The sequence below is a fragment of the Mesorhizobium amorphae genome, from assembly GCF_014843845.1.
Classification (GTDB): domain Bacteria; phylum Pseudomonadota; class Alphaproteobacteria; order Rhizobiales; family Rhizobiaceae; genus Mesorhizobium; species Mesorhizobium amorphae_A.
In genome coordinates, this window is record NZ_JHQS01000012.1 from 1 (window position 1) to 57,671 (window position 57,671).

At 59.2% G+C, this 57,671-nt stretch carries 44 protein-coding genes, 11 pseudogenes and 2 riboswitches; of the genes and pseudogenes, 23 read left to right on the plus strand and 32 right to left on the minus strand.

Features of this window, described 5'->3' with window-relative positions; translation table 11 throughout:
- From DH08_RS06170 to DH08_RS06185, 5 genes and pseudogenes are all read left to right on the plus strand, one after another.
- Nucleotides 1–401, plus strand: a pseudogene (locus DH08_RS06170) (cation:dicarboxylate symporter family transporter); the annotation flags it as partial.
- A gap of 316 nt (nucleotides 402–717) precedes the next feature.
- Entirely contained in the window at nucleotides 718–1,431 is a 714-nt protein-coding gene (locus DH08_RS06175; RefSeq protein WP_192178388.1) for a DsbA family protein, read from the plus strand.
- Between the two features lie 238 nt (nucleotides 1,432–1,669).
- A pseudogene (locus tag DH08_RS37320) lies at nucleotides 1,670–1,750 on the plus strand (nucleotidyl transferase AbiEii/AbiGii toxin family protein); the annotation flags it as partial.
- A 58-nt stretch (nucleotides 1,751–1,808) separates the two neighbouring features.
- Complete coding sequence (locus DH08_RS36050; protein WP_246800698.1) at nucleotides 1,809–1,955, plus strand: hypothetical protein; 147 nt, start codon at nucleotides 1,809–1,811, stop codon at nucleotides 1,953–1,955.
- 20 nt (nucleotides 1,956–1,975) lie between these two features.
- On the plus strand, nucleotides 1,976–2,170 hold the full coding sequence (locus DH08_RS06185) for a hypothetical protein (RefSeq protein ID WP_192178389.1): 195 nt from the start codon (nucleotides 1,976–1,978) through the stop codon (nucleotides 2,168–2,170).
- 791 nt (nucleotides 2,171–2,961) lie between these two features.
- On the opposite strand, the gene DH08_RS06190 is transcribed toward DH08_RS06185, so the two are convergent.
- From DH08_RS06190 to DH08_RS06225, 8 genes are all read right to left on the minus strand, one after another.
- On the minus strand, nucleotides 2,962–4,419 hold the full coding sequence (locus tag DH08_RS06190) for an NAD-dependent succinate-semialdehyde dehydrogenase (RefSeq protein ID WP_246800701.1): 1,458 nt from the start codon (nucleotides 4,417–4,419) through the stop codon (nucleotides 2,962–2,964).
- Nucleotides 4,420–4,878: 459 nt separating this feature from the next.
- Nucleotides 4,879–6,273 carry a M16 family metallopeptidase gene (locus DH08_RS06195; RefSeq protein ID WP_192178465.1) on the minus strand — a complete coding sequence of 465 codons (1,395 nt, stop codon included), beginning with the start codon at nucleotides 6,271–6,273 and terminating at the stop codon, nucleotides 4,879–4,881.
- A gap of 7 nt (nucleotides 6,274–6,280) precedes the next feature.
- Complete coding sequence (locus DH08_RS06200) at nucleotides 6,281–7,591, minus strand: M16 family metallopeptidase (RefSeq protein WP_246800699.1); 1,311 nt, start codon at nucleotides 7,589–7,591, stop codon at nucleotides 6,281–6,283.
- Between the two features lie 1,348 nt (nucleotides 7,592–8,939).
- A complete protein-coding gene (locus DH08_RS06205; RefSeq protein ID WP_192178391.1) occupies nucleotides 8,940–10,475 on the minus strand; it encodes a class I adenylate-forming enzyme family protein in 1,536 nt (511 codons plus the stop codon).
- 329 nt (nucleotides 10,476–10,804) lie between these two features.
- On the minus strand, nucleotides 10,805–12,412 hold the full coding sequence (locus tag DH08_RS06210) for an acyl-CoA carboxylase subunit beta (RefSeq protein ID WP_192178392.1): 1,608 nt from the start codon (nucleotides 12,410–12,412) through the stop codon (nucleotides 10,805–10,807).
- Nucleotide 12,413: 1 nt separating this feature from the next.
- A complete protein-coding gene (locus DH08_RS37080; protein WP_192178393.1) occupies nucleotides 12,414–12,917 on the minus strand; it encodes a biotin/lipoyl-containing protein in 504 nt (167 codons plus the stop codon).
- 1 nt (nucleotide 12,918) lies between these two features.
- The gene (locus tag DH08_RS06220; protein WP_192178394.1) at nucleotides 12,919–14,394 is read right to left on the minus strand and encodes an acetyl-CoA carboxylase biotin carboxylase subunit; all 1,476 of its coding nucleotides are present in this window, start codon (nucleotides 14,392–14,394) and stop codon (nucleotides 12,919–12,921) included.
- Nucleotides 14,395–14,991: 597 nt separating this feature from the next.
- Nucleotides 14,992–15,246 (minus strand): hypothetical protein, encoded by a 255-nt coding sequence (locus DH08_RS06225; RefSeq protein WP_192178395.1) that lies wholly within the window; start codon nucleotides 15,244–15,246, stop codon nucleotides 14,992–14,994.
- Between the two features lie 188 nt (nucleotides 15,247–15,434).
- On the opposite strand from DH08_RS06225, the gene DH08_RS06230 reads away from it, so the two are divergent.
- Nucleotides 15,435–15,647 carry a cold-shock protein gene (locus DH08_RS06230; RefSeq protein WP_095495993.1) on the plus strand — a complete coding sequence of 71 codons (213 nt, stop codon included), beginning with the start codon at nucleotides 15,435–15,437 and terminating at the stop codon, nucleotides 15,645–15,647.
- A 245-nt stretch (nucleotides 15,648–15,892) separates the two neighbouring features.
- Here the strand turns inward: DH08_RS06230 and DH08_RS06235 are convergent, their stop codons facing one another.
- A complete protein-coding gene (locus tag DH08_RS06235) occupies nucleotides 15,893–16,357 on the minus strand; it encodes a Ros/MucR family transcriptional regulator (RefSeq protein ID WP_192178466.1) in 465 nt (154 codons plus the stop codon).
- Between the two features lie 594 nt (nucleotides 16,358–16,951).
- Here DH08_RS06235 and DH08_RS06240 point away from each other — a divergent pair.
- Both DH08_RS06240 and DH08_RS06245 read left to right on the plus strand, forming a co-directional pair.
- Nucleotides 16,952–18,004 (plus strand): cytochrome-c peroxidase, encoded by a 1,053-nt coding sequence (locus DH08_RS06240; protein ID WP_192178396.1) that lies wholly within the window; start codon nucleotides 16,952–16,954, stop codon nucleotides 18,002–18,004.
- A gap of 368 nt (nucleotides 18,005–18,372) precedes the next feature.
- A complete protein-coding gene (locus DH08_RS06245) occupies nucleotides 18,373–18,729 on the plus strand; it encodes a hypothetical protein (RefSeq protein ID WP_192178397.1) in 357 nt (118 codons plus the stop codon).
- A 5-nt stretch (nucleotides 18,730–18,734) separates the two neighbouring features.
- Here the strand turns inward: DH08_RS06245 and DH08_RS06250 are convergent.
- Both DH08_RS06250 and DH08_RS06255 read right to left on the minus strand, forming a co-directional pair.
- A pseudogene (locus DH08_RS06250) lies at nucleotides 18,735–19,046 on the minus strand (YbaK/EbsC family protein); the annotation flags it as partial.
- A gap of 1,102 nt (nucleotides 19,047–20,148) precedes the next feature.
- Nucleotides 20,149–20,444: pseudogene (locus DH08_RS06255) on the minus strand (DUF982 domain-containing protein).
- 129 nt (nucleotides 20,445–20,573) lie between these two features.
- Between DH08_RS06255 and DH08_RS37085 the strand changes: the two are divergent.
- A pseudogene (locus DH08_RS37085) lies at nucleotides 20,574–20,704 on the plus strand (AAA family ATPase); the annotation flags it as partial.
- A 533-nt stretch (nucleotides 20,705–21,237) separates the two neighbouring features.
- On the opposite strand, the gene DH08_RS06260 reads toward DH08_RS37085, so the two are convergent.
- Nucleotides 21,238–21,453 carry a hypothetical protein gene (locus DH08_RS06260; RefSeq protein WP_192178398.1) on the minus strand — a complete coding sequence of 72 codons (216 nt, stop codon included), beginning with the start codon at nucleotides 21,451–21,453 and terminating at the stop codon, nucleotides 21,238–21,240.
- 243 nt (nucleotides 21,454–21,696) lie between these two features.
- Complete coding sequence (locus tag DH08_RS06265) at nucleotides 21,697–22,614, minus strand: IS1595 family transposase (RefSeq protein ID WP_192178399.1); 918 nt, start codon at nucleotides 22,612–22,614, stop codon at nucleotides 21,697–21,699.
- Nucleotides 22,615–23,794: 1,180 nt separating this feature from the next.
- On the opposite strand from DH08_RS06265, the pseudogene DH08_RS06270 reads away from it, so the two are divergent.
- Nucleotides 23,795–24,058 (plus strand): annotated as a pseudogene (locus DH08_RS06270) (IS110 family transposase); the annotation flags it as partial.
- 195 nt (nucleotides 24,059–24,253) lie between these two features.
- Here the strand turns inward: DH08_RS06270 and metE are convergent.
- From metE to DH08_RS06290, 4 genes and pseudogenes are all read right to left on the minus strand, one after another.
- Nucleotides 24,254–26,605 (minus strand): 5-methyltetrahydropteroyltriglutamate--homocysteine S-methyltransferase, encoded by a 2,352-nt coding sequence (gene metE, locus DH08_RS06275; RefSeq protein WP_192178400.1) that lies wholly within the window; start codon nucleotides 26,603–26,605, stop codon nucleotides 24,254–24,256.
- Between the two features lie 94 nt (nucleotides 26,606–26,699).
- Nucleotides 26,700–26,898: riboswitch (cobalamin riboswitch) on the minus strand.
- A gap of 415 nt (nucleotides 26,899–27,313) precedes the next feature.
- Nucleotides 27,314–28,303: pseudogene (locus DH08_RS06280) on the minus strand (adenosine kinase); the annotation flags it as partial.
- Nucleotides 28,290–29,585, minus strand: coding sequence for a methionine adenosyltransferase (metK, locus tag DH08_RS06285; RefSeq protein WP_282595020.1), 1,296 nt, complete (start codon nucleotides 29,583–29,585; stop codon nucleotides 28,290–28,292). The pseudogene DH08_RS06280 and the gene metK, both read right to left, overlap by 14 nt.
- A gap of 55 nt (nucleotides 29,586–29,640) precedes the next feature.
- Nucleotides 29,641–30,978, minus strand: coding sequence for a serine hydroxymethyltransferase (locus DH08_RS06290; protein ID WP_192178402.1), 1,338 nt, complete (start codon nucleotides 30,976–30,978; stop codon nucleotides 29,641–29,643).
- Nucleotides 30,979–31,079: 101 nt separating this feature from the next.
- On the opposite strand from DH08_RS06290, the gene DH08_RS06295 reads away from it, so the two are divergent.
- The 4 genes and pseudogenes from DH08_RS06295 to DH08_RS06305 all read left to right on the plus strand — a co-directional run bounded on the left by DH08_RS06295 (nucleotide 31,080) and on the right by DH08_RS06305 (nucleotide 33,154).
- Nucleotides 31,080–31,265: a hypothetical protein gene (locus tag DH08_RS06295; protein ID WP_192178403.1), complete on the plus strand. Its 186-nt coding sequence runs from the start codon at nucleotides 31,080–31,082 to the stop codon at nucleotides 31,263–31,265.
- 986 nt (nucleotides 31,266–32,251) lie between these two features.
- The gene (locus tag DH08_RS06300) at nucleotides 32,252–32,545 is read left to right on the plus strand and encodes a nodulation S family protein (RefSeq protein WP_246800700.1); all 294 of its coding nucleotides are present in this window, start codon (nucleotides 32,252–32,254) and stop codon (nucleotides 32,543–32,545) included.
- A pseudogene (locus tag DH08_RS36815) lies at nucleotides 32,494–32,629 on the plus strand (carbamoyltransferase N-terminal domain-containing protein); the annotation flags it as partial. The gene DH08_RS06300 and the pseudogene DH08_RS36815, both read left to right, overlap by 52 nt.
- 111 nt (nucleotides 32,630–32,740) lie before the next feature.
- Nucleotides 32,741–33,154, plus strand: coding sequence for a hypothetical protein (locus DH08_RS06305; RefSeq protein ID WP_192178404.1), 414 nt, complete (start codon nucleotides 32,741–32,743; stop codon nucleotides 33,152–33,154).
- Here the strand turns inward: DH08_RS06305 and DH08_RS06310 are convergent.
- From DH08_RS06310 to DH08_RS06320, 3 genes are all read right to left on the minus strand, one after another.
- Nucleotides 33,146–34,312 (minus strand): porin, encoded by a 1,167-nt coding sequence (locus tag DH08_RS06310; RefSeq protein WP_192178405.1) that lies wholly within the window; start codon nucleotides 34,310–34,312, stop codon nucleotides 33,146–33,148. The two genes, DH08_RS06305 and DH08_RS06310, sit on opposite strands and share 9 nt — an antisense overlap.
- 1,130 nt (nucleotides 34,313–35,442) lie before the next feature.
- A complete protein-coding gene (locus DH08_RS06315) occupies nucleotides 35,443–35,886 on the minus strand; it encodes a pseudoazurin (protein ID WP_192178406.1) in 444 nt (147 codons plus the stop codon).
- Nucleotides 35,887–37,255: 1,369 nt separating this feature from the next.
- Nucleotides 37,256–39,142 (minus strand): sensor domain-containing phosphodiesterase, encoded by a 1,887-nt coding sequence (locus DH08_RS06320; protein ID WP_192178407.1) that lies wholly within the window; start codon nucleotides 39,140–39,142, stop codon nucleotides 37,256–37,258.
- A gap of 370 nt (nucleotides 39,143–39,512) precedes the next feature.
- On the opposite strand from DH08_RS06320, the pseudogene DH08_RS06325 reads away from it, so the two are divergent.
- From DH08_RS06325 to hemN, 4 genes and pseudogenes are all read left to right on the plus strand, one after another.
- Nucleotides 39,513–40,329: pseudogene (locus DH08_RS06325) on the plus strand (FAD-binding protein); the annotation flags it as partial.
- Between the two features lie 83 nt (nucleotides 40,330–40,412).
- Nucleotides 40,413–40,637, plus strand: a complete 225-nt coding sequence (locus DH08_RS37325) for a hypothetical protein (RefSeq protein WP_428338286.1) — start codon at nucleotides 40,413–40,415, stop codon at nucleotides 40,635–40,637.
- A 117-nt stretch (nucleotides 40,638–40,754) separates the two neighbouring features.
- Nucleotides 40,755–41,117: a hypothetical protein gene (locus tag DH08_RS06330; RefSeq protein WP_192178408.1), complete on the plus strand. Its 363-nt coding sequence runs from the start codon at nucleotides 40,755–40,757 to the stop codon at nucleotides 41,115–41,117.
- A gap of 71 nt (nucleotides 41,118–41,188) precedes the next feature.
- The gene (hemN, locus tag DH08_RS06335; RefSeq protein ID WP_192178470.1) at nucleotides 41,189–42,523 is read left to right on the plus strand and encodes an oxygen-independent coproporphyrinogen III oxidase; all 1,335 of its coding nucleotides are present in this window, start codon (nucleotides 41,189–41,191) and stop codon (nucleotides 42,521–42,523) included.
- Between the two features lie 545 nt (nucleotides 42,524–43,068).
- On the opposite strand, the pseudogene glyA reads toward hemN, so the two are convergent.
- From glyA to DH08_RS06380, 9 genes and pseudogenes are all read right to left on the minus strand, one after another.
- Nucleotides 43,069–43,522, minus strand: a pseudogene (glyA, locus tag DH08_RS06340) (serine hydroxymethyltransferase); the annotation flags it as partial.
- A 30-nt stretch (nucleotides 43,523–43,552) separates the two neighbouring features.
- Entirely contained in the window at nucleotides 43,553–44,338 is a 786-nt protein-coding gene (locus tag DH08_RS06345) for a hydroxymethylpyrimidine/phosphomethylpyrimidine kinase (protein ID WP_192178409.1), read from the minus strand.
- Entirely contained in the window at nucleotides 44,329–44,934 is a 606-nt protein-coding gene (locus DH08_RS06350) for a thiamine phosphate synthase (protein WP_192178410.1), read from the minus strand. Before DH08_RS06350 ends, DH08_RS06345 begins: the two co-directional genes overlap by 10 nt.
- Nucleotides 44,931–45,704: a thiazole synthase gene (locus tag DH08_RS06355; protein ID WP_192178411.1), complete on the minus strand. Its 774-nt coding sequence runs from the start codon at nucleotides 45,702–45,704 to the stop codon at nucleotides 44,931–44,933. The genes DH08_RS06350 and DH08_RS06355 overlap by 4 nt, the downstream gene beginning before the upstream one ends.
- Nucleotides 45,705–45,707: 3 nt before the next feature.
- Nucleotides 45,708–45,905, minus strand: a complete 198-nt coding sequence (thiS, locus tag DH08_RS06360) for a sulfur carrier protein ThiS (protein WP_192178412.1) — start codon at nucleotides 45,903–45,905, stop codon at nucleotides 45,708–45,710.
- Nucleotides 45,874–46,876: pseudogene (gene thiO, locus DH08_RS06365) on the minus strand (glycine oxidase ThiO). Before thiO ends, thiS begins: the two are co-directional and overlap by 32 nt.
- The gene (thiC, locus tag DH08_RS06370) at nucleotides 46,873–48,708 is read right to left on the minus strand and encodes a phosphomethylpyrimidine synthase ThiC (RefSeq protein ID WP_192178414.1); all 1,836 of its coding nucleotides are present in this window, start codon (nucleotides 48,706–48,708) and stop codon (nucleotides 46,873–46,875) included. Before thiC ends, thiO begins: the two are co-directional and overlap by 4 nt.
- A 103-nt stretch (nucleotides 48,709–48,811) precedes the next feature.
- Nucleotides 48,812–48,928, minus strand: a riboswitch (TPP riboswitch).
- A 181-nt stretch (nucleotides 48,929–49,109) separates the two neighbouring features.
- On the minus strand, nucleotides 49,110–50,654 hold the full coding sequence (locus DH08_RS06375) for a Fic family protein (protein WP_192178472.1): 1,545 nt from the start codon (nucleotides 50,652–50,654) through the stop codon (nucleotides 49,110–49,112).
- Nucleotides 50,655–51,166: 512 nt separating this feature from the next.
- Nucleotides 51,167–53,164 (minus strand): phospholipase D-like domain-containing protein, encoded by a 1,998-nt coding sequence (locus tag DH08_RS06380; RefSeq protein ID WP_192178415.1) that lies wholly within the window; start codon nucleotides 53,162–53,164, stop codon nucleotides 51,167–51,169.
- A gap of 284 nt (nucleotides 53,165–53,448) precedes the next feature.
- Here DH08_RS06380 and DH08_RS06385 point away from each other — a divergent pair, with 284 nt between their 5' ends.
- The 3 genes from DH08_RS06385 to DH08_RS06395 all read left to right on the plus strand — a co-directional run bounded on the left by DH08_RS06385 (nucleotide 53,449) and on the right by DH08_RS06395 (nucleotide 55,113).
- The gene (locus tag DH08_RS06385; RefSeq protein WP_192178416.1) at nucleotides 53,449–54,108 is read left to right on the plus strand and encodes a hypothetical protein; all 660 of its coding nucleotides are present in this window, start codon (nucleotides 53,449–53,451) and stop codon (nucleotides 54,106–54,108) included.
- Complete coding sequence (locus DH08_RS06390) at nucleotides 54,056–54,481, plus strand: hypothetical protein (RefSeq protein ID WP_192178417.1); 426 nt, start codon at nucleotides 54,056–54,058, stop codon at nucleotides 54,479–54,481. Before DH08_RS06385 ends, DH08_RS06390 begins: the two co-directional genes overlap by 53 nt.
- A 410-nt stretch (nucleotides 54,482–54,891) precedes the next feature.
- Nucleotides 54,892–55,113, plus strand: a complete 222-nt coding sequence (locus DH08_RS06395; protein WP_192178418.1) for a hypothetical protein — start codon at nucleotides 54,892–54,894, stop codon at nucleotides 55,111–55,113.
- Nucleotides 55,114–55,230: 117 nt separating this feature from the next.
- Here DH08_RS06395 and DH08_RS06400 read toward each other — a convergent pair whose 3' ends face one another.
- Entirely contained in the window at nucleotides 55,231–55,428 is a 198-nt protein-coding gene (locus DH08_RS06400) for a hypothetical protein (RefSeq protein ID WP_192178419.1), read from the minus strand.
- A gap of 394 nt (nucleotides 55,429–55,822) precedes the next feature.
- On the opposite strand from DH08_RS06400, the gene DH08_RS06405 reads away from it, so the two are divergent.
- The gene (locus DH08_RS06405; protein WP_192178420.1) at nucleotides 55,823–56,032 is read left to right on the plus strand and encodes a hypothetical protein; all 210 of its coding nucleotides are present in this window, start codon (nucleotides 55,823–55,825) and stop codon (nucleotides 56,030–56,032) included.
- A 9-nt stretch (nucleotides 56,033–56,041) separates the two neighbouring features.
- On the plus strand, nucleotides 56,042–56,395 hold the full coding sequence (locus tag DH08_RS06410; RefSeq protein ID WP_192178422.1) for a DUF2958 domain-containing protein: 354 nt from the start codon (nucleotides 56,042–56,044) through the stop codon (nucleotides 56,393–56,395).
- Between the two features lie 88 nt (nucleotides 56,396–56,483).
- Here the strand turns inward: DH08_RS06410 and DH08_RS06415 are convergent, their stop codons facing one another.
- Nucleotides 56,484–56,738, minus strand: coding sequence for a hypothetical protein (locus DH08_RS06415; RefSeq protein ID WP_192178424.1), 255 nt, complete (start codon nucleotides 56,736–56,738; stop codon nucleotides 56,484–56,486).
- 34 nt (nucleotides 56,739–56,772) lie between these two features.
- On the minus strand, nucleotides 56,773–57,213 hold the full coding sequence (locus tag DH08_RS06420; RefSeq protein ID WP_192178428.1) for a Ros/MucR family transcriptional regulator: 441 nt from the start codon (nucleotides 57,211–57,213) through the stop codon (nucleotides 56,773–56,775).
- Nucleotides 57,214–57,671 lie beyond the last annotated feature (458 nt).

Consider the following 57,671-nt stretch of genomic DNA (forward strand, 5'->3'; position numbering starts at 1 on the left):
CCTCGGAGGCCGCGCTGCCCTCGCTCATGGAGAAGATGGAGAAGGCCGGCGCCAAGCGTTCGGTCGTGGGTCTCGTCATCCCGGCCGGATATTCCTTCAATCTGGACGGTATCAATATCCACATGACGCTGGCGGCCCTCTTCATCGCCCAGGCGACGAACACAGATCTCTCGATCGGCGATCGGATCCTGCTGCTTCTTGTCGCCATGCTCCCTTCGAAAGGAGCAGCTCGCATTACCGCTGCAGGCTTCGTCACGTTGGCTGCAACGCTCTTTGTCATCCCGACCGCCCCGCTCGCCGGCATGACGCTGATCCTTGGCGTCGACCACTTCATGTCCGAATGCCGCACGCTGACAAATTTACTCGGCAACGCGGTGGCATCGCTCGTCGTCGCCCGCTGGGGGCCGAGCCGGATGAAGTCCGATCGGCAGAGGCCCTCGCGAGCAGAACCCTCGGCGCTTCGACGGTGGGGGATCAAGACGTCCGGCCCGGCGAAGGGCGGTCGCGGCCGGCCAGCTCGCGCGAGCGCCGCTCAGCCATTGGGGGCAGGGCGTGAAGCCCCCCTAGAGGAATTGCCAGCTGGCGTCGGGACCGAGAGAGCCCCGCAACTTTCCCGTACTCCGGGAAGTGCCGGGCAAGCGATCAAAAGCGATGACCGGGTTTACGCCAAAGGCACCGTTGCTGCCCTGCTGTTCACTGTTAATTGGAGACCGCCCCATGTCCAAGCCAACTCCCGGCCTTGTCATCACGATCGCTCTTCTAGCCCTCGCCCTGCTTTTTTTCGCGCTGGGGGCGATACATCATCCTGCAGTCATAGACTACCTGCAGCAGCTCGAAGACCGACGCCAGCTCGCGGCGGAATTGAAGATCCTGGCGCGGCGCGACGCACTCTTCAATGACCCCGCTGCGCCAACCGCTGGCAATCCGGAAGGCGACGTCGCTCTGGTCACCTTCTTTGACTACAACTGCCTGCCTTGCCGGAAGGCAGCCCTCAATATCCAGCAAGCCATCAGGGACGATCGGAGTCTGAAGCTTGTGTTCAAAGAGTTTCCGTTCCTGGGACCGACTTCCCAATTCGCCGCGGTGGCGGCGCTCGCCTCCCACAAACAGGGAAAATACGAGGCGTTCCACCGCGCCCTGATGGCTTTCCACGGCTTGGTCAACGAAAAGACCACCTTGACCATCGCAGCACATGTGGGCCTCGACGTTGAGCAGCTCGAGCGGGACATGGAAGACCCGGCCATCGCAGACGCCATTGCGCGCAATCGCGCGCTCGCCGGCGATCTGTACATCACCGGCACACCGGCGTTGGTGGTCGGCGACGAAGTTATCCCCGGCGTGGTCGAGGTTGCCAGGCTGCAACGCTACATCGCCGATGCGCGAGCAAAGGCTAACGGTCGGCTTTCCACATCTGCAAAATTGGCATTTTGACTGCATTGGCGCCGGTGCAATCTCACCTTGCGTGCTGCCTCTCGTGCTGGGCTATATCTCATATACGGTCGGCAACGCTATAGTCTGCGGACCATACCGTGCTGTTGGCAGCCGGCTTTCCATATCGGTTCGTGCAAGATAGAACTCTCGCCCGCGCTGCGCGGCCCGGTATTTCCTGAGGAACTACGGGGGTATCGCCGTATCGCCGGCGGTCGAAGAGGAGTTCGGCTACGTCGAGATGCAACTCCTTTCAATCCCCGATCTCTATGCCGGAAAAATTTGCGCCGCGCTCGACCGGCAACATCCGCGCGATCTCTTCGATGTCAAACTGCTGCTCGAGAACGATGGGCTCACCAAGGATTTGGTGAAGACCTTTCTTGTTTTATCTCATCAGCCATCACCGTACGATGGAAGAGCTCCTTCAGCCGACCCGCAAAGCCATTGCCGGCGTCTACGAAGGTAAGTTTTTGCGCATGTCGCAGATCGAAGTCACCCTCGATGGCTGGCCGTTCGTGAGCGGCTGATCACGGAGCTCAATCAGGCATTGACCGACGATCAGCGAAAATTCCTGCTCTCCTTCAAAGCGCGTCGTCCGCAATGGGAACTGCTCGGCATTGAAGGGGCCAATAAACTGCCCGCAGTCCGTTGGAAGCTGCACAATCTCGACCGCATGCCGGAAGAACGGCACCGCCGGGCTTATGAGAATTTGGAACGCGTGCTCGCCCAGAAGAGCAAATAAGCGACACTGTCCACGAATCCGGCCGCCTCCTATCACCGCCCCGACATCCGGATATCTTCAAGACGTGGATAGGGCCGCTCCCCCTGATGGATCATCTCCCGCAGATTCCCGTGTCAGTTCGAGACGAGTGATCTTCAGTAGTCCATCATTGGCTAGATAGACCGGAAGGATAACGGTGTTGTCGCTCTCGGTTACGACATCTTCGATTACGCGGATATATTTATCATGCTCGCCGGGAAGGAGATTGGCTTCTCGGTCCAAAGCTGCGATGGCTCCTGCAAGCCAGTCCGCTGCCCGGATATACTGGTCGAACCACATGACTGATGGATCAGCCGCCCAGCCAGCGTTTGCTAATCGTCGCCCGTCTGCTTTCTCGGCGCGGCATCCCGTGAATTCGATCGCGGTGGCAAGTAGGAAACGATAATTTATCTTCTGGTCGAATCATGACTACGAGCGAGAGATACAGATTGCAGACACCGGCAATCCCCCAAACCGCATTTTGTACCAGATACGATCTAACAACAGCTCGCGATTTCTTGCTCAGGCACGCAATCATGAACGCTGGTTATGCGCGCTGTCGGGGTTCTGGGGCAGAATTGGAAGCGTTTTCGTCGACAATGCAGACGCTTTTCTCGTCAAGAGATATATCCAGCCAGGGTAGTACTTCAGAATTGCGTCTCCACGGGTTGCCGAGCCGCCTGTCGGCTTTCCATCGAGGAGCAATCCTACATTGACATATTCGCAGATCGCTCGCTGGGTTACCCGCTCTGCCAACCGCGCAAGTAGACGCTTCAGATGCCGCCTATGCAAAGGTATTTCATTTCGAGGTAATCCTCGAGGCCATGGCGGGAACCCTCCCGCCCTATGCCGGACTGCTTCATCCCGCCGAAGGGTGCCGCTTCCGAGGACATGCGTCCGGTGTTGATGCCCACCATTCCATATTCCAAGGCCTCGGCTACACGCCAGACACGCTTCAGGTTTGACGCATAAAAATAGGCAGCGAGGCCATAAATCGTGTCATTGGCCTCACGCACGACCTGATCCGCATCTTCGAAACGAATGATCGGGGCCAAGGGCCCAAATGTCTCCTCTTGCGCCACTGTCATTTCGCTGGACACCTCGGTGATGACCGTCGGTTGGAAAAAAGTGCCTTGCTTGCCGATGCGTTTGGCCCCACATCGAATTGTGCCGCCTTTGGAGACGGCATCGGCGATATGGGATTCGATCTTGGCCAGAGCATGCCTGTCGATCAAGGGTCCGATGTCCGCTCCGGGAGCGAAGCCGTCACCAACCGATAGGTTGCGGACTTTCTCCACGAATTTCTCGACGAACTCATCGTGAACGCTCGACTGGACGTAAATGCGGTTCGCCGAAACGCAGGTCTGGCCGGCATTGCGGAACTTCGCCTGGATCGCACCGTCAACCGCAGCATCGATATCGGCATCGTCGAAGGCGATAAAAGGTGCATTGCCACCCAGCTCGAGGCTGACCTTCTTGATCTGGTCCGAGCATTGGCGCATCAGCAGCCGGCCAACCTCGGTCGAGCCGGTGAAGCTGATCTTGCGGACCTTGGGATTGGTGCAGAGTTCGCAACCGACCGCATCGCCTTCGGACGCATAGATCAGGTTGACGACGCCTTCGGGAAAGCCTGCCTGATGCGCAAGGGCGAACATTGCGCCAGCCACGAGCGGCGTCTGTTCAGCGGGCTTGAGGATGATCGTGCAGCCCGCCGCTAAGGCCGGCGAGATTTTGCGCGCCACCATCGAGGCTGGGAAATTCCACGGCGTGATCGTCCCGACGACGCCGATTGGTTGCTTGATCACCAGCATCCGACGGTCCGTTGATGGTGCGGAGATCGTTTCGCCATAGATGCGATTGGCCTCTTCGGCGTACCATTGTAGATACGCCGCCGCGTGCGATATCTCCGACCTGGCTTCCGCAAGCGGCTTGCCCATCTCCGCGGTGAGAATCGCGGCGAGATCGTCGGCGTGGTCGATGATCAACTGATGCCATCGCCACAGAACATCGCTGCGCTCACGTGCAGTCAACGCGGCCCATCCAGGCTGCGCGACATAGGCCTTGTCGATCGCAGCGCGCGTCTCCTCCACGCCCATGTCAGGAAGCTCTGCCAGCACTTCGCCCGTCGACGGGTTGAGGACCTCGAACGTCCGCTCGCTGAGCCGCGTGCCAAGCGCCGGCAGGCGATCAATCGGTCCAAACAGGTCCGGGGATCTCAGGTGTCGGATCATCGGGAGGCACAGGGGCAATAGCGGATTCCTCCCCAACGCAGCGGGTATATATGTCAGCAGTGTGCTTGTGTATTCCGCGACGTCCGGGTTCCTTATAGGGCCTCGGCCAGACAGCTGGTAGGCCACCGTCCCCAAACTGGAATGGGAGGCCACTTTGAATTCTCAAGAAGACGGCTCGCGGTTCTTATTAGCCGAAAATCATCGACACGAACCGGCAGACCGCATGGGGGCCCTGGCACTCGGCCAAAGGCCAAAATCCGGCTTCGCATGAGGTAGGCACCCCTGACAAAGCTGTCGATACCCGAAAATTCTGACCCGCCAACCTCATAAGAAAAACCCCGCCGAAAATCGACGGGGTTGTCAGTGGTCTGGGGTAAAAGGCCTGTCTGCTCACCAACCGGACCTCTCCCCGTGAAAAAGCCTCACAAGGAGAGAAGGGAGATGGCTCGGGTCCTGTACTCATCCTTTGCCCGCGAGCGGCGGGCCGATCACCATAGTGGCGGGATCGGCGGAAAGCAGCTTCTTCGCCACTGCCTTGACCTCTTCGAGCGTCACCTGATCGATGAGGGCGGCGCGGCGCTCGATGTGGTCGATGCCGCGATGGTCGAGCTGCAACCCGACGAGTGTGGCTGCAATCGAGCTGGATGAATCCAGATGGTTGATCGCAAAGGCGCCGATCAGATGTTTCTTGCTCGCCTCGAGTTCGGCCTCCGTGGGCCCCTGCTGTGCCATCTGCTTCACCACCTGATGCACGATGCTCAGTGTCTCGACGACGCGGTCCGAGCGTGTCGCCGTCGTAACCAGCAGTTCATGAGAATGCTCGTAACCGGTCAGATAAGAACCGACGCCATAGGCAAGGCCGCGCTTTTCCCGCACCTCCTCCCACAGGCGCGACGTGAAGGGCGAGCCGCCCAGGATATCGTTCATCAGCAGCGCGGCGAAGAAATCCGGCTCGCTGCGTCCGACGCCAGGAAAAGCCAATTGCAGCGAGGTCTGCGGAAGCTCGTAGTTCACCTCCACCTGCTGTCCGAGTTTTGCGGCGACATCGGCAACGGGGGAGAGCGTCTGCTTCTCGTGCAAATCGCCGAACAGCTGGTCGAGCTTTTCACTCAGGCTCGTCGCGTCAATGTCGCCGACAACGGCAACATGGAGCCCGTCGCGAGCGAAAATGGCCTTGTGGAAGGCGCCGAGATCGGCCGGCGTGATGCCGGCGAGGCTCACTTTGGTACCTTCGTCCGGCCTCGAATAGGGATGCGTGCCATAGATCGCGCGCAGCCATTTGCGCTGAGCGATCGCCTCGGGGTCGCGCTCATTGGCGATGATGCCGGAGAGGAGCTGGGCACGGATGCGGTCGACCGGCTCCTGGTCGAAGCGCGGCCTGTTGATCGCGAGCCTGAGCAGATCGAAAGCGGCGTCCTGTTGTTCCGAAAGCATGCGCATCGAGCCATGGATGCCGTCGCGTTGCGCGTCGAAGCTCATCTCGGCGCCGGCATCGTCGAACTTCACTTGAAAGGCCTCGCTGTCGAGATCGCCGGCACCCTCGTCGAACAGGCCGGTCATCAGATGAATGAGCCCCTCCTTGCCGACCGGGTCCTGGGTGGTGCCGCCCTTGAAGACGAAGCGGACCGAGATGATCGGCACCGTATGGTCCTCCACCAGCCAGGCGGTGATGCCCTTTTGCGATTTCACCTCTTGGATGTTCATAGCCGCATGGGCGGCGAGCGCCGGCAGGATGAGGAAAAGGACGGCGAGGAGGAGGATGGCCAGCGGGGTGGCGAGGCGCGCGACGCTGCCTTCTGCCGCTGAAAGCGGAAAAGGCAGGGCTTGTGCAAAGGCGGCACGGTGTTGGTTCATCGTCACATCAATTCTCCGTCTTGGGCAAGAGATAGCCGGTAGTCGAATGGTCGGACACGAGATAGCGGGCGGCAACCGCTTTGATCTGATCGGGGGTGACCTTGCGGATGCGGTCCGGCCATTCCTCGACATCTTTTACGGTGCCGCCGGTGGCAAGCGTCGAGCCATACATGTCGGCGAGATAGTCCTGTTCGTCTTGGGCGAAGATCAACGTGCGGACATAGCGGTCTTTGGCCTTGTCCAGCTCCTCGCTGGTGACACCATCCTTGGCGATGCGGGCGACTTCGGCATCGGCCGCGGCTTTTAGGTCGGCAAGGCTTGCACCGCCGCGCGGCGAGCCGTGGACGGTGAACTGGGTGTCATCCAGCATGTCGCCCTGAAACGAGGCGCTGGCCTCGGTGGCTATTCCCTGTTTCACCACCAACTGCTGATAGAGCCGGCTGCGGGTGCCGCCGCCGAGGATCTCGGCCAGCAGGTCGAGCGCCTCGGCCTCGCCATGCTCGGCTGTCCGATAAGACGGCACCACCCAACGCGTCGAAAAGCTCGGCAGCGACACGCGCGCGTCACTGCGCGTCACCGTGCGCTTAGTGTTCTGCTCCGGCTCGACCGGCCGGACTCGCGGCAGCAGCTCGGGTCCGCGCGGAAGCTTGCCATAGGTCTTCTCGGCCAGCGCCTTCACAGTCTCCGGCTCGACATCGCCCGCCACCACCAGCACGGCGTTGTTGGGGTTATAATATTTGTTGTAGAAGGCGATGGCGTCGGCGCGGTTCAGCTGCTCCATCTCCTGCATCCAGCCGATGATCGGGATGCGATAGGGGTGGTTCTGCCATAACGTCGCGTCGACCTCCCCTTCCAGCACTGCCTGCGGATTGTTGTCGATGCTCGATCGGCGCTCCTCCAGGATCACGTCGCGCTCGGTCTTGATATCATCGTCGGTGAGGCTGAGGTTGCGCATACGGTCGGCCTCGAAGCCCATCATCTGCTCCAACGCCGAGGGCGCCACTCTCTGGTAGAAGGCAGTAAAGTCGTAAAAGGTGAAGGCATTGTGCGAGCCGCCGATCTCGGCCACCGCGCGGTTCAGCTCGCCGGCGGCGTGATTGGCCGTGGCCTTGAACATCAAATGCTCGAAGAAATGCGCGATGCCGGATTTCCCGATTGGCTCATCGGCGCTGCCGGCCTTGTACCACACCATATGGGTAACGATCGGCGCGCGGTGATCGGGGACGACGACCACCTCCATGCCGTTGTTGAGCAGGAAATCCGCCACTTTGCCGTCGTCGGTGGCGGCCAGAACCGGAGCTGTCGTCGCGAAGACCAAGGCGGTCGCAATGAATGCCCTGCGCAGCCATCGAGACGAAAGTTTGGTGGATGGCTCCGGTCGTGGTGGCCGGACGATCGGCAAGGCTCGAGGCGAAGTAATTTGTTCCTCATTTTGAAGGCGCTGCGACCCCGTCTCCCCCTGTGGGAGAAAGTAGACCGGTAGGCAGCGCCGATCCACCCGAGCCGTCTGCATGTTGCAAGGCCTTGCTCGATCCTCATCTTTGGATGCGTCCGAGAGACGTGCGGCGTTATTTTTTGGTGAGGTGATCATTGGGACGGCTTCTCCTTGGTCCGTGACGCGTTTGCGGATGACCGTGCACGTGCCGTGCCAAATGAGAAAACCGCTTCGGCAATGTGATTAATCGGACTCTGCTATTGTTGCGTATCCGACATTGTCGGACATCCGACAGCGCCGAACGCGAAGCGCTTGCGGCTTGGGACGATATCTTGTTCGTGCGGAAGACGCTTGAGCGTGCTGCCGCGGAGGGGATAGGAAGCTTCTCGAATTGGCCGCGGCACTGAGAGGGTTGGAATGGAGACGATGGTGGTCGCCGCAGAACGCTATCCTCGACAGGCCAGGCCAGGGTCGACGCTGAACGAGCAGCAGAGTCAGGAGCGTGGCCGGTAGGAAAGAGCTGGCCGCCAGGCTATCCGCAGCGGAGGTGGCGGAGAGGCGAGGGGAGCTTGGCAGCCGACGTCAAGGGAGGCCGTTCAACGGCACCTGGCTAGAGCGTGGCATCGCCGGCTCTGGCCTCGGCAGCGCGCTTGATCAGTTGTCAGCGTTGTCCAAAACTATCCGGGATCGCGAGGCAATGTGCGTACACCTCCCGACAAAATCGCGGGGCTGCTAGACGCTGCGCCGTGCACCCAAGTCGACAGAGAGCGCTTAGCCGTTTTGAAAAACCAACAAAACAAGGCAGCGACGGAGGTGCTCTTGGCGTGTTTCATATCGGCGTGCCTTCTTCAATGTCCGGAGCGGACCACGAAACCGCAATCGCCATCCTCAGGACGCTGAGACATTGCGGCTAATGACATGATCATATATCGGCGGATGCGAGGACGAAGGCCTTGCGCGGCGCTGATCCCGCCGGGCGACCGCAGCTGCAGCTGGTCGAGATTTGGTAAAAAGGATCGACGGTCGAACGGCGATTGGTGGGCGGCATGAGCAGCCCTAGATATTAGGCTGCGCGTCCAGAATCTAAATTCGCGACAGAATCACAGGCGACAGCCTCCGAACCTTTCGCCAAGGCCGGGTTCGGATAGCACCGCCACAGCCGCATTCACCTTGAATCGCAAGTTCACCTGGGGCCGTAAAGGAACGCCGTCATCGCGCGAGGCGCCGTTCTTCAATTGCTGCCTCTTTGCTGGCTTGATCGCGCATCGCGCTCTTTCAGAATAGAGTGCTGGATCTTGCCCAACGCCGTTCGCGGCAATTCTTTGGTGAAAATAAACTCGCGCGGGACTTTGAAACGGGCGACCTGGGACTGCACATGGGCAGCCAATGCTTCTGCTTCGATCCGAGCCCCCGCCCGCCTGATCACGTAGGCGACCGGCACTTCATCCCAGCGCGGATCCGGCCGGCCGACGACAGCGCATTCTGCGACATCGGGGTGGTCGTTAAGCACACGCTCGACTTCCGCCGGATAGATGTTTTCGCCGCCGGAAATGATCAGGTTCTTTTTGCGATCACGGACCCAAAAATAACCGTCGGCATCGCGGTGACCCAGATCGCCACTGCGATACCAGCCGTCACGCAGCGCCTCTCGGGTCGCTTGTTGATCGCGCCAATATTCATAGAGGACGTTGGGGCCCCGCACCGCGATTTCGCCCGGTACGCCTGGCGGCAACTCCTTGCCAGCGTCGTCGATAATCATGGCTTCGCAGCATAGTCCCGGTAGGCCAGTCGACCCCTCGCGCGAAAGATCACCGCCGAGCCTCGTATAGATGGCGAGGGGACAAGTTTCCGTGGAACCGTAGACCTGCAGTACCGGTACCCCACGAGCAGTAACGCGCTCGATCAAATGTTGAGCTACAATTGTCGAGCCGGTCGAAACAGCTTTTAAGGACGATAGATCGGTTGTCGTCCATTCGGTGTGGTCGGCCAACGCTTGAATGGTCGTCGGTACCAATGCCGTAAGCGTTGGCCGATCGCGCTCGAAGGCAGTAAGTGTCGCGTCTGGCGCAAACCGGGAATGGATCGTGACCGTCGCACCATGATGCAATGCCGGAGTGGTCTGAATGTTGAGCCCGCCGACGTGAAAGAATGGCAATACCGACAGCACATGATCCTCAGAAGTCAGGGCATGCATGTGCTGACTCATCACCCCATTCCAGAGCAATGCTTCTTGGCGCAGGACCGCGCCTTTCGGCCGTCCGGTAGTGCCAGAAGTGTAGATGATCAAAAGCGGACAGCTCAAGTCGGCATCTGGGTTGCGGCCATCGCCATTGCCTTGGTCCAACAGGTCGCCCCATGTACTCCCGCGAGGGGGAGCGAAGTCGAAACCGACGACGAAGATGTCGGGCGCCCTGTGTGCCAGAGGCGGCAGCAGTGCCGCAAAGGCCTGCTCAACCACTACCACCTTTGCATCGGCGTTGCACAAGATGAAGAGCTGCTCAGCCACGGAGAGGCGCCAGTTCAAAGGCACCAAAATCGCGCCAATACGCGCACAGGCATAGAGGAGGACCAGGTAATCAGGTCGGTTTAGGCTGAGGATAGCCACGCGGTCGCCTTTATTGACTCCGAGCCCGGTGCTCAGGGCGCGAGCTGTTTGCTCAATGCGTTGGCCTAAGGCGGCGTAGCTCAAGCTCTCGCCCTCGAACCGGATTGCCGGCTTGTCGGGAGCAAACGCCGCGTTGCGGTCTATCAGCGTGCAGAGATCCATCGTCAGCCATCCTTTTGTCCGGGCCCCTAGAGAGCCTCTCTCCCGACGTGGACAACGCCATTTCGGGGCTCGATTACCTCGTCTGCCTTTAACGCCGCAGTCTCGTCGCAATTACTCTCGCGGTTGGTGGAAAGGTTGAGGCATCGCAGGCGTTTCATATCATCGGCTATTCAGCCAAGACTGATCAGCGGCTACGTGTCATCACATATCGCCCCTCCCGCAAACGACCCTGCTCGACCGATGCGCCTGGTCGAGATCACTGCCAGTGCGGTCCCGGTGTCCGCGAGCGGCCGCGATAGGCCTAATGTGCATTTTGACAGATCGGAACACTACATTCTGAAGACGCCGTAACGCGGCGTTTCGATGGGAGCATTGAGCGAAGCACTCACGGCTATGGCGAGCGCGTTTCTGGTATCGGCGGGATCAAGAATCCCGTCGTCCCAGATCTCAGAGGTTGCGTAGTATGCGCTTGACCGCTCCCTGTATTCTTCTGAAATCGACTCTCGAATAGCCTCGAACTCCTGCTCCGACAGCTGCCTACCGTCGACGGCCAGTTGCTTTGCCTTGATATCCGTCAGGACTCGCGTCGCTTGATCGATACCTATGGCTGAAATCTGAGCCTGCGGCCAGGTGAACAGAAAACGCGGGTCGAAGGCTCGCCCTGCCATGGCGAATGCTCCTGCTCCGTGAGAATGGCTACAAATGACCGTGAATTTAGGCACCGACGCCCCCGAAAGGGCCATGATGAGCTTTGCGCCATTCTTCGTGATGCCACCTTGCTCATAGTCGCGTCCGACCATGAAGCCGGTGATATTTTGCAGGAATAACAGGGGCGTCCGATTCATGTCGCACAATTGGATGAAGTGTGCGCCCTTCAGCGCACTGTCGCCGAAGAGCACGCCATTGTTCGCAAGAACACCGATTTGATATCCATGAAGGCGCGCGAAACCGCACACCAGAGATCGGCCGTAGCGTGGCTGGTATTCGTGGAACCGGCTGCCATCGACTAAGCGGGCGATAATCTCCCGCATTTCAAAGTGCGCTCGAGGATCCTTTGGAATTATGCCGTACAATTCAGACGCAGGATATGCAGGCGGTTCGGGAGCGACTCGATCGATCGGGGCTTTCTCGATACGGTTGAAACGGGCAACGATGTCGCGGGCGATGGCGATCGCGTGCATCTCTGAGTTTGCGAGATAGTCAGCCGTTCCCGATACGCTGGTATGCATGTCAGCACCGCCGAGCTCTTCGACAGACACGTGCTGGCCGGTCGCAACTTTCACGACCGATGGGCCGCCGAGAAATATCGCTCCGCTTCCCTGCACGATAATGTTGTATTCGCTTAGCGCAGGGACGTAGGCCCCTCCCGCAATGCAATGGCCCATCACGACGGCGACCTGCGGCACGCCCATCTTCGAGAGAATGGATTGGTTGTGGAAGATTCTGCCCGCGTGGTGGCGATCGGCGAAGAACTCCGCCTGCAAAGGCAGGAATCCTCCACCACAGTCGCAAAGATGAACAACGGGCAGACGATTTTCGATTGCTATATCCAAAGACCGTACGATTTTCTTGACCGACAGCGGATACCATGCGCCACCCTTCACGCTCGCGTCATCCGCGTGAACAATCACCTCGCGACCCGCTACGATACCGATGCCGACGACCTGCGCTGCGCCAGGCACCTCGCCGTCATAAGCCTTGTTCGCAGCCAGTGTGGAAAGTTCGAGGAACGGAGTTTCCGGATCGAGCAATGCCTCGACCCGTTCACGAACAAAAAGCTTGTTCTGTCGCCGTAGGCGCTCACGATCCCGCTCTGGACGGTTGAAGCGCACGGCACGCTGGTGCTCCTTTAATTCGGCTGCAAGCCGTCTGTTGTGGAGCTCATTGAGACGAAATTCCTGCGATTTGACGTCGACTAGAGAAGTGATCCGCTGCATCTCAATGCCCTTCCGCTGAGAGCGTAACCAGCACTGCGTCTTGCTCGAAGCTCTCGCCTTCTTTGAAGTGTACTCGGTCGACCACGCCGTCCTGTGACGAGCGTATGACGGTTTCCAGCTTCATGCTCTCGATCACCATCAGCGCCGTGCCTGCGGCAATCGCTTCACCAGGCAAAACACTTGTTGCAACGACGACGCCCGGCATCGGCGCGCGTGCGACGAGCTGACCTGCGTCCTGTTCCGCGAGAGCAAGCGTTGACAATGGGTCTCGGTAGCGCAACACACGCGTCCTGCCCCGAATATGCAGGTGAATGGTGTCACCATCGATGGCGAACCTGACCGGCTCTCTTGCGCCGGCAATGGTAAGGATGCCGCGTCCATCGCCTTGAGGGCAGAAATCGATCGGGGCCGTCACCTCGTCGCCCAAGTGAAGGCGATAGCCCTGCTTACAGGGTGAAAGCCATAACTGACAATCTACGCCTTCCAGCTCCAAGAAGTGGTTCACGTCAGTTTCTCCAACTGCCCAGGGACGCGTGAAGCTCAGGCACGGCATCTGCCGAATCGCGGATTGGTCGCGTTAGGAGGGCGGCGGCTGCCAGGAACGCCGACAAGTCGGACCCAAATTCGCCTGCGGCACGGTGCGGATTTTCGTCGAGATATCCAGTATGGACTTGCCCGATTAGAAACTGTTCGTCCGCGAGGACGCGCGCGAGGAAACTCGCGTTTGTTTCGCAGCCGAGGAGTACCAGCTCCTGCATCGCGCGTTCAGCTTTGAGTGCAGCTTCAGTGCGCGTGGGCGAATGCACGATGACCTTTGCCAACATGGAATCGAAGGCTGTCGTAATCTGCTGACCTTGCAAGATGCCACTGTCGATCCGTACGCCTGCACCGACCGGATAGTCGAGGACCAATATCTTGCCGGTCGTAGGAGCAAAGTCGCGTGCGGGAGCTTCAGCATATACCCGGGCCTCGATTGCGTGTCCTGCCAAGACGATATCAGGTTGTGAAAGTCTAAGTTCGTGGCCCCCCGTGACATGGATCTGTTCGGCAACAAGATCGATGCCAGTGATCATTTCGGTGACGGGATGCTCCACTTGCAGACGCGTATTCATCTCGAGGAAATAGAACTCGCTCCCGTCGAAGATGAATTCCACAGTCCCTGCATTTCGATAGTTGGCGGCTCGAGCGATGTCGACGGCAGTTTCACAGATTTTCTTGCGCAACTCCGGGGAGAGCGCTGGCGAGGGCGCCTCCTCAATGACCTTCTGGAACCTGCGCTGCACCGAGCATTCCCGCTCGAACAAATGAATGACATTTCCGAAGGAGTCGCTAAGCACCTGCACTTCGATATGCCGCGGCTTTTCGATATATCGTTCGATGTAAAGCCGAGCATCTGCGAAGTACCGCTGCGCCTCACTGCGTGCCTGCACAATAGTGTGTTCCAGTGCATCGAGGTCGCGCACGATCCGCATGCCCTTGCCGCCGCCGCCGGCGGATGGTTTCACCAGCAAAGGCGCTCCAATGGACCGTGCGCGCGAAATGAACGTTGCTGGATCATCCTCCTCGATCGCCGAAGGCGCGACGGGAAATCCATTCCGCTGAACGAACTTGCGGGCCCGGATCTTGTCACCCATCAATCCGATATTTTCAGGAGTAGGTCCGATGAACATGATGCCGGCCTCCAACACCTTGCGAGCAAACTCTGCATTCTCCGACAGAAATCCATAGCCCGGGTGAATTGCCCCGGCGTTCACCTCGTGGGCGGCAGCGATGATTTGAGCGGTATCGAGATAGGCCGCGACTGGTGTGCGACCGCTTATGGGAATCGCCACGTCGGCCATTGACACGGCTGGCGTGTCCGCATCGACCTCGTGGTAGACAATTGCAGAGCGCAGCTCCAGCTCGCGCAGCGTCTTTATGATTCGTATGGCGATCTCGCCTCTATTAGCGATCAGAACTGTATCAAAGGGTAATTTTCGCATTATCCCATTTTTCCAGGAACAGAGCTGGGGTAGTATTGTGGTTATTCGCAGTTTAGGTGGCGGCCTACCTCAAGCTGTTGGGCCAATCATCCAAGATAGATACTGCCATTCGAGAGCCGAAATCGCACGTTGTTTGCATAGCCATTTTCGGCAACGGAAATGGACTTCGCTAATTATAGCCTGGCGCAGCTAGGATCTGGCGCAGCCCCGATTGAAGGCAGAACATCTAATTGCTTCGCCATCTGCGAAAGTGCCGAAAGCACACTTTACAGTTTGCAGTTTGGATCAGAAATTCTTCTTCTCCGTTCAGTCGTCGGGACAAGCAGAAACCGTGACAATTTCCGCCGATCGGGTTCTTCGGTGCTGGGCGGTTAAGTGGGCGACAAAGAGGGGCCTTGCGTGGGCGCCTCGCCGAGTGCGCTATTTGAACGTTTCCTTTTCCGATCGGGGCTGCGATGCTGGAAAGGTGAGCAGTTGCAGCCGCCGCTGGCTGAGGAGGCGACGGAGTTTTGCACACGCCATGCAGGCAGTTTTGCGTGCTGGTTAGCCGACGAGCAGATCGATACCTTCTAACCGGGACCGGCTCTAAGCTCAAGGCTATGATGCCAACAACAGCCTGACCTTGGTCAATTTCATGTGTGCCAACCGCGCCGGATAGTGGAACATCTCTTGGGTGCTTTCTATAACAAACACCAGGGTCATCAAATCAAGCAGGAAGTCGTCGATCGCTTGGGCGATTGTTTGTGACTTATCGTCGAACTGATCCGCGCGCCTATATCGATCGCGTCCGCGCTGGCCGCATCGATTAACGCCTCGATCCTTTCGAAACGATCCAATTCCGAACTCCTTCAAGCCTCGCCAAGGCTATGCACTAGGTGGCGAAGTGAACCACCGGCCGTTGATCCAGCGGCGCGAGCCACCATCAGCAGATCGAGCCGGGTCGTGCAATTTTTCGTTTTTGCTTTGCCTAAAGTCTCGGTTATGAATCGGACTGGCCCGATGGCCTGCCAACGTTGCAATTGTTACAAAGGAATACGCATATGGCGACCGGAACAGTGAAGTGGTTTAACAGCAGCAAGGGATTTGGATTTATCCAGCCCGACAATGGCGGTCAGGATGTTTTCGTCCACATTTCCGCTGTCGAACGCGCCGGTCTTTCGACCCTCAATGAAGGTCAGAAGATCAACTATGAGATCGAACAGGACCGCCGCACTGGCAAGTCATCCGCTGGCAGCCTCAGCAAAGCTGGCTGATTTTCGGCTGCGTCCCGCAAGAGCCGGAAGCACGCGGCACGTCCCGGATGGGCTGACCCGCTCGACAAGAGTGGGCGAGAACATGGCTGGACCGGAGAATTCGGTAGATTGCTGCAAGCCGTCGCGAATTCCTGAAAGCAGGCTGTCTGCAAAGACAAGGCGGGGTTGCTCCCCGCCCTTTGATATTCCGCGCAGATCATGCCAATGGCAGCAACGCACTCCAAAACGAATCTCGGTTGCCGAAATCAAGCCTCGACCTTCTTGCGGGTCCGCTTCGCCGGCGCCGGCGTTTCCGGCTCCTTCGGTTTGCGGCCGAGCCCCATCGTCTTGGCCATCGCCGAGCGCGCCGCGGCGTAATTCGGCGCGACCATGGGATAATCCGCCGGCAGGCCCCATTTGGCGCGATACTCATCCGGCGTCAGCCCATGGTGAGTCGACAGATGGCGCTTTAGCGATTTGAATTTCTTCCCGTCCTCAAGGGAGATGATGTAATCCGGTGTCACCGACTTCTTGATCGGGACTGCAGGCTTGACGACCAGCGGCTCTTCTGCGGAGACGCTTCCGGCTGTGCCTTTCAAGGCCGCATGCACTTGGCCGATCAGAGCAGGGAGGTCCGCCACCGGAACCGGATTGTTGGAGACATAGGCTGAGACCACATCGGCGGTGAGCTCGATGAGGGTGTCGATGTTGTTGTCGGCTTCTTCTGTCATGAAACTCTCCGGACGGCTTGAAACATAGTCGGCGAAGCGTCGCTTCATAGTGAGGGTTGCCGCTGAACGCAACAATTGTCTCGACAAGATCATTGCGATGCTCATCCAGCATCGAGTGTCTACAGCGCCGCATCCCACCGTCATGCACGTCGATCCGCTCGATGTTGGCTGTCCCGTAACTGGGTCGGAGTTTGCTTTGATTCTCGATCCCCTCCGTTTGAATTTTGCAAAATGAAAAAGCCGAAGGTGTTTCGCGCCGCTGAAGGCTTCGTAAGTCATCGGATACACGGCTTCGACCTTCATGGTCTCCATGATGCTTTCCGTCTTGACATTGTCATGGTGATCGTCGCCACGCCCCGAGGAACCAACCAGGCCGTCAGCGCGAACAAATTGCGATGGCGCCTGCCACGTGTTGGGATCGACGGTCGGAGCGATGGACACAGCCTGGTGGCGGCTTGCGTCATTCGATCGCAGGCCAGATCGAATTCTGGCCGTCCGTCAGGCCCGGTCCTCTCCCGCCGTTGATCTAGCGCAGGGCATTCACGAACCGCATATCCCACAATGGCTTCCGTGCACAACACTCGGAGATCATTCATGAAAATGCTATTTACTACGATAGCTGTCGCCTTGCCGACAGCCACCGCCTTTGCTGCGGAACCGATCGCCGCTGACATCAGAGCAACGGCACTGGCCACTTTCAAGGCTTTGCCATCCACGCCGGCAGTCGCCAACAACCCGATCACACCGGAAAAGATCGCCCTCGGCAAGGCACTGTTCTTCGATCCGCGCGTCTCGGCGTCAGGCGTTTTGTCGTGCAACTCGTGCCACAACTTGGCCACCGGGGGCGACGACAATCTTGAAACCTCGATCGGCCATGGTTGGCAGAAAGGACCCCGCAACGCGCCGACGGTCCTGAACGCTGTCTTCAACATCGCGCAGTTCTGGGATGGTCGCGCCGAAGACCTGAAGGCTCAGGCCAAGGGACCGATCCAAGCCGGTATCGAAATGGCCAACACACCAGGTCAAGTGATCGCGACGCTCAAGTCGATGCCGCAATATGTCGATTGGTTCAATGCAGCTTTCACAGGTGAGGCCGATCGCGTCACCTTCGACAACTTGGCCAAGGCAGTTGAAGCCTTTGAGGCGACATTGGTCACGCCGGCCGCCTTCGACGCCTTCCTCAATGGCGATGACGCCGCCATGACTTCCGAACAGAAACAGGGCCTGGCGCTTTTCATTGAGAAAGGGTGCTCGTCCTGCCATGCCGGTGTCAACGTTGGTGGGCAGGACTTTTACCAATTCGGCCTTATGGAAAAGCCCAGCGCCGAGGTCCTGCCGGAAAAAGACAAGGGCCGCTTTGCCGTCACCAATAAAGCTGATGATTCCTATGTTTTTCGCGTGGCGCCGCTGCGCAACGTGGCGCTCACCGCGCCATACTTTCATTCGGGCAAGGTTTGGGATCTGAAACAGGCCGTGGCCATCATGGGGACTACCCAGCTCGGCGAAGAATTGAAGGCCGAAGAAGTCGACCTGCTCGTTGCCTTCCTTAACTCGCTGACCGGAAAGGTACCCGAAGTCGTCTTGCCTATCTTACCCGCCGAAACGGCGACAACGCCTCGACCTGCATCGCAGATCCTAGGAAAATAAATGGCCGGAGCTGACTACGGAAAGTCGCAATCAAGAATGATTGCGACCATTGCTGGGAAGAGACGATCGCGACCTCTTTGAGAAGGCAATGCTTCGCATGAGCCCAAAGTGCAGACAATGCTTCCGCCGCCAACTCGTTGCGATCGCATCGTCATAGGTATCTGGCGCGAGTCAGGCCAAAGAGGTTCGAAAAGTTGGAGGATTGGCGCAGATACGACAACAGGAGCACCATATGGGGCGATAGGACACAGGGCCCCGATCCCCGGTCTCAGCTCTCTTGACTAATTGGCGGCGATGTACAGGAATTTTCCGAGATCTTAGTCTCAAACTGGACAAAGGCCTGCTACGGCTGAGGGAGGGAGGAACGCTTGGACGAGCACGATCCGAAGGAAGAGCTGATCGAGACGATTTTCCGCAACGGCACAATCACGGTCGTGGGCATCCTGCTTGCCTTTTCGCTCGGCTTCGTCACGCATTGGGCGGCGAACCCGGTGCCGTGGCGGTTCTACGACCTGTTCGCCGTGGTGCCGATCCTGGTCGGCATCGCCCTGCAGATGCGGGCGCTGTCCATGCTGCTCGAGATGAGTTCGCTGCGCCGACCCATCTATGAACGCGCGAACCGCATCTTCATGGCCGGGCTCATCCTGACCGCCTGCGGCGTCGGACTGGCAATCTTGCTCGACGTCTTCGCGGTGGCGGCAAAGGGAACGCTGCCCGGTACTTAGGCCTGTCACTGCGCTTTGGCGCTGCCGCTCATCGCTGTCAGTCGATTATTGCATCCGCCGCAGGTCCGGCATCTTGGCAGTGTCGCACCATTTGGCGCCCTTACTGCTGCATTGGCTTCGCCGGGCGCCGGCACCACTTGATCGTAGGCGCGCAGCGACATATCGCAATAGACCAGCAGTGGCGAGGCGAGGCCGAAGGGGCAAACGCCTCCAACCGGGTGGCCGCTGATTTCCACCACCTGCTCGGCGTCCAGCATGCTTGGCTTGCCGCCGAACGCATCACGCGATTTGCGGTTGTCGATGCGCGCGTCAAGCCGCCGACGGCGACGCCGATGCGACTAGACTTAAATTAGCGGATGTTAAATTTAGAGCGTTTCGGCTTGCCGGAAATTAGGGTCTCGGTGGCATAGGCGCGCATGGTTTTCGGGTGTTGGCAGGAAGACCGATGCGCGGGCGTGGATGGATCAGAGCGTTGCGTCAGGACGAGGCTCGGCAGGTGCGTGCGCGCATATAACTGGAGCGCGACCTCATGGGGACCATACCAATGGGGCGCCATCGACGTTTCGAAGCCGGACATGAACTTCGCAATGCGAAGTTCCACCTGGAGCGTTTCGAGGAATGCATCGTCTAAATACCGGAGAAATGTAAGCGTTAGCGAAGCTTGGTCCCTCTCAATCCTTGCCGCGCTGTCGGCTGGTCGGCGCCGAACATATGACGCGTGTATCCTCGGGAAGAGCCGCTCGCGGGAAATCCGCCTGCGCGGATGGGTGAGCTACTCGACCACGATCCGACGAAATGTCGCGCTCTACAACACGCCGTTGATATCTCGGCGACGATGCCGGGTCAAAGAGCGGGAACTAAGCCACTTCGGAACGGCCAGACTGGTGACCTCTCTCCAACTAAGTTCAAGCGGCGGCTTGAAGACCAAGAGTTGTCGTTTCTTTTTTCGGGATTTGCCCGAAAAATCTTTAGCACAGACCTGAGTATTGTGGTCCCCCTGTCGTATTTCCAGTGGGTGTTGCACGGTAGAGTGACAGCGCTTCGCCGTGTGCGTGGCGGGAAGCGCAGGAGGCCACGGCAAAGGCTGAAACACGGTAAGGCGGCGCAGACCGTCACACTTTCAAAAAAGACCATTCTCCAAAGGGGATCGTCATCATCGATCGGGCGGTCGGGAAGCTCGGCCGGGCTGAAGGAGAACGATGGCATGATGCGGCCAGGAGATGGATGGCGTGATCCACGCCAGGCACCTGCACGGATCACCTCCCCAAAATGGGGATCCGGTCCCGGAATCGAGCCGCCGTCGCGAGATTTTCGCGGCCCTGGAGGCTTCGCTGTCTGCTGTCCACAGGCCGAAGCGCGCAGCAGATGAGAGCCGGGGGCGGGTGCGCCCTGCGCCAGCCTCACAGATTTCGCCGACGCCTACATTTTTCCGCTGCCCGACTTGCAGGCAGCGAGCCACTGCATCGCGGAGGTTGCATCCTCCAATATGGCGGTCCTTTTCGCAAAGCCGAAAAAGCCATTGCGCGCTACACTTACAGGTTTTCGCCCATCATATGCATCATAGCACGCTCTGAGAGCGGCTTCGTGGATCGGATCGTTGCGATCTCCCGGCCACTCATTGAGGACATCGATAGCGTCCGCAAGGCTGGCAATCATTGCACGATATACGTTGCACGCTTCACGAAAAGTGGGCTGCTGAAAGCCTCAGAGTTTATTCGGTCCTCCCGATCTGCTGAACAGCAAGTTTGCGTGACGAGGCGCCTCATCGTCACCCGCCGACGATTGCAAAATGTGTTGTCAGGGCGATGACAGTTTCAAGAGGAAAGCAGCGCATACTTTTCTTTGCCAAGACCGACCTGCTGATTCTCGATGACCGGGGACCGGAAAATGACGACCAACGTCGCGACCTCCGTAGATCATTGAGGACCGCTACGAAGGACGCTCAACCATCGTCATAAGCCAGGTGCCCGTGGATCGCTGAGTTGCACGCTCTCTGTTGCCTATCTGTTCGATTATCCGGTTGACAAAGTCCAGCCATGACAGGCCGGAAGGTGGAGCGCTCCACCAAGCCACGTTGCGATGAGATCGAAGTCACCCCCGAGATGGAGGCGGCTGGGGCTGAGGTGATTGATAATCTGGTAGGGGACGCCAGACTAGAGTTTGTGGCTCGGGAGGCTTATCGAGCGATGGTCTTGGCACGAAAGCGCGAGGATTGCCGGCGGCCATCTTGAATGAGGAGTCAGTGTCGCTCGCGAGGGCGAACCCGAACATAGTGTAGTCGTGGATTTCGTCCGCTACACGTCTCAATTCCTCAAGCGTAACTGGGCAGACGATCTGCTGGCCCGATTTATTGTACTTTGCCAACACAATGCCGCCGACGTTTCGCGACTCGCTTGTGAAGCGACCATTAAAGCTTGAGTGCATGATATTGTTGCGGTTTTGCGTACACAAATTGTAGCCCTTGGCGAAGTGCACCATGAAATCTTTATACAGATCGGGTATGTCAGGTCACGCTTTGTAGAGTTGGTCAAACACCTTGAGGCGAGCGTCATTCTGCAAACGCTGGAAAAATGCTTCAACTTGGAACCCGCTCATTCCTGTCGATGCAGAGAACAGGTGACGGAAGGCCGTTTCGAGTTGGCAGTAGTTGAGACCGATCATACCTATAGCGTATATGTCGTCATGCCAGCCAGGCAGGTACCAAGGCCATTTAGGATCACTCATGGGTAGACCACCTGAAAGCACGATCAAGGACAGCGAGCGCTACGGCGACAACGAAGCGGAGGACCGCTTCCGGCGACTGCTCAAATCGGCCGTGAACACGCCTCCCGCTCCGCTAAAGAGCATGGCCCCGATTGGAGTGCCAGCGCAACAGAAGCGCGGGAGAAAACCTAAGTCTTCTTCCGCTTCTTCGGATGCTTCTTCCGCCAGCGCAAAAAGCGCAGGGCGCGATGGTGGAAAACCGGCCTAGTCAGGTAGGTGATAGGTCAGGCGCTTGCCGGGTGCGCCCTTGATCGCCGCATGTGTGCGGGCTTCATCCTCAACGCCAAGCGCCGAGCGATGGTTGTAGCGGAAGTCAAATTCCGCAAGATAACGGTTCAAATGCTTCTCATCGCAATGCTGATAGACGCCGCGCATGCCGCGCTTGAACACCGAAAACACGTTCTCCACGGTGTTGGTGTGAATGGTGCGGTCGCCCTCGTAGCGCACGTATTCGCCGGCTGAGTGCTTCACTGTCGAATGGTCCGCAAAGAGCTGGTCGGCATCGCCATAGAGGCGGCTTTCGTCGGTGTAGAGGTAGCTTTCGCGGGCCACGTTCTCTGCGACGATCTTGGTAACGGTCGCCTTGTCCGCGACGGCGGCATAGAACGTGCGGACGGAGCCGCCACGCTCTACCAAGGCGATAATCGGGCGCTGTCCACCATGCCCACGCTTGCCTCGTTTGGTGGTCTTCCCAAGGCGCTTCGTCGCCTCAACGGTCATTCCCTCGCCACCGAGCGGACCGAAAGTGCCATCGGCGCGCATGGCTTCGCGAATGCGGTGCGCCATGAACCAAGCCGCCTTGTAGGTGATGCCGAGCATACGATGAAGCTGGTGAGCCGAGACGCCTTTCTTGGACGAAGCCATGAGAAAGAAGCCCTGCCTCCACTTGTGCAGCGGGATATGCGAGGACTCCATTACGCTCTTGGTGGTAACGCTGAAATCCTTGCGGCATTCCGGCTCACCGCAACGGTAGACGGTCGCGCCGCACTTCTGGGTGCGCTTGGTGGCGTAGGAGCGATCAAAGGTTCCGCAATGCGGGCAAGAGCGACCTTCCGGCCAACGGATTTCCTCTAAGAGCCTACGGGCGGCTTCGTCATTGTGGAAGTGCGGTGCGGAGAACATGGCTGCGTCCCTCTCTTGCAGCCCATACTATACCTAGGGTTTGTGGTGTCAACGATATAATTAGGAATATAGTCTTCGACAGGCCGTCAACTCACTCGACATTGCGGGACCGCGTTCATTCGCCCCAACGCAGGCGGATGGAGCAAGAGACCCATAGCCTGCAAAGGTCTTATGGCCTTGAGTTGGACATGCCCTTGGATGCCGGGATAGCGCCCTATGTGCATGTCTTACGCCGGGAGGGTATCGAGACCTCGGAATCGTGCGAGGGCGGCGCACGTCACGTATTTCCAGAGCCCACCGTTCGTTTCTTTGGTGGCAAAGCAGAAGGCTTCAGGGCCTTTGCTGTGGCTACGGCCAATTGGCCTGCCTGTGCTGTCGCTGCGGCGTATCTGGGCCGTTGATGACGGCGAACTGACTGGGCCTCTCTGGGAAATGGTGTTTTCCAAAAAGGCCCAGTTTTGATTAAGACAAGCGCTTGCAGTGGTCGCACTTCGGCAAGCCACCGGTCCCGGAAACCCGGTTCTTCGTTTCGATGTTGTTGCCTTCCGTGCACTGGTTGTTGTCGTGATGGACGCTCGTGCCGGGAAGTTTTGAGTGAAAAGCCAGAACTTTAGACATTTTAGACTCCGATTCTGTTTTGTTTCAGCGAATCGATATTTATCAGAAAGGGAATGTGGAGTCTTTTTTAGATTCGAGCCTCAGTATTCCATTTTAGGGTATTGCGACGCAGAAACACTGCAACACTTTTCCCTATTGCATCGAGCCAAAACGATCGCTAAAGATTTTTGGTCTTAAGCGGGCGGATATTGCATGATTTTTCGTCGTATAGGCGTGGTCGCTCTTGGTGTGGCATCATTCATCGGCTGCGCTCATGCTCAGGAAGCCTGCGACCCCAACTACTCGGGCAGTTGTGTTCCAATAGCCAGCGACGTCGATTGTTCTTCTGGCAGTGGCAATGGCCCCGCATATGCACACGGGCCGGTCACTGTCGTAGGCACGGATATCTATGATCTGGACCGCGACCATGACGGGATAGGCTGCGAAAACGGCTAGAGCCAACGCTACCCAGCCGTAGGGGAATGGCGAGCGAGACTGACCTGATGTGGTGGACGGCCTCCGCTCCCGGCATCGCAATGTGCCAAAGTGTGGCTGTCGAAAGTCACATAAGGGAGAGCCGTCCATGGAGAAGATTACCACAATTGGTCTGGATATCGCCAAGCAGGTGTTTCAGGTCCACGGGGTCAATGGCGCTGATGCTGTCGTTGTCCGTCGCAAGCTTCGCCGCGATGATGTCGCTGGGTTCTTCAAAGCATTGCCGCCATGCCTAATCGGCATCGAGGCTTGCGCGACGGGGCACCACTGGGCTCGGGTTCTTATGTCACTGGGTCACGACGTTCGGCTGATGCCTGCATCCTACGTCAAGCCATATGTGAAGCGGCAGAAGATTGCAGCCTGGACATCGAGCCTCGAACCTCTGCCGGAGAACTTGATCGAATTGATTGCTACCCCTGACCAGCAACGCGATGCCTGCCGAAGGAAATTGTAGCCTTCCTAGAATGATTTGTTTCCAATAAAGTAATCGGTTTGGCGTATTCACGACCGATATGCGGTAACCGGTAGATCAACACTTGGTTAGGAATCAGGCCTGCACTTTCTCCCGCAGCGCGCATGCTGCCGCGACCATGTTGATGAGGGCAGGGCGGACCTCCTCCCATTTGCGTGTTTTGAGGCCACAGTCCGGATTTACCCATAGTTGGCCGTCGGACAGTCGCTCGCGGGCAAGCATGACGAGGTCCGAAATCTCGCCGACTTCCGGGACACGTGGTGAGTGAATGTCGTAGACTCCGGGACCGATTTCGTTCGGATATTTGGAGCTCGTGAAGGCGTCTAGCAGTTCCATTTTCGAGCGCGACGTCTCAATCGAAATTACATCCGCGTCCATTTCAGCGATCGAGTCGATGATCTCATTGAACTCCGAATAGCACATGTGAGTATGGATTTGGGTCGCGTCCTTTACACCCGTTGAAGCGAGCCGGAAGCATTCGACAGCCCAATCGAGGTAGACTTTCCAGGCGGACTTGCGCAGTGGCAGGCCTTCGCGAAACGCGGCCTCGTCGATCTGGATCATCCTTGCGCCGGCTCTTTCGAGGTCCGCCACTTCATCGCGGATGGCGAGCGCGATCTGGCGGCAGGCCTGGGAGCGGGGCACGTCGTCGCGAACAAAAGACCAGTTAAGAATGGTCACTGGGCCTGTGAGCATTCCCTTCACCGGCTTTTCCGTCAGCGACTGGGCAAATTGCCACCAGCGTACCGTCATCGGATTGGGCCGCGATACGTCGCCGAAGATGATGGGAGGGCGCACGTAGCGGGAGCCATAGCTTTGCACCCAGCCATGCTGGGTGAAGGCGAGGCCGGACAGCTGCTCGCCGAAATGCTGCACCATGTCGTTTCGTTCGAACTCACCGTGCACCAGCACGTCCAGCCCGGTCGCCTCCTGCCAGCGAATAGCAGCCTCCGTCTCCTTCTTCAGGAAGGTCTCGTAGTCGACATAGCTCAGCTCGCCCTTCGCATGAGCGGAGCGCGCCTTGCGCACCTCCGGCGTCTGCGGGAAGGACCCGATGGTCGTCGTAGGGAACGGCGGCAGGCCGAGCGTGCCAGCCTGAACTCGGGAACGCTCGGCAAATGCGTTCTTTCGTTGCTTCATGCGGTCGTCGATGCTGGCGATCCGCCCCTCGACGAGCGGATCATGGACCTTTGTGGACATGGCGCGCGCGGCGGCCGCCTCGGCAGAAGCTTTCAATGCGCCTGCTGCGGCCTCCCTGCCTTCGGATAAGGCTTGGGCCAGCACGACCAGCTCTTCGGTCTTCTGGGCCGCGAATGCCAGCCACGAACTGACGTCCACATCGACCGCGGTCTCCATCCGCAGGTCGATCGGCACATGAAGCATCGAGCAGGAAGGCGCGATCTCGACGCGGTCCAGGGGCCAGCCGGCGACGATCGGCTTGATGCGGTCGAGAATGGCAGGCAGGTTCGCGCGCCAGACGTTGCGGCCGTCGATCAAGCCAAGCGAGAGGACCAGATCCTTCGGTACGAGCCGACCAACCGTCTCCAACTGCTCGGGAGCGCGCACGAGATCGAGATGCAGGCCCGCCACGGGCAGAGAAATCGCCGTCTCGAGATTATCTCCCAGCGGTCCGAAATAGGTAGCCAGCATGATCTTCAGATCGGGAGCGGCTTTCGACAGCTGGCCGTAGGTGAATTCGAACGCCGCTCGTTCGTTCGGGTTAAGATCGAGCATAAGCGCCGGCTCATCAATCTGCACCCAGTCGGCTCCCGAGAGCTTCAGCCTCCGCAGGAGTTGCTCGTAGACAGGCAGCAGCCGCGGCAGGAGCGATATCGGATTGAAACCTTCGGCAGGTGACTTCGCCAGCTTGAGGAATGTGACCGGTCCAAGGATAACTGGGCGTGTGTGAATGCCGAGGGCTTTAGCCTCGAGGAAGTAATCGACCGGTTTCGCAGACAAGAGGGCGAAGGTCTGATCGTCGGTCAGCTCCGGCACCATGTAGTGATAGTTAGTGTCGAACCATTTGGTCATTTCCATCGCGGTCAAGCGGTGGCCCTGAGCCGCATGCTCGTGGCCGGCATGTCCACAACCCGCGGTCTCACCCTGCTTGCCGCGCGCCATCGCGAAGTAGATGTCGAGTGGGACCTCGCCACCCTTCCAGGCGTAACGGGACGGCACGGCGCCGACCATGGCTGCGGTGTCGAGCACATGGTCGTAGAGTGAGAAGTCGTTCGACGGGATTTTCGATACGCCGCGATCGTGCTGCTCCCTCCAGCTAGCGGCACGCAGCGCCTTCGCCGTCGCCAGAAGGTCGGCAGCAGAAGATTTTCCGGACCAGTAGCTTTCAAGCGCGAATTTCAGTTCTCGCCGGCGACCGATACGCGGCATGCCGAGCGTTGCAACAGGAATTTGCTGAGAGATAGTCATGCCATACCCCGATGGTTGGGGCGTGGGGACAAGGAAGGCGTTAGCAGGCCGGCATGAACGCCGGGCTGCCGCGGCCACCGAGACACCCCGCCCGTGGACGTTGTTCGCCGTGGCAGGTCTCCTGGCTCGCGGGTCATAGCCTCTGCCCGTCTTCCCGAGGCTGTTCGCCTCAGTGACATCGGTGGGTTGGCTCGCCGCTAACAGTTGCGGGGGCAGCGCCGGCATCGCACCGGCTTCCCTCTTAGCTCCGTTGCGGCAGCGCCGTACGGAGAACCACGACACGCAGACAATCACAGCAGTTCGCTCTCTTGTCAATCCAACATAACGAAATGTTTATGTGTTTATGTGAGTGCGCCTTTCACTCGGCGTGTTCCCCAAATTCGCTTTGATCGTTGTCGTCAGCTGTTGGCATTGCAGCCACTCTCCAGTCCGCGCAGGGCGTGGATGCCGCTGAGCGGCCGGCACATCTGCGAATTCATGATCCCGGCTCTGAACGACTTGCGGCAAATGTCGGCGTCGTGATGATCAAGATCGCCTGGAACTGCTAGCGGCAGGTACGTCAACGTTCCTGAGCCTCGACAACCGGAAACTCAGACGGAAAACCGTCATCTTTCGCCGATGCGCATGCGAGATTTCGATTTACCCGCGCTTGCCTGGACCGCCTGCACAAGGGGAAGGTGGGTAGCACGTCGCCGAAATGCCTGCCTGAAGCAACCCAGCCTGTTCAGCCTCGTGGCGCAGGTTCTGGCGCGGGCGCGGGCCGAGCTGTTGGATGACCAGCCCGGCCGCCAGGGAGCCGAGGTCGCCGCAGTCCTTCAGGCTGCGTCCGGTCGTGTAGCCATAGAGGAAACCGGCGGCGTAGAGGTCACCGGCGCCTGTCGTGTCGACCAGGTCCTTGATCGTCGTCGCCTCGATGATAACGGTCTCGTCGCCGCGCACGATGACCGAGCCCTTCTCCGAGCGGGTAACGGCGGCGATCTTGCAGTCCTTGCGGATGGCGGCCAGTGCCTCGTCGAAGGAGGCTGTCTGGTAGAGCGATTTGATCTCGTGGCTGTTGGCGAAGACGATGTCGACGGTGCCCGATCGCATCAGGTCGAGGAACTCGTCGCGGTAGCGGTCGACGCAGAACGAATCCGAAAGCGTCATCGACACTTCGCGCCCGGCGGCATGCGCCAGCCGCGCGGTCTGCCGGATCGCCTCCTTGGCGCGCGGAGGGTCCCACAGATAGCCCTCGAAATAGGTGACCGCAGCACCCGAGGCCTTGTCGGCCTCGACGTCCTCCGGGCCAAGCTCGACGCAGGCGCCGAGATAGGTGTTCATCGAGCGCTCGCCGTCCGGCGTGACGAAGATCATCGAACGCGCCGTCGGCGGCTCGCCCTCGAGCGGTTTGGTATCGAAGGCGACGCCCTGGGCCTGGATGTCATGGGTGTAGATTTCGCCGAGCGGGTCGTTCGACACCTTGCCGAAGAAGGCGGCACGGCCGCCGAAGCTGGCGATGCCCGCCGCCGTGTTGCCGGCGCTGCCGCCGGAGGCCTCGATCGCCGGCCCCATGCGGCTGTAGAGCAGTTCGGCGCGCCTGGTGTCGATCAGGTTCATCGCACCCTTGATGATGCCGTTGGTCTCGAGGAACCCCTCGTCGCACTGGGCGATGATGTCGACAATGGCATTGCCGATGCAAAGCACGTCATAGTCCGGCATCAAAGTCTCCGCTCAACGGTCCGCTGGCCTTCTGCCATGCCGGCCGGGCGGGAGTCTGGGGAGTTGGAATGGACTTTCCGCATGGCGATCGATCCGGCGTCGGCCCTCGCGCGGCGGCGAGCCCTGCCTCGCGCCGCAAGTCGTCGGCTCTGTCCGTCCTCTCCCAGGTGAACTCAGGTTCTTCGCGGCCGAAGTGCCCGTACGTGGCGGTCTTGCGGTAAATCGGGCGCAAGAGATCAAGCATCTTGATAATGCCCTTAGGTCTGAGATCGAACAGCTCAAGAATGAGCCGCTCGATCCTTTCTTCCACGATCTTCGCGGTCCCGAAAGTGTTGACCAGGACAGAAACCGGAGCGGCCACACCGATCGCGTAGGCAAGCTGAACCTCGCAGACCTCCGCAAGTCCGCTAGCCACGATATTCTTCGCGACATACCGGGCCGCATAGGCAGCCGAGCGGTCAACCTTGGATGGGTCCTTGCCCGAAAAGGCGCCGCCGCCGTGACGCCCCATCCCACCGTAGGAATCGACGATGATCTTGCGTCCAGTGAGGCCGCAGTCGCCGCGCGGCCCACCGACCACGAACCGGCCGGTTGGATTGACCAGGAACCTGGTCCCCGTCGTGTCCAAGTGGGGCGGCAAGACCGGCCTGATGATCTCCTCGATGACGCCTTCGCGGACTGTTTCTTGTGTGACCTCCTCCGCATGTTGCGTCGACAGGACTACGGTATCCAGCGCCACAGGGCGCAAACCTTCATAGCGGACGGACACTTGAGATTTTACGTCCGGACGCAGCCAGCTCAGCTGTCCCGCTTTGCGGACCTCTGCCTGTCTTTTCGTCAGACCGTGAGCGAGTTGGATCGGCAAGGGCATCAGTGTATCGGTCTCGCTGCATGCGAACCCGAACATGAGGCCCTGATCCCCAGCTCCCTGGTCGAGATCCTGCCCTCGTCCCTCGTCAACGCCCTGGCTAATGTCGGGCGACTGCTCGGTGAGAGCCAGAACGACGGCGCAACGCCGACCATCAAAGCCGATCGCATCGTCATCGTATCCAATATCGACAATCGTATCGCGGGCAACTTGGCTGTAATCGATCTGCGCATCGCTGGTGATCTCGCCAGCCAGAACGACCATCCCTGTCTTCACCAACGCTTCGCACGCGACGCGCGCCTTCGGATCGGTGCGCAGGATCGCATCCAGGATGGCATCCGAGATGTTGTCCGCCATCTTATCTGGGTGTCCGGCGCCGACGGATTCGGAAGAGAATACGAACTGCCTGGTCATGGAATGCCCTCGCTTCGGGTGTTGGAGTTGTATGGGACGTTTTGATTAGCCTGCCTTACCTGTCGGCGATGCCAGGGACCTCGAACGCGGCGCAGAAGTCGGCAACGTCTCTTCGCACCCTGGCATGGACATCTGGGTCGTCGGGCTGGCTGCAGACCGAGTCAATGAAAGCGGCGATCTGCACCATTTCCGCCTCGCGCATTCCCACGGACGTCACTGCTGGTGTCCCTAACCGGATGCCGCTTGTGAGCGCCGGATGCCGCGGGTCGCCCGGCACCATATTAAAGTTCGTAATGATGCCTGCTTCCGATAAGCGCTCGGCATAGGCTTTGCCTGACAGCGGCCGGTCCCGAAGATCAAGGATCAGCATGTGATTGTCAGTCCCCCCGGTGACCAGGTCATAACCTCGCTCCAGAAGCGCCTGGGCCAGAGCCTTGGCATTCCTGACGATCTGCTGACCGTAGACACGGAAGGACGGGCTCGCGGCTTCCTGCAAAGCGACAGCTAGCGCGGCGATGATATTCATATGCGGTCCGCCCTGCAGGAGAGGGAACACCGCACGGTCTATACGTTTGGCGAGGTTGTGTTTGCTCTTCGGATGATAGAGCGCATGATAGCGGTCTTCATTCCTTGACAAAATGAAGCCACCGCGGGGACCGCGTATCGACTTGTGAGAGGTGCTGCTGACGACATCGCAATGGCGCACGGGACTCGGATGCGCACCTGCCACGATCAGGCCGCTGATGTGCGCAATGTCGGCCACCAGATAGGAGTTCACCTCCGAAGCGATTTCCGCCATTGCCGCGTAGTCAAAGATACGCGGATAAGCAGTTCCGCCGACCCAAATGAGTTTCGGCCGTTCCCGCTTGGCCGTCTCGTGCAAGCGATGATAGTCAATTTGCTGCGTCTTTTCGTGGAGGCCATAGGGGACGCGCTTATAATCAGAGCCGGAGAAGTTGACGGCCCAACCATGAGTGAGATGACCGCCACCGGGGAGGGACAAGCCCATGACTTTATCCCCGGGGCTCAAAAGCGCGCGATAGACAGCCTGATTGGCCGGCGAGCCGGAATAAGGCTGGACGTTGGCGTGTTCGCTGCCAAATAGCGCCTTCAAGCGCTCAATGGCGAGGTTCTCAAGCTCGTCGACGATCTCGTTTCCCGCGTAGTAGCGCGCGCCGGGGTACCCCTCGGCGTACTTGTTCGTAAAAATCGAGCCAGTCGCTTCCAGCACGGCCGAGGAGGCGAAGTTTTCGGAAGCGATCAGTTTGAGCGTCGTCCGCTCCTGCCGCTCTTGTCTTAGGAGCAGTTCGTGAACGCGATAATCGACCGCGGCCAAGGGAGACCGTCCGAGGGTGTCGGGCAGCACGATCGCGCCGACGGCGGAGTTGTCCATTGTATTTCGCGCTCCAATTGGATTGATCTATTTCACGAGCAAGCAGGCGGTCCCTTCGACCGCGCGTCTTGTATCGCTTCGAGCCGTTGTAGGTCTCGTTTATGATAGCCATCGCCCTGGGGCAGGAGATCGACCAACAATTGAACCAGCCCGCCGTCCTTGCCTCCTGCTTTGAGATGGTACGAGGACCACGGACGTTGTTCGTTGCAGCAAAGAAAGTCGGCTCTGACGAGCAGCCGTACGTGTCGCACAACGTGCTCGCGACGCAGACCCAGGATCTCCGCTAGCTGGCAGACAGTTAGGTCCGCATGCGCGCAAAGGCCCAGGATTCGAAGGCGATCAAGATGCGCCGCCGTCCGTAGGCGACTGACCAGTGTCATCATTGGCCAGCCTCAAGCCACATAGAAAGACTGGGCACTTGTCCTACTGACTTTGCCATTTGGAGTTCTCCGTAGATACTACAGCTTTCGCACGAATTATGTTTTTGCTTTCAAGCGAACAGATACTCACGCTGGTCGCGAGGGTACATGTTTGTTTTGTAAGCATGAATTGTTTAGAGCCGACGGTTGCGGCGTTCAAAGAACCAAGATGAGCGCTATTCTTGCCATTTCCTTCAAACCAGAGATTGCATGCTGTTCTTTGGTCGCGGCACCACGCGTCTTGACCCGCTAACCTCAGATGTTGCGATAAGCGTACCATTCACAGCGGTTTGGAGTTGCTAAGTGTCTATGAATTTCTTTGAAGGATCTGTTGCAACGCAGGCTCTTCTTCACTGATGTCATCACGCCCGCACGGCCAGCGAGCCGCCGATCGCGATCGCGTTCGCCTTCCGCTGCCTTCATCGGCCGAACCATGTCGGCGAGGAACGAACCCTCCGTAAATAGCTTGTCGCGGAAACAGGTTCATAGCCGCGCGATGCCGCTCATGGCCGCCTGGCTCAATTTGATGCTGCGTGCTTGGTATCCACAGTGTGGATGGGCTGCATCAAAAAAATCGATTTGGCGGATCTTTCGAAATGCGCCATTCAAAAAAACGAGACCACGGGCATCGACCCGAATTTTGCCAGCGGGCACGATTTGGGTGGGAACCCTTAGCTATCGCGACATCTGACGGCGTTTGCGGCGATGAGTGATTGTGACTTACCAAGCTGGACGTGTCTTGAGGCAGGACACAAATTATCGACTGTTGAATCGGGGCATTAGTCCTGGACGATCCGTCGCAGCTCGCCAGGAATCCGTTCGAGCCGGTGCGTCAAGGACTCGGCGCATATCACATGGATAGTCTCCGACGCGGCCATCCGGGCGCGGGTGCTTGCGCCAGGTGGCATCTGGTTTTCGGATCGGCGCGCGATACCACTTGCCGGCACTGGAGTCGCGCCGCTGGTGCCGAGACGGTCATGCCCGTGCCGAACCAGACGTTGATTGAGGGCGAGCGTCCGCGGTGCCGGGGGGTGAATCGATCAGCCAAGACTGCTCGCCCGCTTCTGGAGTCCGATTCGGCTTTCGGACGACGCGAATTGCCGGCGATAGCATCAACTGCACGCATGACGGGGCGATCGCCCTGTTGATGACGGCGGCTCATCTTTTGCATTGAGCAGGAGAAGCGGAGCAACAAGCTGCGATATCAAGCCATCGGCAATCTCGACGCAATTGGTGGCCCACCATCCACGCTGCGTGGAGGGTGATGTTTGCTTTGGAATACAAGGCTTACCAGCGCCGTTCTCCTTTTTTCATTCTGATTAGACAGCATGAGGACCGGAACAATGTCTTACGAAGCGATCTTTAGCCTTGGATCGGACTGCACCCCTGCCAACCAAATTAGACGATATTTCAAAGGGCGCCCGAGTAGCTGCTTTGATTGGCTTGTGACGCCTGTAGCCTCCATCGAACGAATATTGGCGGACGATGGATCACATTTTGGGCTTCGTGTATCAGCGTGCTTCAATGGTACGACTGCTCTTTGCGAGAATTACGGGATTATCTACCATCATGAGTTCGAGAGGAAAAAGTCCAACGCAGTGATTTTTACGCCGGAGTCTTTACAATCTTGTCGTGATAAGCTGATTTACAAATACAACAAGGTGCTTGATATAGCTAGGACGCGCAAAACGTTGTTTGTGCGCTATACCGCTCAATCGGACGCCGAGATTCAGCTTCTCATTCAATGGCTAGAATGAGCTTTGGAAACGGAGGATGCCGCCGACGCTGTTCTTTTTGTCGGCGTCAGTCCAGTTTGCGTTGGAAGGGCCGACCATGCCGACGCCGAAGTTGCCATAGTGGTCATAGTCGACTTCGACTATAACCGTGAAACCTGGGGCGACCGTATAGGCGACGTTTGTAGCCAGACCATAGTTCTTGAGCTGATCACCCGAGACCTGAAGGTTGAACGAAGTTGTCTCGTTGAACTTGTAAGTAGCGCCGACCCATAAAGCCCAGTTGCCGCCCCAAATTTTGTAGAAGCCGCGACCATGAGCGTCGATTGCTTTGGTCGAGTCATCGTTTAGCTTGCCGTTGGAGCCGTAGCCGAACATCCCGAATAGCGACAGTTCGTGGGTGACATCGAAGTCGACGCGGACCTTGCCGGCCACCGATTCATAGTTGCTATCATAAGCGACAACACCGGTGATCGCGCCCCAGCCTTGCGTGTATTTAACGCCGCCCACGACGTGCGGAACATAGCTGTTGATAGTGCCGACCACGCCCGAGCCCTCTTCGAGTGAAGCCAAAGCCGAAAAGCCGTTACCCGCGTCAAAGTAGTACTGAACCACATTGGTATCGAAGTCGCCGTACGGAACAGCCATCTGATTGAGGATGTTGCCAGGGTAGCCAATAAACGTGTCGAAGGCCGACCAGTCCTTACCAACTCGGAGGCCACCAAGCTGAAGCCAGGCGAAAGTCAACTTGATGCCACTGTTGAAGGCATAGTTCTGAGGACTGTCCAGACCCGAGTAAGCGTTGCGGTTACCGAAGTTCATGCCGGTTTCGGTATAGGTTTTCAAAGTGCCGAGTTCGGTCTCCTGGCCTGTCCAAGTTTTCAACGTGAAGCGCGTGTTGTTTCGCCATGTGCCCTGATCCTCGCCAGTCCTCACATCGGAGGTTCTTGCGCCGTCATATGATCTGACATCGCCGAGGCCGATGTCGTAACGGACGTAGCCGCCGATACGCACGCAGCTCTCGGTGCCACGAATATAGAAATAGCCCGAACCGTAGACGTCGCAGATCTTGACATATTCGGTCGGTTCCGGCTCGGCGGCCGTCACCGCGTCGGCGGCGCGAGCACCGGAGACTGCGATCAGGGCCGCAGCTGAGTCGAGAAGAATGCTCGTGATGTTCATTCTTGATCTCCGTTCAAAGATTAAAAAGGGCGGGAAGAACGTCAAAGAACGACAATTGTTCAAGAACAAAGTTGACGAAGCTAACGTAAGATTTTTGACATCTGTCCTATTTGTGTCTGAACGAAGATTGGTTTCTGCAGTACTGGGCATTCGTACGGTTAGGTGAATTGTAGAATTTATACATGACCTGGAGCACTAGAGAGCCGACCTGAGTTAGGCTCAAAGAAGCGCAACATGACTGCAGCTCTTATGCCTCGACTCGCTGCGCCTCGACGCAGCTCTTCAGCTAAAGTCTTCGGTTGCCTCGGGGGAATTCAGCACTTCTGAGCCAATCTCCATGGTCATCTCCGCTAGTTCTGGGTAGACCGTCACAACGGCTTCCAAAGTTGACTGTGCAAATGACGTGCCATCCCAAGACGTAGCTGCGCGCTGACCCCCAAGTTGGCCGGCGCACTTTGGTCGCGCTTCATTCTTTTTGGCTTTGAGGGTCAAGCTGAACACGAAAAGCAAACGTTTGGGATGTGGTTCGTCTGTTCGATACGCGACAATTTCGTTCAATGGCGACAGCTTTTGTTTGCTATGAAACCTCGAGATTGAGACATCTTGCGGCGGCACCGTCTCGGTACGTCAGGCGAGATGCCCCACTGACGCCGACATAATAGTCACGAGCGAGGTCGGGCATGCGGCTCTTGGAGCATGGCCCAGGCCGTAAGCGTCATCGTTAGGGCGGAGGGCCACGCCTCGGTCGTGGCGAAGCTGGTCGTGATCCCAGGCGCCAGCTTGCCAATCAGATCCGGACAAAGTGATTTTCGCAAGGCTGAGAAGATCGACACGGGCAAACCGAAGCGAGGACGCCTCGGAGAGGTTGACGTGGCCGATCTGGGAAGTATCCCGTGTCCGGAGGGGAAGCCCGTGCTACGTATTTTCCGAAGTTGAAGCTGGCTGTCGTCGCGGTTTTTCCGGCCTATCGGCAGTAGGCGGACCTTCCTTTCTGGCCCTGACAAACTCTCGGTCGCCCGGATGGCAAGGGTGGAAAGGATGCGGTGCTGAAGCGACCGATGGATCCCCAGAGCCTTCCGGCTTTGGCGAAGGCCGGACGGACCTCTTGGTCGTCCGGCCTTCGGCTGGGATCAGTTCGCCTTCGTCACCTGGCTGAACAGGTCAGGGAATACGGTCCTGGCCTTGCCGACCTGCTTGACGGCCTGCGCCGCGTCGAGGTTCACGGGCTTGCCGATCACGATCAGCGCCACCATGCCCAGACCGTAATGCGGATTGCATTTCACGCCGTAGACGCCCTCTTGCGTCAGGGTCACGGTGATCGTTTCACCAACCTTGCCCTTGAACTCCTGGGCGCCGTCGGGGATCATTCCCTGGATGGTTTCGACATTGTGGGTCTTGTCGCCAGGCACAAACTTGACCGTGTCGCCCAGTGCCGCCTTGATGAAATTGGGCTGGAAGACCATGGAACCCTTGTCTCCCTTTGTCAGCAACTGGACAATGTGTTCCTCGGCATTTGCGGCGCCGGCAAGAGCGAGCAGGGCGGCGGCGGCGGCGGTAATCAGGCGAAGTTTCATGGGAAAGTCCTTTCTTGAGTGCGTCACGGCTTCAACCGTTGCAACTTTCTAGCCACGGCGCGGGCTAGCGATTTGCGCTGGCGCAACTGATGCGCGAAATATAGCTGGGCCGCCTGGCGCCGCTGTGGAGTCATGAGGCAGCGAGGAGCTAAGTTGCCGCTTGACCGCTCGGTTATCGCGCGACTGTCGCTGTTCGGGGGCCTGAACTCGGCGGAACTCGACAGCGTTCTCAAGGACCCCCGTCCGTACGGTTTGCGAAGGAGTCGCCGATCTTCGAGCGGGAGTCCGAGGCGCGCTAATTCTATGTGCTGCTTGCAGGGCATGTCGTGCTGAGCATGTGTCCAGCGAGCTCCGACTGCGTCAGCATGGAATGGCTGCTTGCAGCCCATTCTGTAACATTCCATCGGACAAAGGAGGGGTATGAAAGGGGCCGCGCTTAAGATCGGAAGAGGATGCAGAGGAGACACAATGAAAATCGCAGCACTCGCAGCGGCGGTGATGGTCGCCACGACCTCGGCCCAAGCTTGCGACCATGCGATAGTTCCTTCCAACTGGAAATCGTGCGCAATAGGACCACTAAGCGAAAACGGTGGAAAAGCTGATTGGGCTGCGATTCCCGCATGGACTATGAATCCAGCTATCCGGCCATATTTTCTTGATGATCCTCGGTTGCTGGCTAACCATGGTCTATGCAACACGAAATATCACCGCGTCACTTTATGTCTCCCAGGATGGCAAGAGAGCTGGGATAAAGACGCGTGTTGAGTATCTGATTTGAGGCGGGTTCCAGGCGCAACGCTGATAAGGCTGGCTTGTCTTAAATTCTTAAACAGGCGCTGCATCATTAATTCTTGGCCGAAGCTCCTCCGGTCAGGAAGCGAAATTCTGTAGTGCGGTCACAACAAGATCAAGATCAGTGCACACGTCCATTCGGAACTTCAAAATGGCGCTGGTGGCGCCTCAGGACGCTCACGGACGCGCCGGCCAATGCCGAGCTGGGGACGATTCGCGCCTGATTTGAGGGCGCGCTCGCGAGCGGCTTTGCTACCGCCGAGCTACACCACCTATGAGGATGCGACCCCAGTCGCTGCTTTTGATTGCGAGGCGATACCGCCCCCCCGGTCATATGCTTCGTCCCACATGCGACCAAACACGCCGGCACTCATCATCCCAAAGCGCCTCGTCAATCTCGTCGGAATGGATCGCTCATGCCAGCCGGTGACTGCCCCGACCGTGGGCGACCGAAAGCCTTGCGAATAAGCTGTGACGCGGATGGCAGGCGCATATTTGTCTCCTTTTCGGGCACTTTTCTGCGGACCGCCACAGCATCCTTTATCGGCTGTTCAAACTACCCCAGGAAGGATTTCTGTCAGGCAATCAGATCGATTGGGTTCGCTATGCCGCTCGCCACCCTGGTTTCCTCAGCAGGTGGTCGCCCGAACCGCTTCAAAAGGTCTTTCGCTATTTGACGTGGTACCGCTTGCGAAAACAGATACCCCTGACCGAGTTGGCACCCGATCTCTGCAAGTAAAACGGCCTGGGCTTCGTTCTCGATGCCTTCGGCGATGACCTGGATGTCGAGCTTGCGAGCGATGCCAACCAAGCCCTCGACGATGGCCAGGCTCGGATCTCCCTGGACAAGGCGATCAATGAAGGATTTGTCGATCTTGACGATATCGACCGGCACCGTCAGCAAATGCGTGAGCGAAGCGAAGCCGGTCCCGAAATCATCGAGTGCGACACGCAGGCCATGGGCTCGCAACGCCTTGATCTCCCGAGCGACGACCGGATCGCGCTGGCCGAGATAGACCGACTCCGTTACCTCCAAAATGATATGCTTCAACGGAACGTTCTCGCGGCCGAAGGCGGCTTCGAGACGCGCGTAAAGCGTGCCGCTATGAAAATCGGCTGAGGTAATGTTGATGCCGACATGCTGCAACGGAATACCTTGATCCAGCCACGAGCGCGCGTCCGCTGCGACGATCGCCATCATGCGTTCCGTCAGATGCGAGGCGACGCTGACATCGGAGGTCGCCTGATGAAAAGCAGCGGCGGAAACGACCTCGCCATCCGGCTTGCGAAGGCGGCATAGGGCCTCCATGCCGACGATCACACGGGTGTCGAGCCGCAGGATCGGCTGATAGAACGCGTCGATCCGGCCTTCGCGCAAAGCCGCGTCGACATCGCGGATCACCTCGATTCGGGTCTTGATTGCGCTGCCGATTCCCGGCGAGTACAGCACGAAGCCGCCCCGCGAAGTTTCCTTGGCGTGGTAGAGCGCGAAATCGGCGTTTTGGCGCACGCTTTTCGCATCGACGTCCCCCGCCGACAGCACTGCGCCGCCGATGGTAGCCTGTGCCAGGATCATGTGCCCGTCGCAGTCGGCGGGCACAGCCAGAGTGTCGAGAATATGACGCGCCGTGCTCTCGATGTCGGCGGGCGCTCCGGCTCGCTGCAGGATCACAGCGAACTCGTCGCCGCCCATGCGGAACACACGGTCAGGCGCCACGCTTTCGGCGAGACGCGACGCTACCACCTGAAGCAAAGCATCGCCGGCCGCATGGCCGAAAGTGTCGTTGATGGTCTTCAGGTTGTCGAGGTCGATGATCAGGACCGCCCAGGCGCTAGGTTGGCCAAAGGACAGCCGCTCCAGGGCGACGTCCAAACTCGCCCGGTTCGGCAGGTTGGTGAGGGCATCGACATAGGCGCCGCGCTCGCCCTCGATGACCCGCTGGTGACGCTCAAGCGCGATGGCGCACAGGGAGGTGCACGAGGCGACGACCTCCTCCTCGCGCGGGGTGGGGCCGCGCTTCTCCGTAAAGTACAGGGCAAAGGTGCCGAGCACAGCGCCCGCGGCGTCGCAGATCGGGCTCGACCAGCAGGCCTTCAGGCCCAGCGCCAGGACTGGCTCCTTGAAGCTGACCCAGCGCGGGTCGGTCGCGATGTCCTTCGCAGCCACGGGCATTCCGAGATAGGCCGCACTGCCGCAGGAGCCCACAAGCGGGCCGATCATCAGGCCGTCGAGAAGAGCCATATATTCATTCGGGAAGCTGGAACCTGGGAGGGGATGCAACAAGCCATTACCGTCAACGCGCAGAACGGAACACCTGACGCCCGGCAACAGTTTCTCGATCTGGCGGCAAAGACGGTCCGTCGTCGCTTCGAGCGTTTCGCCCCTGGCGATCATTTCGAGAATATTGTTCTGGAGATGCAGCACGTTAACCCGCCAATACGTGTGCGCAAGTACCTGTAGCATTCCTGGTGAAATCACCCTGATGAGGCGCAGTGCACAAGATGACGATGTCAGGTAATCCTTTATAAGTGTTATCTTTCGCCACTGACAAACCGGGGCCAGGACTCATTAATCAGAGCCAGAAGATAACGGCTGCTGCGATGCAGATGGAAAGGCGGATGCCGGTCCACGGATTTTCGGCAAGTGCAAAGGCGAAGCTGTCGGTTCGAGGCTCCCCTCAGACGCAATGCGGCAAGCCGGACTTATCGCGGTTTCAATAAGCATGCTGAACGCAGGCAATTTATTGCGTGTCCATGTTCCGCTGATCCCTAAGATGGGGCGAACCATCAGGGAACGCCGTGATACCTCTTGAGCTCAAGGTCACTGCCGCGTCACGGCCGGACCGATGGCGGCGCTCAAGGCGAAGCAGAAAAATCCCGCTCTGAATGTCGTCCTGCTCGAAAAGGCCAATGTGAAGCGTTCCGGAGCTATCTGCATGGGCATGGACGGGCTGAACAACGCCGTCGTCCCAGGATATGCGACGCCCGAGCAATACACCAAGGAGATCACGATCGCCATGACGGCATTGTCGATCAGGCGCCGGTCTTCAAATATGCCTCGCGCTGCTATGACATCATCCAGGAACTTGACGGTTTCGGCATCCGTTTCCAGAAGAACGCCAATGGCGATTTCGACCTGACGAAGGTCCACCATCTCGGAACCTATGTGCTGCCGATGCCGAATGGCGATACCGTCAAGAAGGCGCTCTACCGGCAGATCAGGCGCAAAAGGATATTGGTCTCCAACCGCTTCATGGCAACGCGCCTGTTGACTGCCAACGACGGCAGGATCGCGGGCGCCACAGCTGTGAACACGCGCACGGCTGAATTCCTCGTGCTGCGTGCCAAGACCGTGATCCTCTGCATGGGCGCGGCGGGCCGGCTCGGATTGCCGCATGCCGGCTATCTCTTCGGAACCTATGAGAATCCGACCAATCCGGTGACGGTTATGCCATGGCCTATCATGCGGGTGCCGCGCTCGCGAATCGCGAATGCTATCAGATCAAGCCGCTGATCAAGGACTATAACGGCCCGGCTTGCGCTTACGTGGCCGGTCCGTTCGGAGCCTATACCGCCAACAGTGAAGGCAATCGCTTCATCGAAAGCGACTACTGGTCGGGACAGATGATGCAGGAATTCTACAACGAACTGACGCGGCGTGAAGACGGCATCCCGCCCAACCAGCTGGAATACAAGACAACGACTATCTGCAGCCGCCCAAGGTGACGGCCAGGATGCAGATCGGCCAGGCGCGGCTCGCGGAGATCAGGGATGATCTTGAAACCGCCCTTGTCGCGCGCGACGCACATGAGCTGATGCGTTCGCTCGAAGTGTCGTCCATTCTCGACTGCGCCGTCATGGCGGCGCATGCCTCGCGAGTTCTCGGCACGATTGTTAAGTTCCCCTGTGCGAGCGATGCTCGACTTGCGGCACCACCTAGGAGCGCGATTTGTCGATGATCATGCCCCTTGAGGGCGCAGCCCTGCCTTCAGCAACGGGTCAGTAGGCGCTTGGGAGCCTTAGCATTGCGGCGGACCTGGACCATCTCGTTCAGCACATTCCCGTTCTGATAGACGGTGGTCACTGCCAATGCCTATGGCCGGCAGTCGATACCACGAGCTCATCGAGATGCCAGATATCGCTACGCGAGGGCGTCTTACGAGCCAGCTGGCGAGCAAAGTCTGGTTCCGACGCCGTATCGTCTCGTGGGATATGGCAATGCCGCGCTCCAGCAGAATCTCTGCGACCAGCCGCAGACTGAAGCGAAAGCGATGGCAGAACCAAACGGCGTGCGAGATGGTCTCGGCGGGAAAGCGATGGCGCTTATGGCTGACCGGCCAAGTGTTCATACCCAAGCCATCCAGCCAAGACTGATCGGCGACATCGCCCGCGTGAGCATTCACATTGGCAAAATACAAGGTTCGCGCCAAAGCGAATGATTTGACATAGCGCAGAGACACAGGAGAGCGAAGCGGTAAGGATGATGGTTATCAGCATAGGAAGGAAACTGTTGCAGACCTCAATCCTGACAAAATATCGCGAGGCTCGCCTGCCTTGGTACACCATCTATCCGACTGTGCCGGAGTTCTCCACAGTGGTCGGTGCCCAGACTTATGAGAAATGGCTCGGGGACCTACCGGCTGACGAACCAGTGTCACTCTATCTCCACGTTCCGTTCTGCCGGTCGATGTGCTGGTATTGTGGCTTCCCTACCACCATCACCCGCCGGGATGCGCCGATTCTCAATTATCTGGCGATGCTGCGTGACGAGATCCGTTTGGTCTCGGAGCAAACGCCGCGGGCACTGCCCGTGAGCGACGTGCATTTCGGCGGCGGAACGCCGACCCTCATCGGGCCAGCTGAGTTTCTCGCTCTCATGGAGTTCCTGCGCCGCCGCTTCGCGTTCAGGAAAACGGCTACTGTTGCCGTGGAGATCGATCCACGCACGTTCACGGCCGAGATGGCCGAAGCCTTAGGAGCAGCCGACGTAAACCGCGCGAGCCTCGGCGTGCAGAGCTTCGATCCCATTGTTCAAAAGGCGATCAACCGGGTCCAGAGTGAGGCGCAAACGGCGGCTGCCGTCGAAGAGCTGCGCCGGCATGGGGTAGGCCGCATCAATTTCGACCTCATCTTCGGTCTCCCGCATCAGACGGTGCAGTCCTGCGTCCAAACCGCTAGGTCGGCGGTCGCCATGCGCCCCAACCGGCTTGCGGTGTTCGGCTACGCGCACATTCCGTCCGTAATAAAGAATCAGCGCCAGATCGAGGAGACAGCACTGCCGGACAGCGCTGCCCGCGCCGAACAGGCTGCGGCCGTGGCCGAGACGCTGGTTGCCGCCGGCTACCGAGAGATCGGGCTCGACCATTTCGCCTTGCCGGAGGACGAGCTCGCGCTGGCACAGAAAACCGGTCGCCTGCGGCGCAACTCGCTTGGTTACTCAGCCGACACCTGCAAAACCCTGATCGGTTTCGGCGCGTCGGCTATCGGCCGTATCGGCGAGGGTTACGTCCAAAACGAGGTTACACGCGATTCCTACACCCGGCACATCGCAGCTGGCCGTCTGGCGACGTCGAAGGGCTACCGTCTCGCTGACGAAGACCGCGTGCGAGCCGCAATCATCGAGCGGCTAATGTGCGATCTCGAGGCCGATGTGCCTGCAATCTGTTCCGCCCACGGATTTGATCCGATCCGTTTTCTCGATTCAGCTGAAGGCTTGGCGATGCTGGCCGAGGACGGGATAGTGGACATCGAAAAGGGTTTCATTCGCGTGCGGCAGGAGCATCGCTTTGTGATTCGCGCTGTTGCTGCCGCATTCGATGCTTTTCTAGACCGGGTCGTCCCGTAAGCACGGCGAATCGGCGTGAGCGAAGGCCAAGTCGACGCCGAAGCGGAATTCGACGCCCCATGGCCGAAAGCCTGTCACGAAATGCCGCCATTACCGGGCGCTGGTCGAGATTGACCTCGCCGCGGAAGAGCAAACCGCGGCGGAAGCGGCGGGCGAGGTCGGGCTCAAGGAGCGTAATTTCCTCTCCATCGTCGATACGCCCCGAGAGGCGGCTGGCGAACCGGTCAAGATCACCCAGCGCGGCGCGGCCACGTCCGGTTCGCGTTACGTGGCCGGGCGTTGCCGCATCACACCAGTCGGCGGGGTCACGTTCGAGATCCAGCACCGGCTGCTCGGCGCTTTCACGCGCGCACCACGGCGTCAACATGCGCCGGCGACCCATTGCACCAAGTCAAGGCCTCCGCAACGGTCACTGCCGCGCCGCGTATGGCGAGCTCGAAGGCGGCGGTGAGGCGGGCGACGCCGGCGCCTTAGACCAGGACATTCATGATCGCTCACGCGCCTCGGTCGGGATCGGTGCGCCAGGCTCGTCCGCCGGGACGCAGAGATCTGTCGTGCAGGCCATAGGGGACGCGCTTATAATCAGTGCCGGAGAAGTTGACGGCCCAACCATGAGTGAGATGGCCGCCACCGGGGAGGGGCAACCCCATCACTTTATCGCCCCGGCTCAAAAGCGCGCGATAGACAGCCTGATTGGCCGGCGAGCCGGAATAAGGCTGGACGTTGGCGTGTTCGCTGCCAAATAGCGTCTTCAAGCGCTCAATGGCGAGGTTCTCAAGCTGATCGACGATACCCTCGGCGTACTTGTTCGGGAAAATCGAACCGGTCGCTTCCAGCACGGCCGAAGAGGCGAAGTTTTCGGAAGCGATCAGTTTGAGCGTCGTCCGCTCGTGCCGCTCCTGCCTTAGAAGCAGTTCGTGAACGCGGCAATCGACTGAGGCCAAGGGAGACGTCCTTAGGTGTCGGCTGCGCGATCGCACCGTCGGCGGAGTTGTCCATGACAGTTCGCTCCCATTGGATTGATCTATTTCACGACAAGCACGCGGGCCCTTTCACCGCGGGTCGTGTATTTTGCAGCTTCTCGAAAACAAACCGCTTGCCTTTGCGCACGCTGTCTTCGAGTGGGCTCGCCTTCGCCAGATGCGCCGCAATCGCGCTGGCTAGCATGCAACCCGTCCCGCGCATCGATGTGGCAAGGCGCGGCATGTCGAAGCGGACCGGTGCTTGATCGAAGCGCAACAGAATATCGGTTGATCGAGATCCCGATGCGTGGCCGCCCTTGATCAGCAGGGCCTGCGCTTCGGCGGCCAGCAATCCTTGGCCTTGCCATACTGCGCCGTCCTCATCCACCGCCAGTTCCGCGCCAACAAGGAGCGCCAGTTCGATGAGATTGGGTGTGACGAGACGGCAAAGCGGCATCAGATTGCGCTTCATGACGGCGATGGCGCCTGCTTCCAGCAGAGCCCGGCCTGAAGTGGAGGCCAGTACGGGGTCGAGCACTGCTGGCACGTGCGGATTTTCGCGCAGCACGTCGGCAACGGCAACGACGATCTCTGCCGTGGCGAGCATACCGATCTTGATGGCCGCCACCTGGTTGGCCTGCAGCGCAGCGCGCATCTGATCGGCCACCAGGCCGGGTTGCAGATGACGGATGTCCCTGACGGCTTCGTGCGTCTGCACCGTCACCGCTGTAACAGCAAGGCAGGTGCGCACGCCAAGGGACGAGATCGTCTCGATGTCGCAGGCAATTCCGGCGCCGCCGCTGGAGTCGGATCCACCAACGACAAGCACATGCGGTTCTCGCCTCAGCGCCATCGCTCCGTCTTTCCGATCCATTCCCGCGTGCGCGCTTCTGGATCGGCATTCAACGTGATGTCGGTGACTACTGCGGCGCTGTCCGCGCCAGCCGCGAAGACACCGTCGAGCCGGTCGGGGTTGAGGCCGCCGATCGCGACCAACGGGATCGGCGCTACCCGGCGCTCCCACTCGCTGATCCGTTCGACCCCTTGCGGCGCCCATTTCATCTTCTTCAGGATGGTCGGGTAGATGGGGCCGAGCGCGATGTAATCTGGCTCGGCGGCCATGGCCGTTTGCAGTTCAAGATGATCGTGTGTGCTGAGTCCAAGCTTCAAGCCGGCTGTCCGTATCCGCGCGAGGTCGGCGTTCTGCAAATCCTCCTGGCCAAGGTGGACGAAGTCGCAGCCTTCCTCGATTGCCAGGCGCCAATGGTCGTTGACGATGAGCTGGCATTGATGCTCGGCGCACAAGGCCTTCGCCTTTCGGATTTCGGCGCGCAGCCCGGAGTCTTCCATAGTCTTGATGCGAAGCTGAATCAGCTTGACGCCGAGAGGCACCAGCCGCTCGATCCAGTCGGCGCTGTCGACGATCAGGTAGAAGGGATCGAGCTTCATGAGAAAACCGCCCCGCCGAATGTCGGCGTCGATGGCACAGCGACGTCGCGCGGTTCGAGCATTCCCGAGCAAAAAGCCTCACGACCGGCTTCGACCGCTTTGCCGAAAGCACGCGCCATGCCGACGGGATCGGCCGCCCTAGCGACCGCTGTGTTCAGGAGCACGGCGTCAAAGCCGAGCTCGATGACGGTTGCCGCATGCGACGGCCGTCCGAGGCCCGCATCGACAATCAGCGGAACGTCGGGGAAAAATGCGCGCATCGAGCGTAGCGCCGTCATGTTGACCGGTCCCAGGGCGGAACCGATCGGTGCGCACCACGGCATCAGGACCTTGCAGCCCGCTTCCAGCAGCCGCTCGGCGACAACGAGATCGTCGGTGGTATAGGGGAATACCGAAAAGCCGTCCTCGCACAGGATACGGGAGGCTTCGACCAGGCCAAACACATCCGGCTGCAACGTGTCGTGGTTGCCGATCACTTCGAGTTTTATCCAGCTTGTGCCGAACACTTCGCGGGCCATTTGCGCGGTGGTGACCGCTTCCTTGACGGAGTGGCAGCCGGCAGTGTTGGGCAGGATTCTTACGCCCAGCGAGCGGATCAGCGACCAGAACTTTTCGCCGGCCTTGCCGCCTGCCATTTCACGGCGCAAGGAAACGGTCACCACCGCCGTGCCCGACGCGTGAACCGCATCGGCAAGGATGGCAGGCGAAGGATATTGAGCGGTGCCGAGAAGCAGGCGGGAAGGAAGCGTCGTTCCAAGGAGATCGAACACGCTCTAACCTCCTTGCATGGGCGAGAGGATTTCAATCCGGTCGCCGTCGCTCAGCTGGAATTCCGCCCGCTTGGATTTGTGCACGAGGTCGCTGTTGACGGCCGTTGCCAGCCAGTCGCCTTCGTAGTCGAGCGCGGCAAGCAGCTCGTCAAGCGTGGTGGCGGCAATCTCATGCGCTTCGCCGTTGACGGTCAGTTTCATGAGCAAGTTTCCTTGGATCTGTCTTGATTGAAAATCAGGTCGGCCGCCTGGCGCGCCATGGCGGGGGCGAGTAGAAAACCATGGCGATAGAGCCCGTTGATCGCGACGGTGTCTCTGCTCGTTTCGACGCGCGGCAGGTTGTCGGGAAAGGCCGGACGAACTCCAACACCGGTTTCAACGATCTCGGCCTCGCCAAAGGTCGGATGGAGGGCATAGGCGGCACCCAGAAGCTCCATCATCGAGCGCGCCGTGACCGGTCCGGCGGACTGGCTCTCAATCATCGTCGCGCCGATCATGAAACGGTGGTTGGTGCGCGGCGCCATGTAGATCGGAAAGCGCGGATGAAGCAGTCGGACCGGGCGCGACAGCGAGACATCAGGCGTGCGCAGGATCAGCATCTCGCCACGAACGCCACGCAGCCCGTCGTCTTCTGCCGCCATACCCGTGCAGTCGATCTGACGATCGAAGCCGGAAATGTGCCGGGCATCGGCGCCGAAGTGGAATTCGACACCCATGGCCACGAGCCTGTCATGAAGTGCCGCCATCGCCTCGCGCGGGTCGAGATGGGCCTCGCCAGGAAACAGCAGTCCGCGCCGGAAGCGGCCGGCGAGGTCGGGTTCCAGGAGCGCAATTTCGTCTTCATCGACACGCCGATGGCCCGACGTACGGCTGGCAAACCGGTCGAGCTCGCCCGCATCGCGCGGCGCAGCCACGACCAGTGTTCCGGCCCGCGTCACCTGGCCGGGTGTTACCGTGTCCCACCAGTCGGCGGCGTCGCGTCCGAGATCCACCACCGGCTGCTCGGCGCTTTCGCGCTCGCACCATGGCGCCAGCATGCCGCCGGCGAACCATGACGCATTGCCGCCGAGGCTAGGCCTTGCCTCGGCAACGGTCACCGCCGCGCCGCGCGTGGCGAGTTCGAAGGCAGCGGTGAGGCCGGCGACGCCGGCCCCTTTGACCAGAACCTTCATGATGGTTCATGCGCCTCTGGCATGAGCGGTGCGCCGCTCTCTTCCGCTGGCACGTAGAGATCGCCGCCCTCGCGGTATTTTGCCGCCATTGCCGCCATGCCGTCTTTCTGTGCCTCGGCGCGGATGTCGTGGGATATTCGCATTGAGCAGAATTTCGGCCCGCACATCGAGCAGAAATGCGCCAGCTTGTGCGCCTCCTTGGGCAGGGTCTTATCGTGGAAGGATCGCGCCGTTTCCGGGTCGAGCGACAGGTTGAACTGGTCCTCCCAGCGAAACTCGAAGCGTGCGCGGGAAAGGGCATCATCCCTGAGTTTCGCCGCCGGATGCCCCTTCGCCAGATCGGCGGCATGGGCGGCGATCTTGTAGGTGATCACGCCGATCTTGACGTCGTTGCGATCGGGAAGGCCGAGATGTTCCTTCGGCGTGACGTAGCAGAGCATGGCGGTGCCGAACCAGCCGATCATCGCGGCGCCGATGCCGGAGGTGATGTGGTCGTAGCCCGGCGCGATGTCGGTCGTCAGCGGTCCAAGCGTATAGAACGGTGCCTCGCTGCAGACGGCGAGTTGCTTGTCCATGTTCTCCTTGATCTTGTGCATCGGCACGTGGCCGGGCCCCTCGATCATCACCTGGCAATCCCTGGCCCAGGCAATCTGCGTCAGTTCGCCGAGCGTTTCCAACTCGGCGAATTGCGCCGCGTCGTTGGCATCGGCGATCGAGCCGGGACGAAGGCCGTCGCCGAGCGAAAAGGACACATCATAGGCGCGGCAGATGTCGCAGATCTCCGCGAAATGCTCGTAGAGGAAGCTCTCCCGGTGATGATGCAGGCACCATTTGGCCATGATCGAGCCGCCGCGAGAAACGATACCCGTGACCCGGTCAACGGTCAGCGGGATGTAGTGCAGCCGCACGCCGGCATGGATGGTGAAATAGTCGACGCCCTGTTCGGCCTGTTCGATCAGCGTGTCGCGGTAGACCTCCCAGGTCAGGTCCTCGGCGATGCCGCCGACCTTCTCGAGCGCCTGGTAAAGCGGCACCGTGCCGATCGGCACTGGCGCATTGCGCACGATCCATTCGCGGATGTTGTGGATGTTGCGTCCCGTCGACAGATCCATCACCGTGTCGGCGCCCCAGCGGATCGCCCACACCATCTTTTCGACCTCTTCGGCCATCGAGGAGGTGACGGCCGAATTGCCGATATTGGCGTTGATCTTCACCAGGAAATTGCGGCCGATGATCATCGGCTCGCTCTCGGGATGATTGATGTTGGCAGGAATGATCGCCCGCCCGCGTGCCACCTCGTCGCGCACGAATTCGGGTGTGACGAAATCGGGGATCGCCGCGCCGAAGGCTTCGCCATCGCGCTCGAGCTTGCCATGCAGAATCGCGCGTCCAAGGTTCTCGCGGATGGCGACGAACTCCATTTCGGGCGTGATGATGCCGGCGCGCGCATAGGCAAGCTGGGTCACCGCGTTGCCGGCCTTGGCTCTGAGCGGGCGGTTGCGAACGGGAAACTCCGGCGTCAGGCGCTCGCCCGCCGCGAATCCGTTGTCTTCCGGCCGGACATGGCGGCCGTCATAGGCTTCGACGTCGCCGCGCGCCGTAATCCATTCGTGCCGACGCCGTGCGAGACCCTTTTCGATGCTGGTTTCGACAGTCGGGTCTGTATAGGGCCCCGACGGATCGTAGACGGTGACGGGCGGTTCGCCAGCCGTCGGATGGACGGCGATTTCGCGCATTGGCACCTTGATGTGCGGGTGGAGGACGCCGGACTTGTGGATTTTCCGTGAGGCGGGCAGCGGTCCCATCGACACGGCGGGGGTGAGGGCATTCATCTTGAGGCTCCTTTGCTCATGCATTGGAGACCCAGTTCTGTGCCGGAAGGATGAAAAGACGCTTTGGCCGCCCTGCTTTAACAGGACCTCGGGCATAAACTCCCGCAAAGCGCTTGCACCGTCCCTACGCCAGTATGAACTGGATCAGGTTCAACGGGTCACTGCACCGCGAAAGCCAGCAGTATCTCAGCCCCTTGCCGGGACTCCCCTGGTGAATGCGTCAAATTGAACGGGCTGGCACCATGTTGTCAAGCGCGTTCGGCCGCGGCGACGATCTGCGGCCCGTCAGACACGGGAGGAAAGCTCGTGCATGTGTCGGGCGCACGCCCAGGAGACCAGGCAGGGATAAGAGGATCGCCAAACCGTCGGACTAAAGATTGATCCTTATGATGATCACGCCTTCAATCGGCACCAAAGGTTTGCGCGTAGATGGCCTCGATCCGCCCTGCCTCGTCATTGGTCAGCGCGGCCAATTCCTTTTCGCGGGCGCGGTTCGAAAGGTGGCCACCATTCTGGTGAAGGAAACGGAAGAGCAGATCGGTCAGCCGCTCGGGCATGTCGATAAAGGCATCCACCTGTTGCCGGAATTGATCGTAACGCTGCAGAAAAGCGGTTTCGTCGGGAAGGTCCCGTTCGATCGTCCGCTGAACGCAGGCATAGAGGAATTCGGCGTGCGGGGTTGCATCGAAGAATCGGTAGAAATCCCCGGTGTCATTCAGCACCCGGACGTCGAATAGTGGCGTCGGTTCCCATTCGACCAATGGCAGAAGGCGCTGCGAATAGCTCTGGAGCACGCGCCTGTACTCGTCGATCTGGTCTAGGATCGCGGCCGAGACGGGAAACACCACTCCCGGCGGATTGAAGCCGTGCATGGCAAGGACATGGTGGATTAGGTAGCGGTGAATGCGGCCGTTTCCGTCCTCGAACGGGTGGATGTAGACAAAGCCGAAGGCGAGGATCGCGGTGGCGATGACTGCATCAAGGTTTTGCGCGGGGCCGTGATCGAAGGCCACCATCCCATCGATGAGCCGCGGCAGGTCCTCAGGCCGAGCGCTGATGTGATCGGGCAGGGGCATGCGGTTGTCTCGGTCATGCTGGCCGACGAAGCCTCCTTCCTTTCGGAAGCCAAGTCTCACGAAACGGGCATCGCCGAGTACAATTCTTTGCAGACGCAGCAGCTCATCGCGATCGATCGGTTGGCGGCCGGCTTCGCCGATGGCGCGGCCCCAGCGTTGGATTCGGTCTTGCGCCGGGCGCTCGCCCTCGATCGCGTAGCTTGATCGCGAGTCTTTGAGCAAAAGAAAGGCGGCGGTCCGAGCAAGGAGGTCGCGCGGCACGTCCGCTACGATTGCCTCCGCGCGCCGCGGCAGATCAAGGCCGATGAATTTTTCGAGAGTCTTGGTGCGAAACACCAGAGGGCAGAACTCAGGCGTGCCGGGGAGATTGTCCTTTATGCGGTAGCGCGAAGCGGTCTTCTCGGGCCCGGACCACTGCAGCTCGGGATCGACAATCAGAACGTAGCGTCCGGCATCCGCGTCGGGCAGATCGAGACGCGTGCCCGTCAGCCATTCATATAGAAACCAGATGCGGCGGGCATAACTGCCGGTCGGGCTTTCACGGACCAACGCCTCGATCTGTGCGGGACCGGTCACCTGGAACAGCCGCTTTAGGACGGCAAGGTCGAGCCCCTCGTACTTGAGCGCGAAGGTCAGGTGGCCTTCGACGGTTGGATGTGGGGCATGGCGGGGCGTCATGATCCGCCAGCCGTCCCGTTCAGTAATTCGATGATGCTCGCCAGTGGCGGACAACGTACGAGGCAAGGGCACGGCGAGCCCGTAGGCTCCTATCAGGGCGCTGTACCCGGCCGGGGTCGCGGTCTCCGGAAGGCGTATTTCCTGAAAAAGGATAACAGGACCTGAAAATTGGTGCTGCTGCGCCGCAGCCATGAAAATCGGATCCTCCAGTCGAATTTTGGTTTCAAGCCAGCCAAAACCATGAAGAATGATGCTATTGCATGAAAATTGATTCTGCAAGACGAATCTCGCCGAAAACAGATTCCCAGCAGGTTGCGAATGGCGCGTCCGGGACCCGGCCGCATGCTGTATGGCGTCGGCCTGCTAGGCGAGCCTTGCGTCCGGATCGGTGGTCGAGACATGTGTCTCGTTCGAACGCTTGTGTCCTACGCGTGGCCGCTATCCATCGCAGGCGCACCCTGGCGCCTTATGACAGCGCTTGTCCCTCGAAATACAGCTATCGCCGCACGCTTTGCCTGCAGAACAGGTCTTGCAGCAACCTTCGACGGGGACCGTGGACCACGGTATCGGCGCATCCGGTCGTTTGATGATCGACCCGAATTGCGCCGGAATCAGAACACCGGCGACCACCAAGCCGGCCACGATCCGAAACATGTTGCTGCCCCCAGGCGGAGTTTCTGTCGGCCCTGCACGCTGCCGGGCACTTATTTCGCAAAATAGGCAGAAATCCGCCGATCCGCCTTGGTCTGCCAATTGTCGTCAATGCTAAGGAAGCCATCGGTCGGGCTTGAGGATGCGGCGACGCCCGCCCGCTGCAGTTCGGCCGACTTCTCCGCCTCAGCTGCACGGAAGCGGTAATGATCGAATACGTCGAGGACATGCGTTGCATACGCTTGGGCAAGCGCGGGGTCGCGCTGCACGATTACAAGGTTTTCGTCGTTGGAATAGGACGCCTTATAACCAAGATTGTGGCTGCCAAATGCGACCACGCAATTCTGGGAGTCAAGCGGGTCTATCACCAGGATCTTGTCGTGGATAATCGCCTTGCCCGCGCTCAAAATTTCCTTGTTGACGAAATTGCCGAGTTGGCGGCCGATATCCCTGTCGGTGAGCGCGGTCGCGCGCACAACATTGACGCCGCCCTGCTGGATAATGAACGGCGAACTCGGCACCAAGGGCTTGCCATCTGGGCCGGTGCCTGAAGGCTGGTAGCCCCAAGCCAATGGATCGGAGACCGCACCGACCACCTGCAGGCTGGTATCCGCCAGGCCGAGGTCGATCGCCTGCGAGATGATCGAGTGCACCCCGCCCTTGGACGGCAAAAACACCGCGAACAAAATCATACGGTGCGCACGGCGCATCAGCGAGAAGAGACGGTCCATGTCCGGTGGAGGTGGCGGTTGACGCTTGGCGCGCGCCGAAGGGGGTTGTTCGGCGCCTGGAACGTTCGGCGAGAACCAACATTCGAACGCAGCACCGTTAGCGAGATTGCCCGTCACCGGAGTACGGTCGGCGTCCTTTACGACATCGCCCTGGTCGGCGCCGGTGTTGGCATCCCCCGTTTGCGGGGGATGCGGCAAAGGGTGATCGAACAGGCGTTGCCAGTAGTCGAGGTATGCGCGCGCTACGTTCGCGTCTTCGATGACGATGCAATTGTTGCTCTGACCGGAAATGCCACTCCACGTCCAGTTGGTCGAACCGGTAAGCACCGCTTGGGGTGTTCCTTGGTCGTCCGACCAGACGACGAATTTGTTGTGGCCGATGTGGCCGCTGCCGTTGAACAGCCGGTTCTGCATACGGAAAGTCGCTCCAGGCGCATCCGCTATCGCGCGCAACGTCGCGCGAGCTTTTTCGTTTCTCGTATCGTAGTCGGTATGAATGACCTTCTTGGTAATCTTGTCCTTGGTGTCTCGGGACCCTGCATCGGACAGGATGAGCTGCATCCGCGGTGCCGCCGCGACAAGGAGGTCGAGTAACTGCCGATCCTCAAGCTCGTAGAGGGCGGCATGAAATTGCCCGCCCGCTCGGCTCAGGAACTCGGTCATCGTTGTCGGGACGTCGCCGGCCAGGTAGCGTCGCAGTGTGTCATTTGGTTCGCGCAGACGAACTTCAAGTTCGTTACGCCCAACTTTGCCGTCATTCTCTTCGAGCATGCGGATCAGGAACTGGCTCGATAGAATGCCGTTGGTGAAAGTGGAGACGAACGGTCCCAAGCGGCGGGTGGCCTCAACGATGTTGGTGAATGCCGCAGGTGCCAGATAGCCGAGCCGGATAGGTGCGCCCTGATAATGATGCTCGACGCGCTGTTTTGTTTTTGCGTCCCAATGGCTTTCGGGGACGGGCACCACTTCTTCGAGGCCATCGCGTAAGCGACCTACCGGGCGGATACGGTATCGTAGCCGCTCATTTTCGGGCCGGAGACCCAACTTGTCACGGTGTCGCCGCAGCGTGAGGTCGCGCCAGTTAAATTTCTGAACCGGCCATACGGTGGTGTTCTGCGCCTGCCAGTCTGGATTCGACTGCCCTTCAAAGGCGACATAGGCGGCAAGCGGGCGCTCGGCGGTCACCTGACCGTTGGCATCGAGATATTCGCGAACAATGTGGAAGCCAAGGCAATCAGGGATTGGGTCGGGGTTGGTCTGCCAAGCAAGAAACGCAACTTCATTGTTGACGATTGCATTTGCTTTGACGATCTGCACCATCTCATCCTCACGTAGAAGAACAACGGCCTGATCCAGCGATCTGGCCTACCGCCAATCGTACTGCCACCCCTCCGGCTCGATTTTATGAGGCGGCTAATGTATAAAGAAGACCGAAAACCTTTCAGGTTCGGCCTTCTTCACAGGAAGCGTTGTTATTTTTCAGAATAAATCGCCAAAGTAAAGTCTAGTTGCGATAATTATTTTACACTGATACTGCTTTAGCGCTCAAGCACCTTGGGCATCGAGTTCCGGCATCTTGAACCTTAAAGCGTCGTGGAGTGCTCATGGAAGCGGACGAGCGGCTAAGCCAACTTTTGAAGCGGGCGATCGACAACCTCAGTCTCGAAGCCTCGGAACCAACGCGTCAGATGTTGGTAAAGCGGCTTGAAAAACTGGCAACCGAGCTGGCGCTTGAGTGGATCGTAGGCGAGCGTCGATTTGAGAACGTCAGCCAACAGACCGAGTACTGGCTTGCCCGCCTATACGAGGACATCTTCATTGATGAGCAGCCCGATGCCACACGCATTTACTCGCGTCTTGGCTTCGCACTGCCGCGCTCCCAATACCTCGCAAGGCTGCTGATCGCCCGCCGTTCTGCACATTGGCGGCAAGCAGCGCGCAAGGAAGTCGCTGACGCCCTTTCCCAAATCGAGAAGAAGGCCCGCGAAGCCATCGAGAAGAAGCAAGGCGCAACTCAGCGCTTTGAGCTCAGTCTTTCGAAGGGGCGTATGACGAACTATGTGTCATCTACGATATCATGGCGGGTGCTGTTGCCGGCCAATCTCGGCCGCTGCCTCCAAGGCGGATCCCGTCGTCCCCCAAGCTCGTTTGGTTCAGCCTCACGGCCGACGTCGTCGTCGCCGTTCTCGAAGCGCTTAAAGGAGATGCCCAATGACGCCTATCAATCCTCTGTCCATCGTTGGATTGCTTTTGACGCTCGCTAGCCTGTTGGGAAGTTTTTTCTATCTGCAATTGAGCCAATGGTTGAGAGACCTTTTGGCGCTTGAGCAGAAGACTACTCTTAACCAGGCTCAGGGGGACGAGGCCCAGAAAAAGGCCATCGTCGAGTGCCGCGTGGAGCAGGCACGGCTCGCAACTTGGCCCACCTATGCCGTCAACGCTGTCGTCATTGGTTTTGTGATCTTCGTTCTAGTCCTCGGCCTGATCATGATCCAGCCCGCTGCAGCGGATCCAGTATACCCGACCATCAAGCTGGCAATCTGGGTCTTCTTGGTCGTCTTCGTTGCATTGTCGCTCGGGCTCCTCTGGATGGGCAATCGTACTGCAAGATCAATCAGGACTATGCTTGACGGTTGATGTAAAGGACTTGCCGTGCGGATGCTTACAGCCGTGATTTGGGCGCCGATTGGCCGCCACGAGTGTGGAACGGGAACATGGGGGCGGAACGATGCCAAATAAGCTTGTCATGATCATTAGGCATGCTGAGAAGCCGGTTCCGGAGGGCACCGATTTTGGAGTGACAGAACAGGGCGAAAAGTGACCCCGCATCGTTGACAGTGTGTGGCTGGCAACGCGCGGGTGGGCTTTGCTCATTCTTTTCCAGGCCGCCTGCGCCTATGGAAAAACCGGCATAAATTGTTGCCTCGGGCACGATCAAAAAAGATGGTTCGGGAACCCGGAGCAAACGGCCTAGCCAAACAATCACGCCACTGGCAAGACGCCTCGGTCTTCAACCTGATGTCACTTATTCGAAGGGCCAAGAGGCGTTGGCGGCAGAAGCCATCCGCACAGCCCCAACACCTGTGTTGGTAAGCTGGCAGCACGAATCTATTCCTAGTTTGGCAGCTGCGATCGTCGGTGGCGCGGGTATCGCCCCGGAATCTTGGCCGGACGAGGATTTCGACAGCATCTGGGTGTTGCAGAACGATGGTGCAGATGTCTGGTCATTTGCACATCAGAGCCAAGCGCTTCTCGACGGTGATGGGTGATCGTTCTCACACAGATGGCGTAAAGCGCCGCGACCGCTACAGTCCTGATGTCGTCAAATGGCGGCTTGCGGCTTGCCTAATGGCCGAAATATCGAGCCCGCCGCCGAACGCCATCCTTTAGGAAGCCCTTGGCTGCTTCCGCACAATCCAGTCCAGCATGTCTGGGTCAACCTGATCGTCGCCGGTGAACTCTCGGATTATTTGGGCGGCATATTCGCACGACTGGCTTTCCGGGATTTCCCCTTCGATGATCGCACGTTGGATGGCGCTTCGGAGGATTTCGCAATCGAATGCCGACACCTTGGCGCGTGACATTGTCAGCTCCCGCACATAGGCGGAAGCACTGCCAGCTCCCAAGCGTCCGAAATGCCCTATTCGGTACGGGCGACTAGGGGATCATACGCCTTGCTGCCCATTTCGCGAGTCGAACGAACTTGGGTCCGTCAAACAGACCATCGCCCGTCACCACGGGAATGATTGTGAGGACGAACCTGGCCATCACACTCAGTGCCATGCGGTTGGCAGTTGCCTTTTCCGTTGCTGGTCCGCCCGGAGCCGATGACGTTCCCTTCTAGCCGGCGCAGCCGTCTTATCCCGTTCCTGCCCGCTCCATTCGCTGCGCTCCCGTGTTGGGGACAAGCCCGCTCTGAGCGCCGTCTCCTTTGGAACCGTCCTCCGGGACAGAAACCATCAACCAAAGGAAAAGACCATGACCAACAACCGCAACACCAAGTCCGAGGCGAAATCGCCGCTCTACCACGCCTACACCGTGCGCGACGGCAAGGAAGGCCAGAAGGGCTTCTGGATCCGTATCGGCTCCTTCTTCGCCCACGATGACGGCGAGGGCGGAACGCTCCTCCTTGACGCGCTGCCCATCGATGGGCGGGTCGTCCTCCGCACGCCTAAGGCTGACGAATAGGAGGCCGCCATGCAGATCTTGACACAAGACCTGCGGGAGAAGCTGCTGGCGAATGGTCAGCAGCAACCTCTCCGGGGCACCGAACGCGAAATCGACTTCGTCCCCGTGGTCAAACTGTTCACGCCGGATGCTGTCGCCACCTGGCTCCTGACCGAAATCGATCCGGATGACCCGGATATCGCCTTTGGTCTCTGCGACCTCGGGTTTGGTTGTCCGGAGATCGGCAATGTGAGCCTCTCCGAGCTGTCCTCGCTCCGCGGGCAGCTCGGCCTGCCGGTCGAGCGGGACCCGTACTTCAAGCCGGACAAGCCGCTGTCGACCTATGCCAGCGAGGCTCGACGCCTCGGCCGCATCCAGGCGTAATATCCGTCCCGGTGCTCAACGCCATCCTTGGGGATGGCGTTGAGTGTCGAGGGCAATAGTCGTTCCGCGGCTTTCTTAATGCCGCTAACTAACTTGCGAGCTGAGTGCCTGGAGATTTACCGTCATTCAGCTTCGAGAAGACTGCGAACCAAAAGCGGTAGTCGCGATCGCGACCGTCGAAGTGTGCCGTCAAGGCGCAGTCGGCCGCAGCAGAAGCCGCGCTCGGCCCATAGACTTCGAGAGCGACTTTGACCGCCTCATCCGGGTCGGCCAGATCCCAAAGCGTAACATCGTCACGATCCGATGCATCGGCGCCGACATTATCACGGTGATCTCTTGGCATGCCAAAAAGCTCCCCTGGCCTTGACGGCCACGCCTCAGGCCTTCGCCTTCCGTTTCGCCGTAGGTTTCTTGGCTGGAGCTGGCTTCCTTCCCAAGCCTAGCGATTTTGCCAAAGCCGATCGGGTCGCGGAGTAACTCGGCGCAACCATGGGATAGTCCTTCGCCAAACCCCATTTCGCCCGATACTCATCAGGCGTCAGCCCATGACTGGTCGCAAGATGACGCTTAAGCGACTTGTATTGCTTACCGTCCTCAAGGCTAATGATGTAGTCCGGAAACACCGACCTTTTGGGGTTAACTGCCGGTTTGGGGGCAGGCTCTGGGGTGGGAGACGGGGGGCTAATATTAGATAATGCCGAATTCACGCTGGCGATCAAATCCGGTAATCCAGAGACTGGCACCGCGTTTTTCTGCACATAGGCGGCAACGATATCAGCAGTAAGTTCAATCATATTATTGCTTGGTTCCCCGGGCATCGACGTGCTCCTTCAATCATCACATCCTCATATCCGTCAACGAGACGATATGCACCGAACCTATGCCACTTGGATCTTGTCTGATCAATCCGGGTATTTGACATTTTGCCGTTGCTGTTGCCACCCAAAGTCCCTTGGTCGGACCACCTAACCGCTTATGACTGAGAGCATCGCGACATCTATTTGAGACTCCTATCCGCGTGGGAACGAAGCCAGCGTAGAAGAGATGGCGCAGATATTGGGAATCGATCCGTGGGAGGAGCCAGTTCGCGCCCGCGACGCGGTTCGCAGCCATCTCGATCGAGTGGTGTGGCTCCTGACTACGGGATCCAAGGAACTTTTCTCAACCTAGCCGCAGAAGTGCCCATAGAATCGGCAAGAAGTCTTTGCCGTCGGCGGATGATGGGCCAGATGCGCATCGGCGGAGGGTCAGCAGAAAGCTCTCAAGGCAGCGAGGT

What these genes read in the sequence shown, in the direction of transcription:
- DH08_RS06380 (WP_192178415.1), bottom strand. Translation starts at nt 53,164, where the DNA reads ATGGTGCAGATCGTCAAAGCAAATGCAATCGTCAACAATGAAGTTGCG.
- DH08_RS37325 (WP_428338286.1), top strand. Translation starts at nt 40,413, where the DNA reads ATGCAGATCGGCCAGGCGCGGCTCGCGGAGATCAGGGATGATCTTGAA.
- DH08_RS06350 (WP_192178410.1), bottom strand. Translation starts at nt 44,934, where the DNA reads ATGAAGCTCGATCCCTTCTACCTGATCGTCGACAGCGCCGACTGGATC.
- DH08_RS06300 (WP_246800700.1), top strand. Translation starts at nt 32,252, where the DNA reads ATGGATAGTCTCCGACGCGGCCATCCGGGCGCGGGTGCTTGCGCCAGG.
- DH08_RS06230 (WP_095495993.1), top strand. Translation starts at nt 15,435, where the DNA reads ATGGCGACCGGAACAGTGAAGTGGTTTAACAGCAGCAAGGGATTTGGA.
- DH08_RS06415 (WP_192178424.1), bottom strand. Translation starts at nt 56,738, where the DNA reads ATGCCAAGAGATCACCGTGATAATGTCGGCGCCGATGCATCGGATCGT.
- metE (WP_192178400.1), bottom strand. Translation starts at nt 26,605, where the DNA reads ATGACTATCTCTCAGCAAATTCCTGTTGCAACGCTCGGCATGCCGCGT.
- DH08_RS06210 (WP_192178392.1), bottom strand. Translation starts at nt 12,412, where the DNA reads ATGCAGCGGATCACTTCTCTAGTCGACGTCAAATCGCAGGAATTTCGT.
- DH08_RS06240 (WP_192178396.1), top strand. Translation starts at nt 16,952, where the DNA reads ATGAAAATGCTATTTACTACGATAGCTGTCGCCTTGCCGACAGCCACC.
- DH08_RS06290 (WP_192178402.1), bottom strand. Translation starts at nt 30,978, where the DNA reads ATGGACAACTCCGCCGTCGGCGCGATCGTGCTGCCCGACACCCTCGGA.
- DH08_RS06310 (WP_192178405.1), bottom strand. Translation starts at nt 34,312, where the DNA reads ATGAACATCACGAGCATTCTTCTCGACTCAGCTGCGGCCCTGATCGCA.
- DH08_RS06190 (WP_246800701.1), bottom strand. Translation starts at nt 4,419, where the DNA reads ATGATCCGACACCTGAGATCCCCGGACCTGTTTGGACCGATTGATCGC.
- DH08_RS06345 (WP_192178409.1), bottom strand. Translation starts at nt 44,338, where the DNA reads ATGGCGCTGAGGCGAGAACCGCATGTGCTTGTCGTTGGTGGATCCGAC.
- DH08_RS06235 (WP_192178466.1), bottom strand. Translation starts at nt 16,357, where the DNA reads ATGACAGAAGAAGCCGACAACAACATCGACACCCTCATCGAGCTCACC.
- DH08_RS06220 (WP_192178394.1), bottom strand. Translation starts at nt 14,394, where the DNA reads ATGCGAAAATTACCCTTTGATACAGTTCTGATCGCTAATAGAGGCGAG.
- DH08_RS06375 (WP_192178472.1), bottom strand. Translation starts at nt 50,654, where the DNA reads ATGGCTGCGGCGCAGCAGCACCAATTTTCAGGTCCTGTTATCCTTTTT.
- DH08_RS06265 (WP_192178399.1), bottom strand. Translation starts at nt 22,614, where the DNA reads ATGTTCTCCGCACCGCACTTCCACAATGACGAAGCCGCCCGTAGGCTC.
- thiS (WP_192178412.1), bottom strand. Translation starts at nt 45,905, where the DNA reads ATGAAACTGACCGTCAACGGCGAAGCGCATGAGATTGCCGCCACCACG.
- DH08_RS06260 (WP_192178398.1), bottom strand. Translation starts at nt 21,453, where the DNA reads ATGAGTGATCCTAAATGGCCTTGGTACCTGCCTGGCTGGCATGACGAC.
- DH08_RS06385 (WP_192178416.1), top strand. Translation starts at nt 53,449, where the DNA reads ATGGAAGCGGACGAGCGGCTAAGCCAACTTTTGAAGCGGGCGATCGAC.
- DH08_RS06205 (WP_192178391.1), bottom strand. Translation starts at nt 10,475, where the DNA reads ATGGATCTCTGCACGCTGATAGACCGCAACGCGGCGTTTGCTCCCGAC.
- metK (WP_282595020.1), bottom strand. Translation starts at nt 29,585, where the DNA reads ATGACCAGGCAGTTCGTATTCTCTTCCGAATCCGTCGGCGCCGGACAC.
- DH08_RS06315 (WP_192178406.1), bottom strand. Translation starts at nt 35,886, where the DNA reads ATGAAACTTCGCCTGATTACCGCCGCCGCCGCCGCCCTGCTCGCTCTT.
- DH08_RS06420 (WP_192178428.1), bottom strand. Translation starts at nt 57,213, where the DNA reads ATGCCCGGGGAACCAAGCAATAATATGATTGAACTTACTGCTGATATC.
- DH08_RS06320 (WP_192178407.1), bottom strand. Translation starts at nt 39,142, where the DNA reads ATGCTACAGGTACTTGCGCACACGTATTGGCGGGTTAACGTGCTGCAT.
- DH08_RS06295 (WP_192178403.1), top strand. Translation starts at nt 31,080, where the DNA reads ATGATAGCCATCGCCCTGGGGCAGGAGATCGACCAACAATTGAACCAG.
- DH08_RS06410 (WP_192178422.1), top strand. Translation starts at nt 56,042, where the DNA reads ATGCAGATCTTGACACAAGACCTGCGGGAGAAGCTGCTGGCGAATGGT.
- DH08_RS06400 (WP_192178419.1), bottom strand. Translation starts at nt 55,428, where the DNA reads ATGTCACGCGCCAAGGTGTCGGCATTCGATTGCGAAATCCTCCGAAGC.
- DH08_RS06405 (WP_192178420.1), top strand. Translation starts at nt 55,823, where the DNA reads ATGACCAACAACCGCAACACCAAGTCCGAGGCGAAATCGCCGCTCTAC.
- DH08_RS06305 (WP_192178404.1), top strand. Translation starts at nt 32,741, where the DNA reads ATGTCTTACGAAGCGATCTTTAGCCTTGGATCGGACTGCACCCCTGCC.
- DH08_RS06390 (WP_192178417.1), top strand. Translation starts at nt 54,056, where the DNA reads ATGACGCCTATCAATCCTCTGTCCATCGTTGGATTGCTTTTGACGCTC.
- thiC (WP_192178414.1), bottom strand. Translation starts at nt 48,708, where the DNA reads ATGAATGCCCTCACCCCCGCCGTGTCGATGGGACCGCTGCCCGCCTCA.
- DH08_RS06195 (WP_192178465.1), bottom strand. Translation starts at nt 6,273, where the DNA reads ATGAACCAACACCGTGCCGCCTTTGCACAAGCCCTGCCTTTTCCGCTT.
- DH08_RS06175 (WP_192178388.1), top strand. Translation starts at nt 718, where the DNA reads ATGTCCAAGCCAACTCCCGGCCTTGTCATCACGATCGCTCTTCTAGCC.